Raw genomic sequence first — 57671 nt, forward strand, 5'->3', positions numbered from 1 at the left:
CATAATATAGCATGGTGCCGTCATCGTTAAATGATATTTGTAACTGATTATCAACGCTTTGCACAAAACCAGCCAATGCATGAATGGTTTTATCAAGTGAGTCTTTTACGGCGAGATTAAAACTTCCCACATTGTTTTCTAGTTTACCGTCTAGACTAGCATTTCGCAATCTAAAACTCGGATTAGAAACTCTATCGCTCTTTAAATCATACGTAAACACTTGTCGATTGCCATTATAACTCAAGGTGGTATTGTAGACTTTTATAGAATCGTATTGTAGAAAAGGTACATTTATATTTCCAGAAATCGGGATGTCTCCTGCACTTTGCAAACTGGCATCTATATTGATATTTTCAAAGGATTTTATTGCTGGCAAAAAAGCTGTAAATACTGAGTCATAGGAAATATTTCCATTTAATTTAAACGAATAACTTTCCTTTTGAATCACTGGTTTATAATCCAATAGCTTGAAGTAATTATTAATCTCTGCAAGTAAAATATTCTGTAGTTGGTCATAATCAAACTTGCCTTCAATAGATGCATTTAGAAAGTCAGAATTTACTTGAACTTTCTTTATTTCTGCCTGTGTGCTCGTTTTTACTTTTAATTCTCCGATTGGGTAATTATTACCATCTATAGTAAATTCAACGTTTTTCCCCTCAAAATCTATGACTGGCGATTTTGGGTCAAGGACAAAATTATTAAGAGCAATGTCGCCTTTAATGGTAATGTCCTCTGTTGATAGTCCTAAACTTTTCAGATTTACAAAATTAATTTTCGAGTCGCCATCTATTTGCAAATTCTCTTTTGATAAATCAATTTTTCCTTCCCAACTTAATTTAGCGGAAGGGTCGTCAATTGCAAGTTTTGTGTCAAATATTTGATTTTTTAGGTTTCCATCAAAACTAATATTTTCATACTTTTTACCTTCATAATACGCCTCCGAAACTGTTCCATTAAGGCTCATCTTCATGGATTTCAAATCTGTGCTTGAGCCATTAAAACTAAGGGCCGAACTCACTTTTCCGATACTTAGGTTTTTAATCAAAACACCCAAATCGTACCCTAGAACGTTAAGCTTTCCAGAATAAGCAAAGTTGCTGTTTAAGTTTTTAATATTACTTACCAAAGAAGCTTTGCCTTGCTCCGAACTGAGATTCAACTGTGTATCAAAATCCGCCAAAGAGCCTTTGATTGTTCCACTGGCTATAAAATTCTCAGGAATGTTTATGGCTTCAGGAAATTGCTCAGCAGGTACTATACTCAAAATTTCTTTTTTGCTCGAACTTAATTTCTGAATATTTAAATCAAAAATTGGCTCAGAAAAACGCTTAACAGAACCCGAAACTTGCAAGTTTGAATTTTGCAATGCCACCAAATTCATGTTTTCAATAATCACTTTATCAGCGTCTCCTTGGAATCTTCCACTAAGCTTCAGAGGCTTATTTGCCAAGTTTTTAAAATATTCATTTTGTTTTAAACTAGCGTCAAAAAACAAGGCGTCTGAAGGTGAAAAATTGCCAGAAGTAAGATTGAAATCGTAAGTGCTTTTTCCCAAATCTTTCGAATTTACCTCAACGGCAAGCTTTGACATTATCTCAGAATTATTCGTTTTGATGTTGAGTTCCGAAAGCTCCAGTCTATTGTCTTTGAAAGTTGCGAGGGTATAAATTTTCTTTATTTCAAAGCCTGACTGTTCTTTGGCTTGCAAATTTTGCAGGATCATTGAAAATCCGCCATCTGCGTATTTTATATCTTTGGCATTAAGCACCAAGTCATTAATACCAATATTTTCAAAATTGATTTGATGCTCTGGTGTTTTAGCGGAATTGGCTTTTTGGTAAGTAAAATTTTTGGCCTTTGTTTGGATATTTTGCAAATAAAACTCCCCTTTGGGCAAGTTCAAATCCTCCATAGTAAGTTTCAAATCAATATTTTCCCCAGAAGTTTGATTTCCGTCAAAATTCAAATCCCAATTCAAATTACTGATATCCAGATCATTGAATTTTACACTTGGCAAAACACTGTTAGTCTCTGATGTATCTGTCGAGCCTTTGCCGATTTTTCCAAAAATTGAAATATCTGCTAAATCCAGTTTCTTAAAATCGTAGAGGTCTTCTGAAGGATTGAACGTTTTAAAGCCCGAATTAAATTTGCCAATTTTCGCCTGAATAGCGTGCCCTACTCGTTTATCTGCATATTTTAAGTTTATGGATTTCAGATCCATATTATCCAACTGAAAAGATAAAGGCGTAGAAGTCGTATCCTTTGGTGCTGATGGACTCGAAAATGCATCAATTGCAAACTGGTAATTGAAGGCTTTTTCTTGATAATAAACATTTATGTCAGCGTTCTCGACTTTCAAGTTATTGACTGTAAGCTTATTATTTAACAAAGCCCACATGTCCATATCTAGCTTCAAGCTTTTAGCAGCAAGCAGCGTGTCTTTTTTTTGATCTTTTAAAAGTAGATTTTCTATCAAAACCCAGTCAGGAAATCCATAGGAAATACTGCCAGCCACCTCAGTTTTTAATTGATCCGAAAGGGTAGTTAAAACAAAATCACTTAATTTTTTCTGGCCAGGCTTTGAATTTAAATACAAAACTAAACCCACAGAAATGACTAACAATAAGAGGAGAATTATTGCGAAAATTTTAAAAATACGTTTTAAAACCGTCCGGGTCATATATGGATTTCAAATTCCTAAACAAAAATAAGCCTTAGTCCTTGTTATCTAACGTATTTTCGTTCCAAATAGCCTATTTTTTTATAAACTGGAAAAAATGATTTGTTATTGTAGAAAGGTAGTAACCAAAGTTTTGGAGAAATTACTTATAAATAGATAATACCAAAAGAAAAAATATCCGTTTCAACTAGCCTACAATGCTTCAGCTGACATGCCAAAGTTTTTATAAAGGCTTTTAATCATTCTAAGTGTTAAGGGTCTTTTAATACCTGCGACACCATCTCTTTACTCCCAAAATATTGGATGAGATCTTTTTGTTTTAATCCTTTCTCTTCCATCTCATATTTTATGGCTTCGATTGGGTCAAGTGGTTCGATAGCATAATGTTTATTTTCATAATCATCTACCAAAATTGATAAAACCTCTAAAAGGTCAAATTCCGGTGTTTTAGGCTCAGCATCAATTAGTGAATCAATCCTTTTTAATGCCGCTCTATATTGTTCTTCTGTTTTGATTGTTGTTATAATTTCCATAATTTATACATTTTTATTATCACCCCAAACTAATTCAAAACAATATAAACCTTTCATCTCTCATAAAAAAAAGCGGCCAGTAAAAATTTACTTAGGCCGCCTTCTAAGCTGAATAAACAATTAAAAAATCTTAGATATATTGATTGATTATCATTTCCATTAACTCTTGCTTTCCGCTGATTTGTGCTGGCTCACCAACTTCTTTGGCTATTTTAGCCAAGTCTTCAAGCGTAAGCTCGCCTTTCTCATATCTGGCACCGTTGCCTGAGTTAAACGAAGCATATCTTTGGTCTCTGATAGCATTGTATTTTGATTTTGTAAGGATATCATTTGCTACTAACAAAGCACGAGCAAAAACGTCCATTCCCCCTATGTGAGCAATGAAAATATCCTCTAAATCTGTAGAGTTTCTACGAGTTTTAGCATCAAAATTGATACCACCGGTTTTGAATCCGCCGTTTTCCAATATAATTAACATCGCTTCAGTTAATTCAAAAACGTCTATAGGAAATTGGTCAGTATCCCAACCATTTTGGTAATCGCCACGGTTGGCATCTATAGAAGACAACATACCAGCATCTGCAGCCATTTGAAGCTCATGAGCAAACGTATGGCCTGCCAAAGTAGCGTGATTTACTTCAAGGTTCAAGCCGAAGTCTTTCTCCAAACCTTGAGCATGCAAAAACCCGATAACTGTCTGAGCATCAAAATCATATTGGTGTTTAGACGGCTCTGCTGGCTTTGGCTCGATATAGAATGTACCTGTAAATCCGTTTTTGCGAGCATAGTCACGAGCGGTTCTCAAAAACTGACCCATGTGATCTAATTCTTTCTTGGTTTTGGTATTCAAAAGCGACATATAACCTTCTCTTCCTCCCCAAAATGTATAACCCATACCACCCAAAGCAATAGTGGCGTCAATACAGTTTTTAACCTGCAATCCAGCGTGAGCAACAACCTCAAAGTTTGGGTTAGTTGAGGCACCGTTCATATAACGTGGATTTGAGAACAAGTTCGCCGTTCCCCAAAGCAATTGAGCTCCAGATGCTGTTTGTTTTGCTTTTGCGTAGTCTACTATTTTAGATAGATTGCTTTCATATTCAGCCAAAGAAGACCCTTCTGGCGACATATCCACATCGTGAAAACACCAGAATTCTGTTCCTAATTTCGTGAAAAATTCAAAAGCGGCGTCCATTTTGTCATGAGCAGCCTGAAGAGCATTGGCGTTGGCATCCCATGGGAATACTTTCGTTCCTGGGCCAAAAGGATCACCGCCAGTACCGCAGAATGTATGCCAATATGAAATAGCAAAACGAAGGTGCTCTTTCATAGTTTTGCCAGCCACCACACGGTCAGCATCATAAAATTTGAACGCCAAAGGATTGTCAGACTCACGTCCTTCAAACTTAATGGCTTCTTTTATGAATGGAAAATATTCCTTCTCTCCTAGCGTAATATTCAACTTACTCATTGATTGTTATTTTTTGAAGTTTTTTTTGAACTATTTCTTATTAAGTGTCAAACTTACAATTAAAAATAATTTATTCAAAATATTTTTAGAGAAAATTTAAAAACTCCATGAATTATTGTTTCTATTGTAAGGTTCAAAGCTGAATTTGAACATATTTCTAAGGCCAAAATCGTTAGATTGACCTACGACATAATATCCGCCCACGCGAAAATAGAATCTGGCAATATTAAACACTCTATTAAATCCAAAATACAGTTCCGAATACTGGTATTTACGTTCGGGAACATACAAGAAACCCGCACCAGCTACTTCTCTTATTTTTGTTTTGTTTAATAAAGGTATTTTAGATGTAAAAAATCCATTAAACTGATGCTGGTAATGCGACTCAAAGAACCAGTCGAAAGTGGCAAAAGTTTGTGGAATAAGCTGAAAAGTACTCATGGCAGGCGAGAAAAAATAAGAATCTCCACCTCTTTGGTATTTGTAATCCATAATAGCCAAGCGGGTAGTATCTAGAAATTTACCCGCATTTATTCTATATTCTGATACGCCAAATATACCTAAACCAACACTTTGGTAAATTTGGGCAGACAAATAAGTAAAGCTACTCGCGTTTTTGTTTGGCCAGGCTTTTTCTATGTTCATGCCGAAAGTGGGAAACTTCGATCCCAATATTTTTTTTTCGTTCGGCTCTCTTAAAAACAGCTGTTTTGGCGTATAAGTAAAACCAATCCCCGTTTTATATATTCTACTTTCTGGAAAAACCTCAGGCTTATTGCCATTAAAAAGTTTGTCGCCCAGAGGCCCAAATTTAAAATCTGAAAGGTCATTTCTATCTTCAATTTGTCCGAAAGAATTCAAATAAAACCCATTGAAAAGCTCGGTTCTATGGCTAAATGCTATAATTTTGGATTCGTAGAAATTAGACCGCCTGGCAATATCTCGAATGGTTGCTGTATTGTTAATTGCATTAAAACTCGAAGCCAAACGCAGACTTACGCTCGAAACTCTTTTAGGATTGTAATAAAAATTAGCAAAAACATTGCCCCGAAGATCCTTATTCAGCAATCCGAAATTAAGATTTGGCGAAAGTTGGATTGATTTTCGATTTTCGTATACTTTTTTATAAAACAAACCATAGTTTATTCTCCAACCACCAAATGAGAATGGGTTAGCTACACTAATAATTGGATTAAAAAACCAATCCTTTTTTGCATATCTATTTATGTGTCCCCACCCAAGAAACACGAGCTTAGGAAAAGTTAGCTTATTATAAATTTTATCTATAGAGTCAAGATAAACTTTTGACGTCTTTAGCAGCAGCATTTTTTCATTATTCACAACAGCCGCCTGCTCAAGAGTATCCAATGGTTTGGGTCTTATGGCTTCCCAAAATGTACTATCTTTTTTATAAGCCTCCTCCTCAGTCAGCCCCACTTCCAGACCAAAAAAACGTTTTGGCAAAATTTGATCAAACAAAAAATTGGATTGAATTACCTCAGCTTTACCTTCTTTTTTACTTTTTCCTTCTTTTAAGGTCCAGAAATATTTAGTTTCGGTGGGCATCCATCTATCAGCTATTTTTTCATGTTTTTGTTCAAATCTAAAAGAATCATAAAGCAGAAGTGCTTTTTTGGTTAAGCTTAAATTGCAACTTCGCACAACCCAAATACCGTCAATTATTTCTACTTCACCTTCATAAAGTGCGTTTCCGAGCTTCTTCGGACTGACTTTAATTTTATAAATTTTATCTGCTCCATCATAAAAAAAAGATAGCAACTCAAACTTATAACTTAAAATGGCCAAGTCGCTGAATGGTGAAAGGATAGCATTATCGCCTATTTTCTTAATCTTTTCTGTGTTTTTGTAAAGATTATATTCTCCGTCTGTAATAGACTTATAAAACAAAGACGATTGGTCGCCAACTATTTTCACAGCAGATTTCACTTCTTTTTGATGTCCCCTTTGGTCTTCGTTTCTTTTTAATTTTGCCTCAAAAAGGTTAATTTTAAGGGTATCTTTATAGGAAACTTTCGCATCAGGCTCATCTTCTTTTTTGGATAATTTTACCTTAGAATTTGTTCGCTCTGTGCTCAAAATATAAACATCACTTTCGTAGTTTTCATATTGTGTCAACATAGCCTGTTTATTGGCAATGACATTTTTGATAACATCATAAGAAAAATCTCTTTTCTTGACTTTGACCACCAATTCGTCAAGCAATTTTTGATCAACTTTCATCAAGATATTCTGAGTTTTATCTGCATCCAAAACAACTTCAAATATCTCTGTTTGATAGGCCGTATAACTTACAGATATCCTATTCAATCCCTCAGCAATTCGCATTTCGTACTTACCTTCAGCGTCTGTACTTGTACCCAGATTTAAATTAACCACACGAATAGTAGCACCGACTAAAGGCTCATTTTGCTCAGTATAAACAAAACCTTTTAAACTGAAATAGTTTTGAGAATGTGCAGAAAAACCACCATAAAGTAGTAGAAATGTTAGACAATTCTTGAGGAAAAATTTAATCAATAGGGTGTAATAGTTTGAGTTGTAAAACGATAAAATGCAAACTATATTTTAGGCAAAAGCTTAGATTCTAAATTAAACAAGCCTTTTCAATTCGAAATTTCGACCTCTAGAATGCTAAATATATTATTAATTTCTTCATTTAAATTAAAGTCAATTCTTTTTGTTTTAATTTCGAATTTCACCTAAAGTCGAATAGTTTTTCAAACAAAAAGACTTAGAAACCAAAACTATGAACCGTTTAGATCGATTAACTGCAATATTGATACAGCTGCAATCAAAGAGGATTGTAAAAGCACAGGAAATAGCTGAGCGGTTTGAGATAAGTTTGCGAACGGTTTATAGAGACATTAGAACTTTGGAATTGGCAGGAGTTCCTATCTTAAGCGAAGCAGGAATTGGGTATTCACTAATGAAAGAGTATCGCCTTCCGCCAATTCAATTTACTGCTGACGAAGCCTTGGCTTTTTTTACGGCAGAAAAAATACTTTCAAAACTATCTGATCCAAAAACACTGAACAACTACGCTTCTGGGCTTTTTAAAATAAAAGCGGTATTAAATCATCAAGAAAAAGAGCTTTTGGATGAGGCCAAAGATTATATTTCATTCAAAGAAAGTCAATATTTACCCGATAATTCTACACTAAACGTACCTGAAATCCTACAAAGTATTTTACACAAAAAGGTCATTAGAATAAAATATTTCAATTCAAGTTCATTTGAGGAAAATGAAAGGGCGATAGAACCTGTGGGCATTTATAGCCAAAATGCCTATTGGTATTTGATAGCTTGGTGCAGACTGCGGAATGACTACAGAGTTTTTAGGTTTGACAAAATCAATGAGATAGAAATATGCAAAGATAAATTCACAACTAAACATCCGAGTTTGGAGTCTTTTCTGAAAACTACGGCTGAAGAAAAAGCCTTAACCAAAGTAGTAATAAGAATTGAAAAATCCGGCTACAAATACCTTGGCAATCAACACTTTTACATGGGTTTTATAGACCAAAAAGATCTTGGCGAACAAGTCGAAATGTCATTTCTTTCCGCTTCGCTTTCTGGTTTTGCCCATTGGTTTATGCTTTTGGGACACGATGCTGATATTATAGAACCCGAATACTTAAAACATCTGGTTTTGGAAAAACTAGAAGAAGTTAAATGCCGAATCAATGGAAAAACCAATATTTAACAAAAAAGTAAAAGTCCAGAAATACCCTGGAAAAGGCGGCTGGACTTATGTGGTAATAGCCTGCGACGCAAAGCCAAATTCGCCTTGGGTAAAAGTAAAAGGCAAAGTAAACGGTGCTGAAATAGAACAATACAAGATAGCATCGATGAAAAACGGCCTCTTTATGCTTCCTTTAAAAGCCGAACTCCGCAAAAAACAAAATATTAAAGAAGGCGATACCGTAGACATTTGTTTATATCTGGATGAAAGCCACTTAATAGTACCTGAAGAAATCCTCGAATGCTTGGAAGATTTTCCTGAAGCCTTAGCTTTTTTTGAAAAAATGACAGAAAGTAACAAAAAATACTATATCGATTGGGTAGCAGAAGCCAAAAACATAGACACAAAGGTCAATAGAATTAACAAAATGATTGATAGGCTACTTGAGGGGAAACGGATGTATGATATTTGAGTTGTGAGTTTTGAGTCTTGAGTTTTGAGTTTTGAATTTTTTGGTGTTTTTGAGAGTTTTTAGACTGCCAATTAACAGGTTTATTACACACAAAAAGCACTTTCCATAAGCACAATATATTTCATTTTATTGAAGACAGAAATCCGCTTTTGATTTATTGAATTTGTTTTTAAACTTGAACTTGATTTTGGACTTGATTTTGAACTTGAACTTGAATTTGAATTTGAATCCCACTTATTTCAACCAAAATTAAAAATTCTCAACACTGCTGACATAGGGTTGTCATTACCTAAAACTTAATTTGTACTATTGAAAATCAAACCAATTGTAAATGGTCAAAATCGTCAATCTAAAATCATAAATCAAATCAATCGTTAATCGTTAAAATCAAATCATGATCACATTTATTGAAGCTTTCAAAAAGGAGTTTGAAGCAGAGGCTATTCAAACGCGTAGAATGTTAGAAATAGTTCCAAACGACAAATTCGACTGGAGACCGCATCCAAAAAGTATGGATATCAAAACCTTGGCTACACATTTAGCGGAATTGCCGTTGATGATAGTTATGGGGCTAAAACATGACAAATGGGATTTTGCCAATTCTCCATACCCAAGCAAAGAATGCAACAACACCCAGGACTTGTTAGCCAGACTTGAAGAAAGCATTGTTGAAGTTCGCATCGCTTTGGACGAATCAACAGATGACATTTTACAAGACAAATGGGAAATGTGTTCTGGAGACCAAGTTTGGTTGACTTTAGAAAAATGGGAGACCTTCCGCCATGCTATGGGACAAAATGCTCATCACCGTGCTCAATTACAAGTTTACCTTAGATTATTGGACATACCCGTACCTGGTCCTTATGGCCCAAGTGCAGATGAAATGTAGTAAAATCCCCTTTTCGTTTTGTGAAATTCCAAAATTGGCCTAAAGTTTAGAACTTAATCTAAATTTTAGGCCTGTTTTTTTGATTATAATCCGAAAATTAGGCGTGTTTTTTTGATTTCAAATTTTGTTTCGGAGGTTTTAAACAAAAAAATAAAAGTATATCTAAAAAAAATAAGTAAAAATATTTTGATATTTAGTAAAGTTTATTTTACATTTGGTAAATTATTCTTTACAATTAATAAAATTTACAGAAATGAAATCAAGATTTTTATTTCCTCATCGGTACTTTTTTATTGGCTTAGTCATAGCTATTCCGTCTATCATACTCGGGCTTTTTGTGATTTTCAAGGATTTAAGTTTTGATTTTTTAACCATAGAATTGCCTTTCAAATATTATTTCTCAGATACTTTTATAAAAGAAGCCCTTAAAGGAAACTTGATTCGTGAAACGACTCAATTAAATCTAACAGATGAAATAGCAACAATTGGAAGTATAATAGGCTTAATTTTTATAGCTTTTTCAAAATTAAAGGTAGAAGACGAATTTGTCTCAAAAGTTAGACTCGAATCGCTACAATGGGCAATATATTTTAACTTCGGTCTTTTGATTTTAGCAACGATATTTGTTCATGATATGGCCTATTTCAATGTCCTAATTTTTAATATGTTTACGCCATTGGTTTTCTTTATTTTTAGATTCTTCTTTATTTTGTTTCTAAAACCAAGGTTTGAAAACACCAATTTTTAAAACCAATAAAATCTAAGATATGAAGAATAGAATAAGAATAGAAAGGGCAATTTTAGATATTACACAGGCAGATTTGGCAGAGAAAATAGGGGTAAGTAGGCAGACCATCAACGCCATGGAAAGCAACAAGTATGTTCCGTCTACGGTTTTGGCTTTGAAAATTGGGCGTCTTTTTCAGAAACCAGTAGAAGAAATATTTGAATTGGAGGATGAAGATTAAGTTACTTTTCTCTAAACTCCAACCACCATTTTATAGATTCAGGATTTCTCATCGCATCTAAAGTTACGGCTTTTTCAAGCTCATAACCCATCATCAAGCGTTTTACAGGAATCTCCATTTTTTTCCCCGAAAGTGTATAAGGAATCTCAGGAACAGCATAAATTCTATCAGGAACATGCCTTGGACTAAACTGCGTGCGAAGTTCGGTTTTGATTTTCTTGACAAACTCCTCCGTCAACGAAAAACCTTCTGTAAACTGCACAAACAATGGCATTTCGGCAGTACCATCCTCTTTATCTAAACATATCACCAAACTATCTTTTATTTCCTCAATTCCATCCAAAACCTGATAAATCTCTGCAGTTCCAATACGAACTCCACCCCTATTTAGCGTAGCGTCAGATCTACCGAAGATTGTTACACCATCATTCTTGCCTATTTTTATCCAATCTCCATGACTCCAAAGATTTTTGAAATTGTTAAAATAGCTTTCAAAATATTTCTGATCTGTTTGATTATCGTTCCAAAAAAATACGGGCATTGAAGGCATTGGTTTTTTAATAACCAACTCACCAACCTCATCTGTTACTACTTCACCAAGGTCATTATAGGCAAAAACCGCCGAACCTAGGGTTCGACATTGGATTTCTCCAGCATTTACTGGCAAGTATGGACAACCAGCCACAAACGCACTACAAACATCAGTTCCTCCCGACAAGGATACTATTTGGGCATTGGGAAATTGTCCATTTAACCAATAAAAAGCCTCAATAGGCAAAGGCGAACCAGTGGAACCTATGGTTTTGAAATTTAAGGATTTAGCTCTTAAATTAAGCCCAGATTTCATAGAATGAATATAATAGGCTGCTCCTCCGCCGAAATGATCTACTCCAACTTTCTCCGAAAAATCCCAAAGGGCGGTTTCATTAGGAAAAGCTGGGGAACCTTCATAAAGACAAAGCGTAGCTCCACACAAAAGCGATGAAATAGCATAATTCCACATCATCCAGCCAGTGGTAGAGTACCAAAAAAAGCGATCTCCTACTATTACGTTTTGGTGCAAAGCCAAAGCCTTAAAATGCTCCAAAAGTATTCCACCTGTACTGTGTGTAATAGCTTTGGGCTTGCCTGTTGTACCAGACGAATACAAAACCCAAATAGGATCGTTAAAGGCAACAGAAATAAACTGCAACTCTTCAATATCTAAAGGAATTGCCAACAAGGATTTCCATCGCAAAGAATCGACAATGACGACATCTTCCAATGAATTTATACCTGCACTTATTTCGTCTATAGCTTTTGATTTATCAAAAGTCTTTCCATTGTATTGATAGACATCATTCGCAAAAAGAACTTTTGGCGAAACCTGTGAAAACCGATCAATAATACTCTCAGTACCAAAGTCTGGCGAACAGCAAGACCAAATGGCACCCAATGAATTCACTGCCAAGAAAATGGCGATAGTTTCAGGAGAATTTGTTAAATAGCCAACCACTCTATCACCTTTAGTTATACCATTTTCTATTAAAAATTTCTGAATAGCCAGCACTTGGATCTTTAATTCTAGCCAAGAAACTTCTCTTAACAACTGGCTCTCAGCCTGAAACACGATTGCGGGCCTATCTGCATTTTCATTTCGAAAAATATGCTCAGTATAACTTATTTCTGCACCGACAAACCATTTGGCTTTAAAAAACCCTTCTTGAGGCAAGGCTAAAACCTGAGAATACGAACTGTGATTAATGACTTGAAAAAACTGAAAAATTGCTTCCCAAAAATCAGAAAGATTATCAATAGACCAGAGCCAAAAATCATGATAAGAATTGAAACTTTGGGCATATTTTTCTGAAACGAAATTTTCAAAACGTTTCATTTCCGACTTATTAATAAATTCTTGACTTGGGATCCAAAGAGGTTTTTGCATACATCATATAATAAAGTACATATATAAACAATATCTTCAAAACTAAAAAACACCAGCTAAAAAACTGGTGTTTAAATTCTATATTTTTACAAAAAGAAGAATTCGATCAAATTTCTGCAAGTTTAATTTTTTTGTATTGAATACTCATTACATTGCCTGGGTGCAGTTGAATACCAACAGGCCCTGTAGCAGGAATTTTTTCAGAAGTATAAGTCATTACTTCCTTTCCATTTAACCAAGCCGTATAAGTTTTCCCAACCACTTTTACTTTTAAAGTATTCCATTCACCTGGTTTTAAAATTCCATCCACTTTGGCCTCCACAGGGTATCTCAATCCAGGAATATATGGCGAAGCAGTCAAATCTCTTTTTAATGAACCCGAAATACCGATTTGCACTTGGTCATTTTCTCCCCTCAAAAATATTCCTGAGTCAACAACTCCACTTACATCTTTATACTCAACCTCCACCACAAAATCTTTATAAGACTTTTCTGTCCATAGAATACTACCTTTTTTTTCGGCACTGCTTGTAACCAGCAGCATTTTGTCTTTTACCACCCAGTTGTCATTATTTGGCTGCGGAACTACCCATCCCTCAAGGTTTTTGTTATTAAAAATCTTTTTTAATTTCTGAGCATTACTTTGCTGTAAAACAAAAATTAAAAGGAAAAGAAAACCTACTTTTTTCATGTTTATTATGGTTGAATATTTAAAAAATCAGAATAAGAAAGTACCAGCAATTGCTCCTAAAACAGGCCCAACAACAGGTATCCAAGCGTAAGACCAATCACTCGAACCTTTTCCCGCAATGGGCAATATAGCATGAGCAATACGAGGTGCTAAGTCTCTGGCAGGATTAATTGCGTAGCCAGTTGTACCGCCAAGTGCATTGCCAATAACCCAAACCAGCATACCGACCAAATATGGCGATAAACCTGAACCATCCGAAGCATAGATAGAGGAAACGCCTACAAACAAAACAAAAGCACCTGCAAACTCAGCAAAAAGATTTGATGGAGTATGGCGAATGGCTGGGCCAGTTGAAAATACTGCTAATTTGGCACCTTTATCTTCTGTGACCGACCAATGTGGATAATAAAACAACCAAGTGCATAGTGCACCTAGGAATGCTCCGATCATTTGAGCCGTTATAAAAGGTAGAACATTAGACCAATTTCCTGATTTTAATGCAAAAGCAATGGTAAGTGCAGGATTGAGATGGGCATCTTGACTACCGAATTTTTGAGACACAAAAACTCCCATCATAACCGCTAAACCCCAGGCAGTTGTGATAACAATCAATCCAGAATCATTACCCTTTGTGCCTTTCAGAAGCACGTTGGCTACGACACTTTCGCCCAAAAATATCAAAATAAAAGTACCGAGCAATTCGCCAAGAAAAGGAGAAGGTTCCATAAATGAATAATAGTTTTAAGGTTGATTTTCAAAGCAATTTAGTAATTTTGCACCTTAATAAACAAATTATGTCTTTAAATTCTTTAAATGCTATTTCCCCCATCGACGGAAGGTACCGTCGTCAAGTTGAAGACTTCGCCAATTACTTTTCCGAATTTGGATTAATCAAGTACAGAGTTAGGGTCGAAATAGAGTATTTCATTGCTTTGTGCGAAATGCCACTTCCCCAGCTGGAAGGCTTTAGCGAATCATTATTTCCAAGCTTAAGGGCTATCTATCAAAACTTTACTGAAGCTGACGCTCTATCAATCAAAGAGATTGAAAAAACAACCAACCACGATGTAAAGGCTGTAGAATATTTTATCAAAGACAAATTTGACAATCTAGGAATCGGTGCTCAGTCTGAATTCATCCATTTTGGATTGACTTCTCAGGATATTAATAATACTTCAATTCCATTGTCACTTAAAGAAGCCCACGAGGCGGTTTTATATCCAGCACTTCTTGATGTAGTTAAAAATATCAAAACTTTGGCTGACGATTGGGCAGATATTCCGATGTTGGCAAAAACTCACGGACAGCCTGCCTCTCCTACTCGATTAGGAAAAGAATTGCAGGTTTTTGTAGAAAGATTGATAAATCAAATCGGGCTTTTAGCGAGCATACCTTATTCTGCCAAATTCGGAGGAGCTACTGGGAATTTTAATGCTCACCATGCAGCCTATCCGCAAATAAATTGGGTTGGTTTTGGAAATTTATTCGTGAACGATATACTCGGCCTTACACGTAGCCAAACAACCACCCAAATAGAACACTATGATAATTTGGGAGCATATTGTGATAATCTGAAAAGAATCAACACGATTTTGATGGACTTTTCGAAAGACGTTTGGCAATATGTATCCATGAATTATTTCAAACAAAAAATAAAAGCTGGCGAAATAGGTTCATCTGCCATGCCACATAAAGTAAATCCGATAGATTTTGAAAATGCAGAAGGGAACTTAGGAATAGCCAATGCACTTTTTGAACATTTTTCTGCAAAATTACCCATCTCTAGGTTGCAAAGAGATTTAACAGATTCAACTGTTTTACGTAATTTGGGTATTCCATTATCGCATACTTTGATAGCCTTAAAATCACTTCTGAAAGGAATAGGAAAATTGGAATTAAACGAAAATGCGATAAAGGCTGATCTTGACGAAAACTGGGCTGTGGTGGCCGAAGCTATACAGACGATTTTACGAAGAGAAGGTTTTCCAAAACCTTATGAGGCTTTGAAGGATTTAACACGTAAAAATGAAAAAATCACAGAAAAAGCCATCAAGGAATTCATAGAAACATTGGATGTTTCTGAAAAAACCAAATACGAATTAAAGCAAATTTCACCATTTACTTATGTTGGGGTAAATTGAAGGTTTTGACTATTAACTATTAAATTAAAAAACTAAGCCAATAAATTATTAAATTGGCCTAGTTTAATGTTTATACTATAGAATTAAATATGAAAGTCCAAAATTCACTCCCGATAAATAAAATTTTTGATCTAATTGATTAAATCCGCTTGAGGTTTTTGTTATTGGAATATTATTCATAACACTAATTTCAAAATCTCCCAACTCATATTTTAAACCATAATTAAAATTTATTGCAATTTTTTGAGCTTTAGTATTTATTTCTTGAATTTTATCAGGAAACCCTTCTAAGTAAATACTGTTAAATCTAATTTTTGAATGAAAATCTCCTTTCAAATTGTAAACCTTAAAATAAGAAGTGCTATTTATCATAAAATTAATTGAAGATCCAGCAATAAAATTCAAATTTTTAATTATTTGAAAATTTCTAATTCCTCGGAGATTAATATAATTCGCCTTTGAATAAAAATCATTATTCATTTCAATAGAGCCTGTATTCAAATTCTGATTGATATAATTTACAGAAATTGAATTCTTTTTAAAATTTTTAGAAATTCCAATAAAAAAACCCTTATTGCTATTTTTTTGATTAATAGTGTTTCTAAAATTATAAAAATTTTCTGTTACCCTAGATGTACCAAAAACATACCCAGAATTTAATGAAATGGTTTTATTTTGTCCTTTGACAGAAAAAAAGCCCAAAAACATAAATATCAGTATTTTATTTCTCATTTTTCATATAAATTTAAATCAATACCAAACTAAGTGACCATCTAATTGAGGAGTATAATAATAACCATTCCCAGTTTGAAATTCAACGTAAGTATTAGGAATTTCATTCTCAGTAAAAAATACATTCCATGGAGGATAAAGAGTTTTAGAATCATATAATTCATAACCATATTCTGAAACGGAAGTATATGGATTAATAGTTTCACCTATATAACTTCCATTGAAATATAAACTCGCAGTATAATTCACAATTATGGTATTATTACTTTGCATTCCAACCCAAAGACCGAAAATTTTCCTATCAACACCTGCTGCAGTTATACAATCGTATTGAACTCCAAATAAATTTTGCCCATTTCCATTTTGAGAATTTGTAGCATAAACTAATCTATTGCCATAAACAGATACAGTTCCTCTTCTGTTTCCTGAATTATTATAACCAGTATTACCTAAAGTATAGGAACTTATTCTACCCTTTTTTAGATTTTTATTTCCATTAGTGTTGTAATTATAAACTACTAATTCTAAATTTTTTAATCCATCCCTAATTTTCTTTATTTTCTCTAAATTACCATCTAAAATAATATATTGATTATTGGGCTCGATTAAATAAATCATTTTTCCGATATAAAAATAATTTTTTGAATCGTCTGTAAATAAATAATCAAATGGATTATTCAAAGAATTGAAAATAATTTCGTTGTTTTCAATTCTTAAGAGTTTAGGGTTTTTATCAACAATTGATAATACTTCATCCAAATTTTTACAATTGTCTAAACTTTTTATAAGAATTTCTCTAGAATTATTTTTTTGGGTGAAATGTAAACCAAAATTCTTTTTAATGATTTTTTTGTTTAAACTATCATTTGAAAATTTCAAAAAAACATCATGAGATTTAAAGTGGAAAATTCCATCTTCTATTTCAATATCTTCTTTTTGATTTTTATCAATCAAGTTTTCCTTAATTATTTCATTTTTTTTAGATGAATTGATTCTAGAACTTGACAATATACTATTATTATCATTTTGCTTTTCAATCACTTCAGGTTTGGAACAACTAATAAAAAAGGAAAAAATTAAAAAAATTAAAAATGATTTAAAATTCAAAACAAATTGGGGGGGGGGGGGGATTGTTTTCTCATTATTATTATATTTTAGATTTAGAAATATCAAACATACAAAATCTAGGAGAATTAGTGAAATTAATTAATAAAAAATTATTAAACGGGTATAATTACATTTTCATTGGTTCTATAAAAACAAATTTAATGTAAGAACTTAAATCCCAGCAGTTTCTACTTCAGGAGAAATCTTTTTAACTAAACCCTGCAATACTTTTCCTGGTCCACATTCTACAAATTTTGTGGCTCCATCAGCTACCATGTGCTGCACACTTTGTGTCCAACGAACTGGAGCTGTCAACTGATGAATCAAATTCATTTTGATATGTTCAACATCAGTAAATGGCTTGGCACTTACGTTTTGGTATATAGGGCAAATAGGAGTTTTAAACTCTGTATTTTTTATTGCTTCCGCTAATTCTTCACGTGCTGGCTCCATCAAAGGTGAATGAAACGCTCCACCAACCTGAAGCACCAAAGCACGTTTAGCACCAGCTTCTTTCATCTTTTCACATGCAATATTTATTCCTTCTATACTTCCCGAAATCACCAATTGACCAGGACAGTTATAATTTGCAGCAACGACTACTTCTTTTGTTTCTGCATGCACTGCAGCACAAACTTCTTCCACTTTTTCATCAGAAAGATTCAAAACAGCAGCCATTGTTGAAGGGTTTAATTCACAAGCTTTTTGCATAGCATCGGCTCTTTTGGCAACTAACCTTAATCCATCCTCAAAACTCAAAGCTCCAGCAGCAACCAATGCCGAAAACTCACCCAAAGAATGACCCGCTACCATACCAGGTTTGAAATCTTCGATAGTTGTGGCTAAAATAACCGAGTGCAAAAACACTGCTGGCTGTGTTACATTGGTTTGCTTGAGTTCTTCATCGGTACCTTCAAACATTATTTTGGTAATATCAAATCCTAAAACCTCATTGGCTTTATCAAAAAGGGCCTTAGCCTTTTCGTTGGTTTCATAAAGCTCTTTTCCCATGCCACTAAACTGTGCACCTTGTCCCGGAAATACGTATGCTGTCATCTTATCAGAGGTTTTGTTTATGGTGCAAAATTAATTAAAAAGTTTGTATGTTGGTAAGTTGGCAAGTTGGTAAGTTAGAATTTGGTATGAGGGAGAGATAAAATTGCGGCAATATCAAAAAAAATCTTGTAACAAGCTTTTACACGCTTTCGTTTGTTTCCTCACAAATGAAAAGTTATTTTTCGACCCTTCGGTTAATACCATTATAAACGAACCTTATTTAACTCCCCCTTCGTTTGTGTTCCAACAATCAAATAGGCGAATATAAAACCAAAAATCCTCGAATCGCTTCGAGGATTTTTGAATATTTGAAATGTTTGTGGGGACACAAACATTGGAGAGTTCTTAGTTATTTTCTGGTCTAAGGCTTCTAACAGTCTTACCAGCTCTCCACATTTCTGAGTCACGAAGTTCTGCCAATTCAACTTCCAATTTCTCACGGTAATCTGGTTGAGAATTACGCTCGATAGAAATAGAAGCTTCGTTTTGAGTAACTACAGAGTTATACAATTTCTCAAAAACAGGCTTAGTTGCATCACGGAAAGGCTTCCACCAGTCCAAAGCACCTCTTTGAGCAGTAGTAGAACAGTTGGCATACATCCAGTCCATTCCATTTTCAGCTACCAATGGCATTAACGATTGTGTCAATTCTTCAACTGTTTCGTTGAAAGCCTCTGATGGTGAGTGACCATTTGCACGCAATACTTCGTATTGAGCAGCAAAAATTCCTTGGATAGCTCCCATCAAGGTTCCTCTCTCACCTGTAAGGTCAGAAGATACTTCTTTGTAGAAATCTGTTTCGAACAAATATCCTGATCCTACACCGATAGCCATTGCGATACATTTCTCACGAGCTTTTCCAGTGGCATCTTGGTAAACTGCAAAAGATGAGTTTAAACCTTTACCTTCTACGAACAAACGACGAAGTGAAGTACCTGAACCTTTTGGAGCAGCCAAAAATACATCAACATCAGCAGGAGGCACAATGCCCGTTTTTTCTTTGTAAGTAATACCAAATCCATGAGAAAAATACAATGATTTTCCAGGTGTAAGGTATTTTTTTACAGTTGGCCAAAGCTCGATTTGAGCGGCATCTGAAAGCAAATAACAAATGATTGTTCCTTTTTCAAGAGCTTCTTCGATTTCGAAAAGTGTTTCGCCTGGTACAAAACCGTCAGCAACTGCTTTGTCGTAAGTTTTGCCTTTACGTTGTCCTACTATAACTGGAAGACCATTGTCACGCATGTTCAAAGCTTGACCAGGACCTTGTACACCATATCCAATCACTGCGATAACCTCGTTACTTAATACTTCTCTTGCTTTTTCAAGGGGAAATTCTTCTCTTGTTACTACTTCCTCCTCAACACCACCAAAATTTAACTTTGCCATTTATATACTATTTTGTTTTAGAAAATCGAACAATATGTTCTACGTTATATATATTAAAAACCTCAAAAACGCTGCAAATTTCCGAATAATTTCGGCGAAATTCAAATTATCAAAGATAATATTCCCACTCTTGCTCTTCAGGTAGATATTCTACTAAGCCTTGTGTAGTTTTACCTACGGCTACTCTTCCTGATCTTACAAATTCTATAATTCCATGTGGTTTAAGGTATTTGAAAAACTCAAAAATTTCTTCTTCAATACCTGTCTTTTCGATTATAACATAATCCAATCCCCAATATACTACCCATGCTTTATGGATTCTATTGATAGTTTCTATATCTAATGGTTTTCCACCTAATGGTGTAGAAACTTTAAATAGAGCGATTTCGTTGTAAACTATTTCGTCGTTTAAATATCCAAACACTGCCAATACTTCAACTATTTTCCTTATTTGTCGAACGAGTTTCTCTACCTCCTCACGTTTTTCGTGTTTGATAACAATCGTAAACCTAGACACGCCTTTTCTAACTGTTTCAGAAACAGTCAGACTGTCTATATTTATCCTTCTTCTGGTAAAAATAACCGTGATTTTATTTAGTAAGCCTATTGAGTTTTCTGTAAAAACACAAATTGTATATTGCTTCATAAACCGAGTCTTTTTGATATTTTTAAGCAAACAATATGTTCAATTGAGAGCTATTATTTTATTATATTTTTCGAAAATAAAAATTTTGTATTACTCCAATCTGATCTCGCTCACACTTCTGCCAGCGGGAACCATCGGAAATACATTCTCTTCTTTTTCAACCACAACTTCTAAAACATACCCGCCGTCATGATTCAACATTTTATCGATAGCATCACTTAAACCCTCTCTTTCTTCGATTTTTGCACCGTCCAAACCAAAACCTTTGGCTATCATAATAAAATCTGGATTTTGTAGTTCTACGAAAGAATATCTTTTTTCAAAAAACAATTGCTGCCATTGACGAACCATCCCCAAATAATTATTATTCAAAATAATAAGTTTTACAGGCAATTTGCTTTGAGCAATGGTACCCAATTCTTGAATAGTCATTTGGAAACAGCCATCACCAATGAATGCGATAACATCACGGTCTGGTGCTCCCATTTTTGCTCCCAAAGCGGCTGGAATAGCAAAACCCATGGTACCTAATCCTCCAGAGGCTATGTAAGAATTATGTCTTTTAAACTCAAAATACCTAGCCGTAACCATCTGATGTTGACCAACATCCACTACTACACAGGCTTCTCCTTTGGTTTTATCCGAGACCATTTTCACCACTTCAGCCATTTTGATTTTACCTTCTTCTCTAAAATCTCTATCAGAAACTTTTGCTTTTTCTTCAGGCTCTAGTTTCCTGAATTCATTCTTCCATGCCGTAAAATCTTTCTTTTTTACTAAAGGCATTAATAGCTTCAACGTTTCTTTTACGTCTCCCACTACCGGCCCTTCTGCTTTTTTGATTTTATCAATTTCAGCAGGGTCAATTTCAATATGTACAATTGTAGCTTGTTTGGCAAAAAGCTTTGCGTCACCGGTCACTCTATCATCAAAACGCATACCGATAGCTATCAATACATCACATTGGTCAGTCATTACATTAGGAGCATACATACCGTGCATACCCAACCAACCCATGTAGTTTGGATGATCTATCGAAATTCCTGAAATACCCAAAAGCGTACTCGCACACGGAATATCCGTTTTTTCAACAAAAGCTTGAAATTCCTCCATTGCTTCTGAAATAATAACGCCATGACCAAAAAGTATATAAGGTCTTTTGGCCTTATTGATCATTTCTGCTGCTTTTTCTACCTGATCTATTTTCGGAACTCTCCTTGGATGATATCCAGGAAGACCTTCTATTTTCTTATATTCAAAAGGTTTGGTCAGACTTTTTACTTGGGCATCTTTTGTAATATCTATAAGTACTGGCCCTGGCTTTCCTGCTTTTGCAATATAAAATGCCTTGGCCAAAATCATTGGAATTTCGTCAGGATCTGTAATTTGATAATTCCATTTGCATATAGGCGTGGTTATACCAATTACGTCTGTCTCTTGGAAAGCATCCGTTCCCAAAAGGTTTGAAGCAACTTGACCTGTGATAGCCACCATCGGTGTACAATCTATTATCGCATCGGCTATACCAGTAACCAAATTGGTGGCTCCAGGTCCTGATGTAGCCATACAAACACCAACTCTTCCACTTGAGCGAGCATAGCCTTCTGCTGCATGTGAGGCACCCTGTTCGTGACGAACCAAAATATGATTTATTCTATCAGTATAATCATAGAGGGCATCATAAATAGGCATAATGGCACCACCAGGATAACCAAAGATGGTATCTACGTTTTCAGCAACAAAGCACTCCATCAAGGCCTGTCCACCTGACAAAAACTTCACCTCTTCGATTTTGATTTCCTCTTCCATGAAAGCGATTTCTTTACTCATGGTATATTTAGTTTTGTTTGTATTTCTTATTTTTCCAAATCTTATAAGTCTGTAACACAACCTTGGCTGGCAGAACTTACATTTTTGATATATTTCCTCAAAATTCCTTTTGTAAACTTAGAAGGAATCTGTTTCCATTCCGCCCTTCTGCTCGCCAATTCTTCATCTGAAACATGCAGGGTAAGTTTATTATCAACAGCATCAATTGTGATTTTATCGCCGTCTTTTACAAGAGCAATATTACCACCATCAAAAGCCTCTGGCGTAACATGACCCACCACAAAGCCGTGTGTACCACCCGAAAAGCGGCCATCAGTAATCATTGCCACAGTGTTTCCAAGACCTGCTCCCATTACAGCCGAAGTTGGTTTAAGCATCTCTGGCATACCAGGGCCGCCTTTTGGACCTTCGTTTCTGATTACGATTACATTTCCAGGCTTAATTTCACCTTTTTGCAAATATTCTATCACTTCTTCTTCGCATTCACATACTTTGGCGATACCTTCAAACTTCTCACCTTCTTTTCCAGTGATTTTTGCCACTGCTCCATCTGTTGCCAAATTGCCATATAAAATCTGTAAATGCCCACTAGGTTTGATAGGATCAGAAAGCGGATGAATGATTTTCTGATTTTCAAATTCTAACTCAGGCACATCTGCAAGATTTTCTGCAATAGTTTTGCCAGAAATTGTCATACAGTCACCGTGTAATAAGTTATTGTTCAACAAATACTTCATCAATGCTGGCAAACCTCCTATAGCCAACATATCTTCCATGTAATATTTGCCCGAAGGTTTTAAGTCAGCCAAGAAAGGTACGCGGTCGGATATTTCTTGAATGTCTTTTAATGTAAAATCTACATCTGCCGCATGAGCAATTGCCAAATAATGTAAAACAGCATTGGTAGAGCCTCCAAGTGCCATAACTATCGTCATTGCATTTTCAAATGCTTTACGTGTCATGATATCTTTTGGAAGGATATTTAAGGCTAACATGTTTTTCATAGCTACCCCAATTGCTATACACTCAGCAGTTTTGCCTTCGTGTGTTGCTGGAAAACTAGAAGAATTTGGTAAAGTCAAGCCCATTGCTTCCATAGAAGAGGCCATAGTATTGGCAGTATACATACCTCCACAAGCACCTGCACCCGGGATTGCATTTTTTATAACACCTTCATAATCTTCATCTGAGATATTTCCTGCAAACTTTTGTCCCAAAGCCTCAAAAGCTGAAACGATATCTAATTTTTGACCTTTGTATAATCCAGAACGAATTGTGCCTCCATAAACCAACATTGCTGGGCGGTTTAGTCTAGCAATCGCCATCATAGCTCCTGGCATGTTTTTGTCACAACCAACTACTGCAATAACACCATCATACCATTGAGCTGCCACCACATCTTCGATAGAATCTGCGATTATGTCACGACTTGGCAATGAATAACTCATACCGTCGTTGCCATTTGTCATTCCGTCAGACACACCGATAGTGTTAAAAATCAAGCCCACCATGTCGTTCGCTTGAATTCCTTTTTTAACATGCACAGAAAGTCCGTTCAGGTGCATATTACAGGTATTCCCCTCATAACCAGTACTTGCGATACCAATTTGAGGTTTTTGCATATCATCAGAAGTCAAACCGATACCATAAAGCATGGCTTTGGCAGCTGGATTTGTAATTTCTTGCGTAAGGGTTCTGCTAAACTTATTGAGGTCTTGTGACATTTGTATAATAAAATATTTTGTTTTTAGCGAAAATTCGCTATATCTACTATTTCAACTCTACAAATCAAAAAATTTAAAAAGTAAAATCCAAGAAAAATCTTGAATTAGATAGATTGGATTAGTAATCTGGTGGTTAAATGAAATTTTCGCCTTAGAAAAATACAATTATTTTGGCAAGTCAGAGCCGATATTAAACATATCAAACACCTCATTTTTCTTTTTTTGACCAAAATAGTAGCGAATATTTATGCCAAAGCGGCAAAAATCAGTTTTAAGAAGGCTTAAAATTTTAAAATTCCTTTTCTTTATGGAAAATATTATTGGAAAGCATTTACCTTAGAATTATTTACTAAAAGAAACTTATCAGGAAATTTTGCAAAAAATCATTTCCCTTAAGAATTAGTCAACAAGGTTCTCCAAAACTCTTTTTTTGTCTCTATTGAATGGAGGTAGTTTTTCCCAATTTATATTATAATCAATTTATAATTTCTAAAATGAATAGTCAAAAAAAACAGTTGACAAAATCACTATACCCACAAAAAAAGCCGATTCCTTAAAGAAACCGGCCATATTAATATCTTAAAAACCAAAAACCTCACTTCTTCTCCGCCAATTCCTGTATTTTTTGATGGATCATTACTTGGTTGGAGGCTATTTTTGAGAAACCTCTTACGTCGTCGCCTGACCATGCGTTGTTCATTTCTCCATAAGAACCAAATACAGGAGACATTAAATCATAATCTGACTTTATACCTAACACATTGAAATTATAAGGAGCCAATTGCACTCTTACAATTCCACTTACGTTGCTTTGAGAATGATCAAAATATGCTTCAATATCACGTAAAACTGGCTCATTAAATTGGCCTTCATGCAGTAACATTCCGTACCATTCCGCTAAGTTTTGTTTCCAATATTGCTGCCATTTGGTGAGCACGTGTTTCTCTAAAAGATGGTGAGATTTGATGATAATCAAAGGAGCAGCTGCTTCAAAACCAACTCTACCTTTTATACCAATAATGGTATCACCAACGTGCGTATCTCTTCCAATAGCATAAGGAGCGGCTAATTCGTGCACTTTTCTGATAGCATCTACTGGATTTTTGAAACGACGATTGTTTACTGCTTTTAACTCACCTTTTACAAACCCAAGGGTTATTTCCGATGGTTTTTTCTTTGTCAATTGTGTCGGCCAAGCACTTTCGGGTAAGTTATCCCATGAATTAAGCGTTTCTTTGCCTCCAACAGATGTTCCCCATAGTCCTTGATTGATAGAATAGGCAGATTTGTGCCATTCTCTAACAACGCCTTTGGCTATCAAAAACTCAATTTCTTCTTCTCTCGAAAGTTTCAAATCTCTGATAGGCGTAATGATTTCCGCATCTGGCACAATAGTCCTAAAAGCCATATCAAACCTCACTTGATCGTTTCCTGCACCAGTAGAACCATGAGCTATAGCACTAGCACCGATAGACTTTGCATATTCTGCTACTGCTACTGCCTGAAAAATACGCTCAGCACTTACAGAAAGAGGATAAGTATTATTTTTTAGTATATTTCCAAAAACTAAGTACTTTATACATTCCTTATAATATTTATCTGCGACGCGAGCTGTAAAATGAGATTTCACACCCAACTCATAAGCTTTCTTTTCAATATCTTGAATCTCTGCATCTGTAAAACCACCCGTATCAACCAATACAGAATGCACTTCCATGCCTTTTTCTTCACCCAAAAACTTTACACAAAACGAAGTATCCAAACCACCGCTATATGCTAAAACTACTTTTTTCATTTTTATATAAAATAGAATTTCAATAATTGCCGCAAAATTAGGTTTAAATGAACTGAAAATGAAGTTTTATTAAATATAGTTTAATAAAAACAAAAAAGCTACGAGATTATGAAATCCCGTAGCTCTAAATTAGAAATTCGGAATTTTATTGATTCTTATATTTTGCTATATGTGCCTTGATTTTACCTATTCTGTTTTCAGGACTTGGATGCGAGCTCATAAACTCGTCCCTACTTTTTCCTCCTGACGCTTGAGCTAATATTTCCATTACTTCTATCATAGCTTCTGGATCATAACCTGCTTTAATCATATATTGAATGCCAAATTCGTCAGACTCCAGTTCATCATCTCTTCCAAACTTCATCAGTTTCACTTGTGCCACATAATTGGCAATTTGCGAAGCTCCCATATCACCAGCAGCAGCCGTTGCGGCACCTGCCAATCCCTGATAAAACTCAGATTTAGCCATTTGCTCTGATGAATGCCTGTAAACAACATGCCCAACTTCATGACCTAATACTCCCGCAACTTGATCTTCAGATTTGAGTTTACTCAACAAGCCTACAGTAATGAAAACCTGTCCTCCTGGTAGAGCAAAAGCATTTACTGTTTGGGGATCTCTCAATACATGAAAATCAAACCTGTAAGGATTTCCATGGCCTTGAGACTGTACATATTGGCTAAATGTTTTCACAATATGATTGCCAATTCTTTTCACTTGCTCCTGTACTTTGTCGTCAGGATACAAGCCACCGTATTCAGCAGCCATACCTGGTGCAGACTGTAAACCCATAGCAACTTCTTCTGCAGGAGATAAGCTAACTTGCTGTTTTTCACCCGTTAATGGATTTTCTTGTGTTTTACCGTAATAACTAAGAAGAGCCATTCCAGCCATTACAAGGCCGATAACTAATCTCAATTTTAAGCCACTACTGTTATTCATAAGGTAGAAATAAAAATGTTCGGATTGGTTTAATTCATAAAAATAGAATTTTTTAGAAACAAAAAAAACTCTTTGTGGTTTTAAATTTGAATGTTCCAAAAAAAGAAAAAAAATATTTTTGTTACAGACTTTTTAATGTAATTTTGAAATAACGATTTGAGCATAGATATACAAATATACTACTTATAAAATATGACTGACGCAGACCTTAGACTCTCTGAACCTTTACTAATTGAAGACCCCAACAGATTTGTAATTTTTCCTATAAAGCATATAGATATATGGGATTTCTATAAAAACGCCGAAGCCTCTTTTTGGACGGCTGAAGAGTTAGATTTATCGCAAGACACCAAAGATTGGGATAACATGAATGACGGAGAACGCCATTTTATATCTCATGTTTTGGCATTTTTTGCTGCTTCAGATGGTATAGTTAACGAAAACCTTGCAGTTGGTTTTTTATCAAATGTACAATTTCCAGAAGCCAAATGTTTCTACGGTTTTCAGATTATGATAGAAAACATTCATGCTGAAGTTTATTCCCTTTTGATTGATACCTACATCAAAGACCAAAAAGAAAGAGACAGACTTTTGCATGCGATAGACCATATACCCTGTGTTGCCAAAAAGGCTGAATGGGCTATGCGTTGGATAGAAAACGGCAATTTTATTGAGCGTTTAATTGCTTTTGCAGCTGTTGAAGGCATATTTTTCTCTGGCTCGTTTTGTTCAATTTTCTGGTTAAAAAAGAGAGGTTTAATGCCAGGCTTAACTTTCTCAAATGAGTTGATTTCTAGAGACGAAGGCCTCCACAGAGATTTTGCATGTATGCTATATACGGAGTATATCAAAAACAAAATGCCTGAAGCAGATGTTATAAAAATCATCACTGACGCTGTGGAAATAGAAAAAGAATTTGTTTCTGATTCACTTCCGGTATCTTTAATAGGCATGAACTCAGCTCAAATGTGTCAATATATAGAGTTTGTGGCCGACCACCTTTTGGAGCAATTGCAATTGAAAAAGGTTTATAATGCTACCAATCCATTTGATTTCATGGATTTGATTTCATTGCAAGGCAAGACAAATTTCTTCGAGAAACGTGTTGGAGAATATCAAAAAGCGGGTGTGACATCTGACAGAGAAAAGATGTCATTCTCTTTAGACGAAGACTTTTAAGAAAAAACTATTCTTAAAAATAATAAAAACCTCGCCCAGAAAGCGAGGTTTTTTATGTTTTACTATTAACCTAAACAAACCCTATGAATATCAAATTAAATCTGCAACTACCAAAGGACAAACTCCGCAAGCCTTTGGGCCTTCTTGTGCGTACCATCTACAATCATTCATAATAGGACATTTAAGCCCTCGATGATCTATAGCTTCCAGTTTCATCCCATAAACCTTATCTATTACTCCACATTTTTCACCAGTCCATTGTTTGCAGCCTTTTTCAGCACAAGTTTGAGTATATCTAAACTTAGCCTCAGGATTAGAATGAGAATTTCCGAGAGAAATCAATTCTTGGTCAAGTGCGACAGTATGTGGTAGAAATTTCACAAGGCCGTCATTGCCAACAATACCGAAAAGCGATGCCCCTTCGCTGTTGGTAGCGGAAGGGCATGCATACTTTTGTTTTTTCATTTTAGAATTGCTTATAAGTTTTTGCTTTATTAAGCAATCCTTCATTTTTGAATTTTTTAAGCCAAATGCCTAACCACTCCGGGTTTATCCTCAGTTTTGTACCGATAGATTTACTGATTTGGGCATCTACCAAATGTTTGGCTACTAAAGAGTTCACCTCTTTCTCTAAACCTTTCAGCTGGGTGCTGGATAGATCAAATCCTTCTAAAACAATTTCTAATTTTTGATTTTTCATGGCAATAAATTTTGTTAATCAAAATTATATCTAACCATTGAATGATTTTAGCGTAGTTTTTCTTGAATATAAAAAGCGTAATATTACCTATTGAAATGGATTTTTACCTTGAAGAAAGTTATTTGGATAATAAATTTCGCATAAATGAAGTCAGAATTTTCAAGCCATTTTCAAAATGTTTATTGTTGTTGATAATTATATCTGCGTCCTGTTTAGTTGGTTTTATGAATCTCTCATAAGTGGGAGCTACATGATTTTCCCATCTATATAGCACCGAATCAAGATCATAACCCCGTTCGTTATTGTCTCTGATTATCCTTCTTCGGATTTTGATATGCTCAAGGGCATCAATAAAAACCTTTAAGTCGAGGAGTTTGGAAATATATGGATCATGAAAAACAAAAATACCTTCTACTACTATAATTGGTGCAGGTTTAAACTCCAGAGTTTTTGCAATTGCATCGGCTTTTTCGAAAGTATATTCTTTTTTAAGGACGACTTTTCCGTTCTTTAAGTCTTCAATATGTTGTGCAAATTCTTCAAAATCAATTGATTCTGGCAAATCAAAATTCTCAACTTTGTTTTCGTCTTTTGGTACTAAATCTATTTTTTTATAATAGTTATCTTGCGAAATCAAACAAACTTCATCAGCAGTAAAATGACTTAAAAGACTATGCAAAAAATAAGTTTTACCTGAAGCACTGCCTCCTGTTATTCCGATTATGTAAGGCTTAGCATTCAAATTCACTAGATTTTAATAAAATTTTAACAAGAATATTTTTTCGGATGCAAAAATAATAAAAACTCGTATCCAAACTTCATTTTACTTAAAATCAATCTATTCTATTTTTAAACCAAAACGTAAAAACACTCGTTGAAGGATTATGAATGAAATCTCAATATTGGGCTGTGGTTGGCTTGGAAAACCTTTAGCCTTGGCTTTGCAAAATTATAATTATGCTGTAAAAGGAAGTGCAACTTCTATCGAAAAGGCCCAACATTTAGCTTCGCTTGGAATCAAATCAAGCCAAATTATTCTAAATCCTGAGTTAAAAGGAGAAATTGATTTTTTTGAAAGTGAAATATTAATAATTGCCATTCCACCAAAAGTAAAAACTAATGGAGAGGACTTTTTTTTATCTCAAATAAAAACTATAACTGAAAATTCTCAAAAAGTAAAAAAAATAATATTTATAAGCTCTACTTCAGTTTACCCAAATTTGGGTAAAAAAATGATAGAGGAAGACGCTGATATTTCTCATTTTCTTGTAAAAGCCGAAAATCAAATTATTGATTCTGCAAAAAACAGAGATCAAAAATACCTAATATTAAGGTTTGGCGGCTTGATGGGGTATGACAGAAATCCATGCAAATACCTTAAAAAAGAAGCAGAAAACGACACTTCAAGGGTAAACTACATTCATCAAGATGATGCTGTTGGAGTTATTTTATATTTATTAGAAAATAATATTTGGAACGAAACATTTAATATTGTCAGCCCAGAACATCCTCAAAGAGCCGAAATTTGGAAAACTTGTAATGCCGAAAATACCAAAATGGTAAATCTTTCGAAAGTAACCACCAACAAAATCGTTAGTGTTGAAAAGTTTTTAGAATTGAGCAATTACTCTTTTCAATATCCTGACCCTTTGTCCTTCAAGTATTTATAATAGTCTAAACCAAAAAACATTCTTTCAAAAATGGTTTTCCAAAAAATACTTTGAAATATTTTTGGAAAACTACTTGGAAGAATTCAATTGCTCAGTTACTTTTGCACCCACATTACAGGATTGGCTTATGGTGTAATGGTAACACAGCGGTTTTTGGTGCCGTTATTCCAGGTTCGAGCCCTGGTAAGCCAACAGAAAAAGTCGCTTTCGAGCGACTTTTTTGTTTTTCTACCCTTTTTATCTTCAAACACTTGCTAATCCTAAAACTTTTTGCCTAATTGAATTCCAAATTTTACCCCTTTTAAAATATGCAATTTTCTGAAAAAGACCTTAAACAGATAGCCGAGAGAGGCAGCGACGTAAAAACTATAGAACAACAAATAGAAAACTTTAAGTCTGGGTTTCCATTTATGACTGCCAGAAGAGCGGCAACCATAGGGGATGGCATGATTAAATTGGATGATACAAAACTCAAAGAATACCTTGAAGTATTTGAAAACCAATCTACTAAGAAAAAACTATTGAAGTTTGTGCCAGCATCTGGTGCTGCGAGCAGAATGTTCAAATCGCTTTACGCTGCCAAAGACGAGGGAAAATCGGACAAATCGGTGGAGCAATTTCACGAAAACCTAAAGAGCTTTGCATTTTATAATAGTCTCTCGAAATATTTAGGAAATGGCGAAAAACAAGCCAGTTTAGAAGCTTTGCTAGGTGCCAATGGATTAGACTATGGCAATTTACCAAAGGGCCTTTTAGAGTTTCATAGCTATGGCAATACCACTAGAACTGCAATAGAGGAGCACTTGGTAGAAGGTGCCTTATATGCCAACAACAAGGGCAAAGTAAGATTACACTTTACAGTTTCGCCAGAGCACAAAAAGAAATTTAGGGCTTTGATAAACACTGTAAAAAGTCAATATGAGCAAACTTACAATGTAAAATACGACATAACTTTTTCTGAGCAAAAAGCTTCTACAGATACAGTAGCAGTTGATTTAAACAATGAACCATTTTTAGACAATCAAGGCAAAATGCTTTTTCGTCCAGCTGGACACGGAGCACTTTTAGAAAATCTCAATGATATAGACGCCGACGTAATTTTTATAAAAAATGTAGACAATGTGGTTCCTGACCATTTAAAAAACGAAACAATAACCTACAAAAAAGCTTTGGCTGGTCTTTTGTTAGATTATCAAAAACAAATATTTTATTTCTTAAAAAGACTTCAAAAGCCTAAACCTACCACCTATATGGTTAATAAGGCGGTTAAGTTTATTAGAGAAACACTGAATGTAGAAACCCCGAAAGGATTCAGACTTTGGATACCTGAGCAAAAACTCCAGTTTGCACTTTCTAAACTAGATAGACCATTGCGAGTTTGTGGAATGGTTAAAAATGTAGGAGAACCTGGCGGTGGACCTTTTTGGGCGAAAAACAGCGATGAATCTATTTCGCTTCAGATAGTAGAGTCCGCTCAGTTTGACATGAAAAACAAAAAGCAAAAGGAGATTTTTGAGAATGCTACGCATTTTAATCCAGTAGATTTGATATGTGCCACTAAGAATATCAAGAAAGAGAAATACGATCTTTTGAAATTTAGAGATCCAAAAACTGGATTTATAACTGAAAAATCGCAAAGTGGCAAAACGCTTAAAGCCCAAGAGCTACCTGGTCTTTGGAATGGAGCAATGTCAGATTGGAATACTTTGTTTGTAGAGGTACCATTGATAACCTTTAACCCTGTAAAAACAGTAAATGATTTATTAAGAAAAGAGCACCAACCTGCTTAAAATCAGGCAAATATTAATATTTATTTATAAAAGAGAGATTAAGCAAGTCTCTCTTTTTTTAATATACCTTCTCCCCTTTTTTCACCCAAACACCCCATTTTTTATTGTAGGCATGTACTTTTGGGGTAACTTTGTTGTCCATATCCACGACCTGATTTCCTTCATTTACCCATTCAAAAATACTTCCGTAGCAGTTTTTAACATTCGTATAGCCCGCAGCTAAAAGCTTCTCGCCTATTTGCTCGCTTCTGACACCAATTGAGCAATAAACTACAATTGGCGTATTCTTCGGAATATCTTTTACGCTTTCTATTTTGAAATCATTAAACCCAACATACCTAGCATTTTTTATATGACTAACTTTAAATTCTTCATATTCTCTGGTATCCAAAAGCACATAATCCTTGGTTCTATTTTTCAATTCATCGACTTTAATGATTGGGACAGTTTGCTTTATCATTTTTTTCAACAATAAATCAAATGATTTGGACTGGGCAGTTGAAATAAGCGAGGAGATTAGAGCCAAAACGATTAAGATTATTTTTTTCATTTTATAATTTAAGTCCTTATTAAAACAAAATAAAATCAATAAAATTTCATAAATTTCGAAAAATAACCAAATTGACAAACAATGAAAATAATTAAACACTTTTGGAGTTATCTGGTAATGGTGGGCTTGATTTTTTTGCTTCACAATCCCATAGGTCCACTTCCTCCATTAGGCAGGCTATTTAGCCCTTTCGAAGGTTTTTTGCAAAATACAACCAATAAATCGACACTTACAGACTCTGAACTTAACCTTGAAGGTGTAAAAGACGAAGTAAAAGTAATCTTTGACGAAAATCAGGTCCCCCATATTTTTGCAAAAAATGAAGATGATTTATATTTCACACAGGGATATGTAATGGCCAAAGACAGAATTTGGCAAATGGAGTTTTATACTTTGGTGGCTTCGGGAAGACTAACTGAAGTGGTTGGAGAAAAAGCCTTAGAATTTGACAGATACAACAGACGATTGGGAATGGCAAGAGCAGCGGCCAAAATTGCTGAAAATTTGAAAACTGATTCTATTTCTTCGAGAATTCTTACAGCTTATGCTAAAGGTGTAAATACTTATATTTCACAAATTGACTACAAAAACTTACCAGTAGAATACAAGCTTTTAGGCTATAAACCAGCTGAATGGACACCCTACAAAACAATTTTGATGCTCATGAACATGCGTAGCACCCTAAACGGTGGCAGCGACGATTTCAGAATCACCAATGTGGTGGATCAATTTGGTTTTGAAACTGTTAAAGACTTATTCCCTGATTATCCTGTAGAAGAATCTCCGATTATTCCAGTTGGTACCAAATGGGATTTTAGCCCATTACCAGTAAAAACTCCTACCAAAATAATGTCAGGAGCTGATGATGACAAATTGATAGTAAAAATACCAAGTCCCGCACCAGAAATCGGCTCAAATAACTGGGCCATTGGCGGTTCGAAGTCTTCAACGGGCTTACCTATACTTTCAAATGACCCACACCTTGGTCTAACATTACCTTCGATATGGTATCAGATGCAGCTAAGCTGCCCAACAGTTAATGTATATGGAGTGGCTCTACCTGGTTGCCCTGGTATAGTTATCGGTTTTAATAAAGATATAGCTTGGGGCGTTACCAATGTAGGAAGCGACGTAATGGATTTTTATAAAATAAGATTCAACAACGCCGAAAAAACGCATTATATGCACAACGATAAATGGATTCCAACCACAAAATATATTGAGCAATATAGATTAAAGTCTGGTTTGGTCATCAAAGACACTTTGATATATACGCACCATGGACCAGTTGTTTACAATGAATCAAAAACCACAAATTTTAACAAAAACACTCCAGCTGGACATGCCATGCGATGGATTGCCCTTGAAACTACGGGGTCAGATTTAATGATTTTTCATTTGTTGAATAGAGCTAAAAACTACGATGACTACAGAGAGGCATTGACACACTATACAGCTCCTGCCCAAAATTTCATATTTGCATCGAATCAAAATGACATAGCTATTACGCCTAATGGCAAGTTTCCTTTAAAATGGAAAGAACAGGGTAAATATATACTTGATGGATCTATGCCAGAACACGATTGGCAAGGTTGGATTCCGATGGAACAAAATCCTACCGTAAAAAATCCTCCAAGGGGATTTGTGAGCTCAGCCAATCAATTCTCTACTGACCCAACTTACCCATATTATTTAGGGTGGAAATTTGCTCCATCTAGTCGTGGAATCAGGATAAATGAAAGATTAACAGCTATGACCAACGCTAATGCAGATAGTTTGAGGTCCTTACAAAATGACAATTTCAATGTGTCCGCAAGGAGAATTTTACCAACGCTTTTAACTTATCTTGAAAGCTCAAAAGAGGCAAGCTTAGCCCCTGCAATAGATATCATGAAAAAATGGGATTTGGTAAACGGACCCGATGCTGTTGGAGCAACAATTTATGAAGCTTGGACAACTGAACTTGGAAATTGGATATGGGACGACGAATTTCCTTCTAAACAATTTTTGTTGCATCCATCAGAAGATAGAACTTTTGAAATGATAAAAAAAGAAAGCACTGCAAAATGGTTTGACAATACAAATACAAAAGATAAAGTAGAAACAATTTCTGAAATAATAAATGGAAGTTTCAAAGCAACAATCGACAGCTTAACCCTTCATAATGGACCAATGAATCCTGAAACATGGGCTTGGGCAAAAATAAAAAATACGAGTATAGGACATTTAGGAAAAATAGGCAGTTTCTCTAGAACTGGAATCATGAACGGTGGAGGAAAAGGCATCGTAAATGCAACAACGGCAAGTACAGGGCCATCGTGGAGAATGGTGGTGGAGCTAGACAAAGAATGGCCAAGAGGCTATGGCCTATACCCAGGCGGGCAGTCAGGCAATGTAGGAAGCAAATACTATGATAACATGGTTGACAAGTGGGCAGCTGGAAAACTAGACACTTTGGTCTTCATGAAAACCGTAGATGAAAAGTCTGCAAAATTGACAAGAACGATGACAATTAAACCTAAAAACAAATAAAGACATGCTATATTTAATGATATTAATAATTGGAGGCATTGCCTCATATTTCGGACCTTGGTGGATTATTGCACCTGTGGCATTGGCACTGTGTTGGTGGAAAGCTAAGACTCCAAAAGAGGCTTATCTAACCGCATCTGCGGCAACTGTTACCCTTTGGATTGGTTACGCAACATTTCTAAATGCTACAGCAGACGTAAATTTGATTGATAAAATTGCCGAATTATTTACGGGCGGGGTTGGCTTTTTGGCTAAAGTTCCAAAAATAGCTTTTGTATTTACAATAATGACATTGATTGCAACAGCTATTGGCGGCTTTGCTGGGATGTCTGGTGTACAAATGCGTAGATATTTTAAATAAATTACGATTTGAAATTCCTAAACGGATGTCCCACGCCTTGGGCATCCGTTTTTTTATTTTCCTATTAAAACAATATCTTCATTCACTTTCATTTGTTCTTTCCTAAATTTCCTTTTGTAAAACAAATAACCATAGTTCCAAAAAACAATACCAATAGATGAACAGAAATAATCAAAAATTTGAGATTTAGTGTTTTCTATTTGATGGAGAAATTTAGGAAAACCAAAATAAAAAAATAATACCGACCCAATATTTGCTACCGTATAAATAACAATTCCACGAAAAGCCAATGCTATGCCCGAACGATTATTTGATATAGCTAATTTGTAATATCTCTTTGCAATCCAAAACAAAACTAATAAGTTCAAAGCCGTATAATTTAAATTTTAATGAAATACAACCTGCTAAAAATTAACCTTCCAAATCTTTCCCAATCTCACTAATCTCATCGATTTCTACAAATTCTTCTTCATTTTCCCACTTACTTTCAAGATATTGAAAGATTAGATACCAAACCAAAAGGCCAATTCCAATTCCTAAAACATTTAGCATAATATCGTTATTGTTGCCAATAAACATTTCAGGCATCAGAATTGCTAAGCCAATACCCATAGCAAACTGAGAACTATAATAAATAATAATACCCAAAATAGCGAATCCCCAAGGAGAACGATTATTGTTTTCAGCTAAAACATAGTATTTTTTGCCAATCCAATAGATAAGAAATATACCAAGCATGACAAAAGTAGTTTGAATTATTAATTTTAAACGTTTTTTCAACAGCAAAAAACGCTCCAAGAGCTTCTTATGCCAGATAAAAACAGCAAAAAAGCACCATTCAAACCAAAAGGACATCATCATATATTTAGATTAATCATTAAAATAATTATATTTGCAGCCTTATTCAGAAATTAACAATATAAATGAAAAAAATAAGCTTACTATTCTTAGGTCTTTCGATGGCCATTCTTAGCTGTAGCAAATCAGCTGGAGACACTAAAACTGGAGGCCAACCTTCGGGTAGAATTGTGTACGTAAATACTGATACACTTCTTAACAATTACGAATATTACAAAGATGTTGTAAAAGAGTTTGACAATAAAAGATTTGCTTTAGAGAATGATTTAGCAAAAAGATCTCAATCGTTCCAAAACGAGGTGGCATTATTTCAAAGACGTGCTCAGGCAGGTGGAATGACAGAAGAGCAAGCTAAAACAACACAGTTGGCATTGCAACAAAAAGAGCAAGACATCATGCTTTTCAGAGACAATGCAGCTGGAAACCTACAAGAAGAGCAAGCTAAAAAGACAGACGCTTTGTTAAGCAATATTCATGATTATTTGAAAAAATACAATAGCAGCGACAAATACGACATGGTTATTGGATACTCAAAAGGTGGTGGTGTTTTGTATGCAAAAGAGGACTTAGACATTACGCAAGATGTGTTGAAAGGCTTAAATGAAGAGTATAAAAGTTCTAGTAAAAAACCAGCCGCAGTTGATTCTACCGCTAAGAAATAATATCTATAAAGTATATGTAGAAGAAAGACGAGATCAAATTCTCGTCTTTTTTTATGTTTAAAACTTACGTTTCAACTCGAAGTTCATACCGAGATATACTTTTCTTACTAACTCATCAGCCGCTAATTCTTCCGCAGTGCCTTGGCGAAGAATCTTACCTTCAAAAAGTAAATATGCACGGTCGGTAATTGACAAAGTCTCGTTTACGTTGTGGTCTGTTATCAAAATTCCAATATTCCGGTGTTTTAGTTTGGCCACAATACTTTGTATCTCTTCAACAGCAATTGGGTCAACACCGGCAAAGGGCTCATCTAACAATATAAATTTAGGATCTACGGCAAGAGCCCTGGCTATTTCTGTTCTGCGTCTTTCCCCTCCTGACAACACAATACCTTTGTTTTTTCTAACGTGAGTTAAACTAAACTCTTCAAGCAGCGACTCAGTTTTTTCTTTTCTTTCTTGTTTGGTCATCTTCGGCAAAGCCAATTCCATCACGCCTATAATGTTTTCTTCAACAGTTAAATCGCGAAAAACAGAAGCTTCTTGAGCCAAATAACCTATTCCTAGTTTTGCTCTTTTATACATAGGTAGACTAGTAATATCTAAATCATCTAGCCAAATTTTACCCTCATTGGGCTTTACCAAACCCACTGCCATATAAAATGAAGTAGTTTTTCCAGCACCATTAGGCCCCAAAAGTCCAACAATCTCACCCTGAGCTACTTGATAACTCACTTGATTGTTCACGAATCTTTGTCCGTATTTCTTAACGAGGTTTTCGGTGCGTAAAATCATCTTTCAATATTTTGGCTGTAAAATTACCAATTTATTCTTTAATTGAGGTAGTTAAAAAATGTTAGGTTTAAAACTTAATATCCCTAATAAACAGCTGTAAAGTTGTTTTATCTCGAAAAGTATTCTCCTCAATAGAATACGCCATTTTGAATTTGTTCCCGTCTTTTAGCTTTTGATAAAAGTCATCTACCATCCCGAAACCTATTGCAGAAAATATCGAACCCGTATCTTCATCTAAAATCTCCAGTTTCAAGTGTTTTTCTTTTAAAATTCTTGGGTCTGATGCCAAAGAAAGATTTTCTGAAACAAAAATAGGCTGCATGTTTTTTGGCCCAAAAGGTGCCATCTGTTTCATGATTCTATAGAACTTCGGACTTATTTCTGACAAATCTATTTTTATGTCAATGTTGATTTTTGGAATCAACTGCTCCTCCAGAATCATTTCGTTGACAATCATATCAAAATATGCCCGAAATTCATCTATTTTATCTATTTCTATGGTCATACCGGCAGCATGCATGTGTCCGCCAAACTGAATCAGCAAATGGGCACATCTATCAATAGCTTGGTACAAATCAAATCCAGGCACTGAACGAGCAGAACCAGCTGCCACATTATCACCTGATTTTGTAAAGATTATCGTTGGTCTATGGAAATTCTCAATGCATCTCGAAGCTACTATTCCTATCACACCTTTATGCCAATTTTGACTAAAAAGCACCGTACTTTTGGCGGTATTGTACAACCAATCGTCCTTTTTTATCATTTCAAGAGCTTCTTCAGTTATTCTTGAATCGTGCCCTTTTCTTTCGGTATTGTTATTTTGAATTTCATATGCAAATGCCAAGGCATCCTCAAAGTCATCAGCTAAAAGCAATTGCACCGCCGCTTTTGCATGCTTTATTCTACCAGCGGCATTTATTCTAGGCCCCAAAACAAATACTACGTTTTCAATACTCATTTCACCAGAAAACCCAGCTACTTGTTTCAGAGCTTTCAGGCCAGTTCTCGGATTCTCGTTTATTTTCTTCAGGCCATAATAAGCCAAAATCCTGTTTTCACCAACTATAGGTACAATATCAGAGGCGATACTTACCATTGCTAAATCAAGATATTCAAAAAGCTCTTGAATAGGAATATTTTGACGAATGCAAAATGCGGAAAGTAATTTAAATCCAACACCATTCCCTGTGAGTTCTTTAAAAGGATATGGGCAATCTGTTCGTTTTGGATCTAAAACTGCCACCGCAGCAGGCAATTCATCCCCAGGTTCGTGGTGGTCACAAATAATAAAATCGATGCCATATTTTGATTGGGCGTATTCAACCTTGTCTAAAGATTTAATACCACAATCCAAACTTATCATCAACTTTGCCCCTATTTCAGCGGCAAAATCAATCCCTATGGTAGAAATCCCATAGCCTTCTTTGTATCTATCAGGATTATAATATTCAATATTTGAATAATAATTTTTCAGAAATCCATAAAACAATGCCACCGCAGTGGTACCATCAACATCATAATCCCCAAAAATTAGTATTTTTTCATTTTTTTCAATCGCTAGCAACAACCTTCCTAAAGCTTTGTCCATATCCGCCATCAAAAAAGGATCGTGGAGATCCTCAAGTAAAGGCCTAAAGAAATGTTTGGCTTGGTCAAACTGAAAAACACCACGCTGCCAAAGCATCGTAGCCATAGCGATGGATATGTTGAGTTCTTGAGCCAAATTGCTAACCAATTCGAGCTCTTCTTGTAGCAAAGGTGCGGGTTTATAATTCCAGTTTTTTTCCATAATTAGCAAATTTATAAATTATGGCACAGAAATTGAAACTATGCTTAATAGAAAACAAAAAATGTTGACAATAGTCTCGTTTGAAGGTTTTACCCAGAGAATGTAATTTCACTAAATTTGTCAAATACAACGTTAAGAGAGTGCCGCGGAGGTACTCTTTTTTTTTCTAAAAAATCAAATAATAGCATAATCTCTTGATATATCCTGACCGATATAGTTATTTTAAGATTCAAATACTTTCTTAATGAAAAAACTCCTCGGAAACCTTATTTCTTCGCAAAATTTATCTAGTCCAGAAGCTTACGAAGCCATCATAAAAATTGGTTCTGGCGAAATAAACCCTTCTCAAATCGCTGCTTTCTTAATGGGTATCCAACAAAAAGGAATTACGGTGGACGAACTTAAAGGATTTCGTGAAGGGATGCTAGAATTGGCAATTGGAGTTGACTTGAGTGAGTTTGATGCAATGGATGTTTGTGGTACTGGCGGTGACGGCAAAGACACCTTTAATATTTCTACTACTTCGGCATTTGTAGTAGCCGGTGCTGGTCAAAAAGTAGCCAAACATGGTAATCATGGTGTGAGTTCTGCAGTAGGTAGCAGCACAGTTTTGGAGTATCTAGGCATAAAATTTACAAACGATGAAGATTATTTAAAAAAGAAAATTGATACTGCAGGTATTTGTTATTTGCATGCACCGCTATTTCATCCTGCCATGCGGTTTGTTGGACCAGTACGGAAAGAATTAGGCATCAAGACTTTTTTTAATATCCTAGGACCTTTGATGAACCCAGCCAAAGTAAACAAACAGCTTACTGGTGTTTTTGATTTGAAAACCTTTGAGTTATTCAAAGATTTATTTTTGGCATCTCAAACACAATTTGGCGTAATACACGCCTTGGATGGATATGATGAAGTCTCGCTAACTGGAGATTTTAGGTTGGCAAATAATTCTTCCGATAAAATTATTAAACCAGATGACCTAAAAATGGAGAAAGTTAGAGCTAAGGATCTCTCTGGCGGCGAAACTTTAGAAGAGTCAGGTAAAATAATGGTCGATATTTTAAAAAATGAGGGCACAAAAGCTCAAACATCAGCCGTTTTGACTAATGCGGGTATTGCATTGAGCATCGCTCGAAAAATAAGTATTGAAGAAGGAATAGCTCAGGCGAATGAATCTTTAGTAAGTGGAAAAGCTTTGAGAAGTTTGGAAAAATTGATAAATTAAGAAATAATAAGATTCTCAAACCCATATATTTCTGAAGATTTCTTTTTAAAATCTATATTTGATATTAAATGAATTAAGTTAAATTTGAATAAAATATTCATTTTATGGTCGCACTTGAAGGTACATATTTAAATGGAAAAGTAAAATTGGATAAAGAATATCCATCTAAAAAACCATTGAAGGTAATAGTTACTTTTTTAGAGGATACTAATGTTGAAAAAACTAGTGGAATACAACTAAATGATTTTTCTTTTTCTAAAAGCAAGGAAAATCTTAGAGGATTAAAGACTTCACTAAGTGAAGCATTAATAGAAGAAAGAGATGGAATATGAAAATATTTCTAGACACATCTTCACTCATCAAATTATATCATCAGGAATCTGGCACTGACGAGTTAGAAAATCTTTTTTCTAACTTTAAATTAACGGCGATATACCTCTCAGAAATATCCAAAATTGAATTTACCTCAACAATCTGGAAGAAAGTAAGAACTAAAGAGTTAACTGAAAATATTGCAAAAATCTCTATTGATTTTTTTGAAAACGACTTTAATAAATTTTCGTTTATCTCAATTGAAAATAAAATCTTAGAAAAAGCAAAATTATTATTTTCAATTTATGGAAAATCAGGATTGAGAACACTAGACGCTATACAATTATCTACAGCTGTTTCACTAAAAAAACATTCCGAATTATTCATAACATCTGATATTTTATTGAATTCATTTTTTGAAAAAGAATGTTTAAAAACTAATATACAAAATGCTTAAACTAGGTTTCGTATCAGCAATCTTGGCTGATTTTGGATTTAAAGATGTTATCGATTTTGCGGCTCAGAATGAGTTCAAATGTGTGGAAATGATGTGTTGGCCTGGCAATAGCGGCGATGCTCGTAGATATGCAGGTGTTACGCATATTGATGTAGAAAATATGGATGTGGCATATATTCAAAAATATATGGGAGACCGGAATGTTAGCATTTCAGGCCTTGGTTATTATCCAAATCCTCTTGATGCTGACCCTAAGAAATCTGAGTTTTATATTGAGCATATCAAGAAAATAATAAGAGCATGTAATAAATTGGGAGTACCAGTAATGAATACCTTTATTGGTAGAAATCAGGTATTAAACATGCAAGACAATCTTGATTTGTTCAAAAAACTTTGGAAGCCAATCATAGAAACAGCCGAACAAGAAGGAATAAAAATAGGCATAGAAAACTGCCCAATGTTTTTCACCAACGACGAATGGCCAGGTGGTAAAAACTTAGCAATATCGCCTGCCGTTTGGGATAGAATGTTTGAAATCTTCCCAACACCATTATTTGGCTTAAACTATGACCCATCGCACATGATATTTCAGATGATGGACGAGATAAAACCCATCTACCAATACAAAGACCGCCTCCATCATGTACATATTAAAGACGTAAAAGTATATAAAGAAAAACTTGATAAAGTAGGCATTTTAGCAAATCCATTAGAATATCACTCACCCAAACTTCCTGGCCTTGGCGATGTAAACTGGCGGGCATTTTTTGCTGCTCTTACAGATGTAAGATATCGCGGCCCAGTTGTGATAGAAGTAGAAGACAAAGCCTACGAAGGAAGTCCAGAAGATGTAATGGCAGCTATCAGAACATCAAGAAATTATGTGAAGCAATTTTTGGATTGATATATACAATTTCACATTCAAATAAATGTCCCTTTTTCAAATATTTTCTAAACAAAAAAAATACACAATTACCTAATTATAAATTATTTAATATATTTATTTGCAGCCAAAATATATAAAATATTGCATATAATGGCTGGCATTAATTTTTTATTCGCAGCCATTTTTAGATATTTTTTATGCATTTTGGCTAGCAATAGTTTTTTTATTCACAGCCAAAATGTATCTATTTGTATAGATTTTGGCTGGCAATAAATGGAGGAACAAATAATAATTGGTCGTAAAACAGAGAAAATTCTTCTCAGAGAAATACTCCTATCATCTGAAGCAGAACTTGTTGCTGTTTATGGTCGTAGAAGAGTAGGCAAAACCTACCTTATCTGAGAATATTTCAAAAACGAACTCGTTTTCAGTTTTTCAGGGCAAATAAATGGCTTAATTGAAGATCAGCTATCAAACTTTAATGCGAAACTATCTGAACGACAAAAATACAAAGCCGAAATCATTCCACCAGCGACTTGGCAGGAGGCTTTTGTTCGCTTACAAGCCTATTTATTACAGATTTTAAAAAAGAAGAAAGCTGTAATTTTCTTTGATGAATTTCCCTGGATTGACTCTCACAAATCAGGATTTCTGAGTGCTTTCGATTATTTCTGAAATGAAATTTTACGATGGCAAATTCACGATTGACAAAAAATACTTTGAAGAATTGGCTAAAAAAGTGCAGATTTTCAGAGAAAAAACCAAAACGAGAAAATCAATATTTGTTACTTTAATAACTGTTTTTGGACTCGTCGAAAATGAATACAAACTAAGTCGAGTTCAAAATGAAATCATTATAGACAACTTATATTCTTAAATTTATATCAAAAACCTTTAGTCAATATGAATTTCATAAAACTATTAATATTCTTTTCCTTTGGATTTACCGCATGTAATAATGTTGAAGTCATGTCCGATAAGACAGAAACTATCAGTTACAAACCTACACAATGCTCCGAACCATGGGACGAAACGGAGTATTTTGCAAATCCTAACCTTTCTAGAGAGGAACGATTTAAATTATATCTGAAAAACAATGGCATAGTAAACTTATTAGAATTCAAAAACACAAAAGACGACAATGTGAATTGTACGGCATGTAATTGCCCATCTAGCGACACCTTTTCTTTCAAATTAAGCCAAACAGATTATGTTAAGATTTTAACAATTGAACCTTTCAAAACCTTTTTTAAAAAATAAGTTGGTAATTTTAAAAGTTTTTATTGCAATTTAAATATTGAGCAAAAAAAACCAAAAAGCTGATTAAGGAAATTAGCAAGTTTCGGGTTTTGTCCTAAAAAACTTATACCAATCTTTGCCTTATTAAACATTTGAAAAGAAATGACTGATCAACAAACACTCAATTATACAAGAATTGCAAATGCCATAGAATATATAAAAACCAACTTTAAAGACCAACCAAACCTCGATCAAGTAGCAGAAAAAATAAATCTAAGTCCTTTTCATTTCCAAAGGTTATTTAGTGAGTTTGCAGGCACTAGCCCAAAGAAGTTTTTACAATACACCTCGCTAGAATATGCCAAAACCATTTTAAAAGAAAACCAAGCAACGCTATTTGAAACTGCCCTTGAAACAGGCCTTTCTGGCACAGGTCGTTTACACGACTTATTTGTAAATATAGAAGGAATGACACCTGCTGAATATAAAAATGGCGGTATAGACTTACAAATAAAATACAATTTTGCAGAAAGTCCTTTTGGGAAAATTATAGTTGCCTCCACTGAAAAAGGCATTTGCCATTTGGCATTTGCAGATAATGAAATCATAGCTTTACAAACAATAACAAATCAATTTCCAAATGCTCAGATTAGCAAATGTTCAGATATAATTCAAGAAAATGCAGTAGGCATTTTTACGAAAGACTGGACAAAGCTCAAACAAATAAAGCTGCATTTAAAAGGCACTGATTTTCAATTAAAAGTATGGGAAGCTTTATTAAAAATTCCGGTAGGTCAATTAACAACATACGGCACTATAGCTCATAAAATAGAGAATCCAAATGCCTCGAGGGCAGTGGGAACAGCTATTGGAAGCAATCCTGTAGCATTTTTGATTCCTTGTCATCGCGTTATTCAATCTTCAGGAGTTTTTGGGGAATATATGTGGGGAAGTACTAGAAAAACTATAATAATAGGTTGGGAAGGAACAAAAACCCACGCCGAGATAGCATAGCAAGATTCGGGTTTTGCCATTTTTTAATGCATTGCATCTTTGCAGTAATATTTAAATGCATAAAAAATGAAAACATTTATTTTGATTCACGGCTCGTGGCATAGTTCGTGGAACTGGCACAAAGTTGTTCCTATTTTAGAAAAACTTGGGCATAAAGTTTTAGCCATTGATTTACCTGGAATGGGTAAAGACAAAACACCTATTAAAGAAGTTACTTTAAAATCAACAGTAGAGTACATCTGTAAAATCATAGATGACATCGAAGACAAAGTAATTTTGGTTGGTCATAGTAAAAACGGCATAATGATTTCGCAAGCAGCTGAATATAGGTCCGAAAAAATTGAAAAATTAATATATATCGCTGCCTATTTAATCCCAAATGGGAAAACCCAAGCTGAATATTCAGTAAAAGATATAAATGGGGCCTTGAAGCCTTTTGTAATAAAATTCCCAGCATCCAATTCCCATACCCTAGATCCTGCGATTTATAAAGAAGGACTATATCATGACTGCGAAGACGAAATATTTGAAATGGCAAAACTAATTCTAAGCCACGAAAGTGTAGCTACAGGCATTACACCTTTAGAATTGACAGAAGAAAACTATGGAAGTGTACCTAGATTTTACATCGAATGTACAATTGACAAGGCTGTTACCCCATATATACAACAGAAAATGTATACCGAAACACCATGCTAAAAAGTATATAAAATGCGAACGAGTCATTCTCCATTTTTTAGTCAACCCAACGAACTTTCAGAAATTCTAAACGAAATAGCATCAAAATAATAGTATGCAGACTAATGAAGTAAAACAAAAACTAGAGGCAATAAATTGGTCAAAAATTGCAGAGGATATGCATGAAAAAGGTTATGCAATTATTCCGGAAATCTTGGCTAGCGAGCATTGCAAAGATTTAATTGAGGGTTATATCCACACAAATCTATACCGAAAAACTGTGACTATGGAACGCTACAGGTTTGGATTGGGAGAATATAAATATTTCAAATATCCCCTACCAAGTCTCATACAAATTATTAGAGAAAATGTCTATCCAAGACTAGTCCCAATTGCTAATACTTGGATGAAGTGTTTAAAAATTGATACTGTTTATCCAGAAAATCATGAAGAGTTTTTAAATAGATGTTTAGAAAAAAATCAAAATAAAGCTACAGTTTTAATACTAAAATACGGGAAAGGTGGCCATAATACGCTTCATCAAGATCTTTATGGAGATATTTTTTTTCCTATTCAATGTGTACTATTTCTAAACGAACCAGGGAAAGATTATATTGGAGGTGAATTTGTACTTACCCAACAAACCCCAAGAGCACAATCCAAAGCAATAGTTTTAAATCCCAAAAAAGGAGATATGTTAATATTTACCACAAATTTTAGACCCATCAAAGGCAGCAAAGGCTATTATCGCGTAAACATGAAACATGGTGTAAGCGAAATAGAAAGTGGAGAAAGACATACTTTAGGGATTATCTTCCATGATGCCTTAAGCTGAAAATGATACATCACGTTGAAATATTAGATATTGATTTAAGAAGCAAAATCAAACAGAAACAAATATTCTTTGGAGGAAATAAAAAACTAAAAATTTATGGAAAACTAAATTGTAAATCAGGTAAACGAATGAAAAAAGAGAATCGGGTTTTCTTTTTGTCAGAAACTGAGGCTTTAGAAAATGGTTATCGACCTTGTGGGCATTGTATGCATTTGGATTACAAAAAATGGAAAAATGAAACCTAATATTGTATCAAATACAATTAGCCATTTATTCTGCAGAAATTTTCAAAGGCTAGAATCTAATAACTAAAAAAAACCTTAGGCTTTGCAAATAAAAGCACTAAGGTTAATTCTAATATCTAAATAAATTTCGAAGCTTTAGACTATCGGAGTGAATTAATATAAGCCGCAATAGTCAGAGCATCTTTTTTAGGCACCTGAGGCATGGGAGCCATCGGCGTTGCAAAATCTGGCCAGGTCTCAGGTTTTGGATTATAAATCAATGAAACTATTTTCTCATTGCTATATTTTCTTTTTGCGATATCTTTAAAAGCAGGCCCAACCACTTTTTTATCTTGTGAATGACATGCCAGACAAGTATGTTTTAGAAGTAGTGGTTTCACAGTTTCAAAACTTATTTCAGCAACTTTAGCAGTAGCAGTAGTCGCTGGCTTGCCTTTACCATCGGGTGATACAACTTCCTTTGCAGTTTTGGAAGGAGCAGCAGCTTTCGCTTTTCCAGAATTAAAAGTTTTTAATTCCGAAGTTCCAAGTTTATCTCCACTAGGAATCGCGTTTAAGGTATAATACACTGTCGGATGAATCAATGAGTACGAATTTGAAGCCGAACGAATACCTGCCAAGTTTAGCTCATGAATATAATACGGCCTTAATCCATCCAAAACAATCCTAAGAGATTTACCATCTGCACTTAGTTTCACACCTTTTATTTTCAAATCTTCTTTGTTTACAGGTGGCGAACCATACACAGGGTGGTGTTTATACAAGAAACTACTGGCAGTTAAACTAGCCAAATCCTCTGCCGATTTTCTATCTACAGGCATCGTAAAGTTTATCTCAAACCCGTCAGGCATTGCCTTGCAGTTCAACATTTCGAAAGGTACTTTACCATTCCAAACCAATCGCTGAAGTCCTTGATTGGCATCTCCGGCCGATCCCCAACCTCTGTTTGTTTCGCCCACAAACATAGATCCATCTGGTGAAAACACCATACGCATAACACCAGACTGAAAACCAGACCTAAAATCCCAAGTTGCACCCTGAAACTCTCCGTTCACTTTTTCCATAAACACACGCATAATCTTAGACTGTCCTTGGTCACCAATGAAAACCTGGCCTGCAAAAGGTCCAAAGTCACCTTTGGTATCATCTCTAATTAACTCCGAGTTAGATATACCCAAAATACCATGAGGCAACCAAACCACAGGAGTTTGTACCATTGGATATTTTTCTTTTAACTCATATAGCATCTTGAATTTTTCATCAACAACATTCTCTGGCTTTATATATTGGCCATTTGTACCTCTAACTTTTCTATTGTCTCTTTCAGCATAAAACTGGTCTTCAGTCAGTTTCACAGGAGAATTATTCTCTTTGACCCATTTCAAACTAGCTGGATGACCAGTAAATACACCTTGTTTTAAATGCCACATACCACCAGAACCCATCCAATCTCCCTGATTGTCAGTATAAAACAGCTCTCCATCTAGCATGCCCAAACCAGCTGGTGAACGCATTCCTGCTGCCCAGGGCTCATAACGACCGTCTTCATATATTTTGAAAACAGAGCCTCTAGTTTTTGCTCTAGCCTCGCCTCTCCACCATTCCTCATCACCAAAGGCCACATTGCCACTTACAAAAAAACCACCGTCAGGAGCGAGTTTTGGTCCAAAAGAATATTCATGATAATGACCAGAAACCTCCCAAGCATGCACAGTCTCATAACTGTCCGCTTTGCCGTCGCCGTTTTTGTCTGTTAGCTTGGTCAATTCGCCACGCTGAGCACAATAAAAAGAACCGTCTTTGTAAAGTAAACCAAGAACTTCATGTAGTCCAGACGCGAATTTTCTAAAATAAGGACTTCTTGAACTTGGGTTCTCAATGATCCAAATATCTCCTCTACGTGTCGCCAATGCCAGCGATCCATTAGGTATCATGGTAACTCCACCAACCTCAAGCAAAACACCTTCTGGAACAGGCAAAGTAACAATTTTATAAAAATCCTCTTCTTTGGGTGACTCTTGTGCGTTTATATTTCCAAATGCTAGAAATAATAAAGCAATTATATTTATTTTAAATTTCATCATTTTAATATTTTAGAAAATAATTGAATAGATAATTTTGGAATCTTTTGGACTTACTACCAACTCTTTCCCTCCTCTAATATTTACTTCTGAGGCATTTTCTATTTTTATAAAATAGCTTTTATTGTCTACTGCATACAAACCATCTGCAACTTTCTCTATGTTTTCTCCTTCCGCTACTCTTGCAATCAAATTTTCAGGATTTGAAATCGAAATTTCTCTTGAAAGCATTTTATTATCAGCTATTCTGATCTTATCTTCTACTTTAGTTCCCTTTAAAAGGTATTTGAAAGTAGGTAAATCATTTTCGTCTAAATCATAACCTAAAGGTCTAAATCCTGACCCAACCGTATCGGACGGCCAAGTTGGAGTACCATTTTTTGACAATAGCAAGCTATGATTGAATTTAGTAAGACTACCTAAAGGCTTTGAAGATCCATCGCCGCGGTCTTCCCACATAGGCGTAGCATCCAAAAACTTCCCTTTCCAAGCTTGCACAATTGCCCCTTTGTCGAGGTCATAGGTATAATGCATATTTTCGGGTGAACCTACAGAAATAGCATGCACAATTCTAAAGTTTTTATCTTCTGGGTTCTTTTTAAAATCTATAAAACTTCTCAAGTTGGTGTTGTTGTCTGCTAAAATTATTATAGGATCGCTGGGTTTTGAAGCTATCATAGAACCTACCACATGGTGAGGAGTAGACCTAAATCCAGGCCCTTCAGACCAAAAACCTAATGTTGGTTTTATCCAACCATCGCGTTTATTATTAAAAATCTCAAATGTATGTTCTCCTGCAGTCAAGTCAATACTGGCATTACGTTGTTGAGAGGCCACTGTCCAGTTATTGCCTAAAATCTCTTTACCGTCAATTTTCAAAGTACTGTTACCTCCCAATTGTGTATAAAAAGTATATTTTCCTGAAAACGGAGCTGTGTATTTACCGTTGATGACAAAAACATAGTCGTTTTGATTTTTAGTAACTTCCCAAGTTAAATCATCCGTTTTTCCACTTTCATCTATTTTGAGTTTAGATAGGTCAGCATCATGCATAAAACTTCCATAGTAAACTTTGTAGCTCAAATTAGAAACTTTGCCAGCAACCTTATCAAATTTGTTAATAATAATGTTTTTAAAGGCAACCGAACCATGATCTCCTTGAATTCTGATGGGTCCAGACTTGGCTTCTTCTTGAGAAATACTTCCCCTTGTCACTCCAGACATCTCCACATTCTCGTGTATGATCAAGCCGTTTAATTTTATATAAATTATTTTAGCATTGGATATTTTAGCACCTGAGGCATCAAACTTAGGAGCTTGAAAGGATATTTTCATATTATTCCAAAGTCCTGGAGCTTTGTAGGTATTGGCTCTGGGAGCATAACCTTCGTAACCTTTTTGTCCTTCAGGTTTGCTATCATTCCAACGCTCGTAAATCCCTCCACAATCATTATATTTCGGTGTTTTCACTCCCCAAGAATCAAACAATTGAATTTCATATCTGCCTTGTAGATAAACACCAGAATTGGACCCTTTGGCCAACATAAAATCAAATTCAAGGTCCACATCGCCATGTTCTAACTTTGTAAAAAGCTCATAGTCCATCCCATATTTTCCTTGCTCATGCTCGCACAATAAAATGCTTTTACCTGGCGAAAAGCTCATGGTGTTTTTTTTGTCAATATCTGCATATACATCACCAACAATTTTCCAATTGCTTGATTTTATTACAAATTCAGAGAGGTCATTTAAAGGAATAGGTGATTGACCAAAAATTATATTTTGGGATAAAACCAAAACGAGAATTATTTTTTTCATAGAAATCAATGAGTTTAAATATTGCAACAAAAATAAGGCATGGACTTCGGAGTAACAGATGTTTTTTAAAATATTTTATTAAATATTTACTGGCATCCGACTAAAATATATTTTATAAACAAATCGGTCTTGAATGGCCATTCAAGATACTTTTTTATCTTGGGTGAAAATGACCCCCTATTTACTTTGTGTCGGCTGCCGCCTGGGCCTTCATTTTTTTTCAAAAAAAAACGAAGCAAAAAAAACAGCACCCAGCAAACTCACGCACTCAAAATTCTCTTAATCAGTAGTTTATGTTAGTAATTTTTTCGAAAGAGAATTTTGATTGCGTTCAAACAGTGCTGGCTGATATAATGAACCACATTTATTTATTTTTAATCGGATACCAGTAATTAAATATTAAAAAATGAACAAAAAAAAGACCGAAGCTATGAAACTTCGGTCTTTAAATATATTTAATCTGTTTTAAATAACAGCTTCAGCTAATACTAAAACCTTGTTATTCAATACTTGTAAAACTCCACCGTCAACTTTGATAGTTTCTTTTTTGTTTCCAATTTCATAAACCAAGTCTCCAGTTTTCAAAGTTGAAACCATGGGAGCGTGATCTTTTAAAACTTGAAATTGCCCATTTTTACCAGGTAAAATGACTGCATCAACTTCGCCATTAAAAACGTTTTTCTCAGGAGTTATTATTTCTAAATTCATTTCGTTAATTAGTTAATTTCTAATGTGTTGATTAGTTAATTTAACTAAAACACTTAAACTATTTTGATTTACTTGTGGCAATTATTTTTGTTAAAATCTTACCTATTTCATTTATTAATTCTAACAATTTGTCTGATTCCGGATAACTAGGAGCGAATTTACAAATTCTTAACCAATAATTTGTTTCGTTTGCTTCTTTTGCTGCTATCTTCATTTTATGAATAAAATCAGCCTTACTTTCTGCATTTTGAGCTTCAACCACATTGGCACCAATACTAGTTCCAGATTTTAATAGTTGATTTGCTACTACAAATTTTTTGCTTCCTTCTAAAATTTCACAAAAAGTAATAACGTCAAGAGAAAATTGAAATGTTTTGTCTACAATTGGATTGTTCATAATTTTTAAATTTTTATTTCAAAACTAAAAATTAACAAATTAATCAATTAGCTAATTAACATATTACTTAGAAGCTTCTTCTATCAACTTCTCTCCTTTTGCTTTAGCATCTTCAATAGTACCTACAAGGTTAAACGCCGCCTCAGGTAAGTGATCAAATTCACCTGCCATAATCTGGTTAAAGCCTTTAATAGTATCATTGATATCAACTAAAACTCCTTTAAGACCTGTAAATTGCTCAGCCACAAAGAATGGTTGAGAAAGGAATCTTTGCACACGACGAGCACGAGAAACTACCAATTTATCTTCTTCAGAAAGTTCTTCAAGACCAAGGATTGCGATGATATCTTGTAATTCTTTGTATCTCTGAAGTATATTTTTAACGTTTTGAGCACAGTCGTAATGAGCATCTCCCAACACCTCAGCAGAAAGAATTCTAGATGATGAATCTAGTGGATCCACAGCAGGATAGATACCTAACTCAGCAATTTTACGACTTAATACCGTAGTGGCATCTAAGTGAGCAAATGTTGTAGCTGGAGCAGGGTCAGTCAAGTCATCGGCAGGTACGTAAACAGCCTGTACCGAAGTGATAGATCCTCTTTTTGTAGAAGCAATACGCTCTTGCATCACACCCATTTCAGTAGCCAAAGTAGGTTGGTAACCCACAGCTGAAGGCATACGACCCAATAGGGCAGAAACCTCAGAACCTGCTTGTGTAAAACGGAAGATGTTATCGATAAAAAATAATATATCACGTCCTTTTCCTTCGCCATCACCATCACGGAAGTGTTCCGCAACTGTTAGACCTGAAAGGGCAACTCTAGCACGAGCACCTGGAGGCTCGTTCATTTGTCCAAAAATAAATGTTGCTTGTGATTCTTTCAAGGCTTCTCTATCTACTGAATCAAGATCCCATCCACCTTCTTCCATTGAATGTTTGAAAGCTTCACCGTATTTTACGATACCTGATTCGATCATCTCACGAAGCAAGTCATTTCCCTCACGTGTACGCTCACCCACACCGGCAAATACCGAAAGACCTGCATAAGCTTTAGCAATATTATTGATAAGTTCTTGGATCAATACGGTTTTACCCACACCAGCACCACCAAACAAACCAATTTTACCACCTTTTACATAAGGAGCTAATAAGTCAATAACTTTAATACCTGTAAATAATATCTCAGTGGCAGTTGCAAGATCTTCAAACTTCGGTGCACTTCTGTGTATAGAAAGACCAGGCGTATTTACTGGGCCTAAACCGTCAATAGCCTCACCAACTACGTTGAAAAGTCTACCTTTGATCTCCTCGCCAGTTGGCATCGTGATAGGTTGACCAAGGTGAGTTACTTCTTGTCCTCTTTGAAGACCGTCAGTACTATCCATTGCGATGGTACGAATTCTGTCTTCACCAAGGTGTTGTTGACATTCAAGAATTACTTTTTGACCGTTTGACTTTGTAACAGACAATGCGTCTAATATTGCAGGTAGAGAAGCGGCTTCCCCCTCAAAACTAACGTCCACAACAGGTCCGATGATTTGTGAGATTTTACCAATATTTGCCATTTATGAAATATTTAAAATTAATCTACTGATTTTTGGACTGCAAAATTATAAATTCTGCATGATAAAACAAATTTGAATCGAGTCTTTTTTGTATTTTTTTTAGAGAATCACAAATAAAAGGCTCTTTTTATTGGAAGAAACTATGAAATGCATTTTTTAAATTGTAATTCATTTGGAATAATTAATCAAGCAATTTATTATTTCAACAACATTCATTCAAAAAAAAAGCTTGCCTAGGCAAGCTTTAAGATGCTTTCATTTTAGCTTCTATGGTCTGCTGTGTATGAGGCACAGCTCTCAATCTTTCCTTAGGTATTAACTTACCAGAATCTTTACAAATTCCATAAGTTCCGTTTTTCAACCTTATTAAAGCTGCCTCAAGTTGAGACGCGAATTTCTGTAATCTTGCCGCAGATTGACTCAATTGTTCTTTTTCTCGAACATCCGCTCCGTCTTCCAAAGTTTTAGAACCAACTGCTGTGTTATCAGTACCATTATCGTTTTTCCTACTCAACGTTTCTTTAATAAAATTCACTTCGTTGTAAGTAGCAGCCAACTTTTTGTTGATGATTTCTTCAAACTCTGCCAATTCGGTTTCCGAATATCTTGTTCTTTCTTCTGTTGAATTAGCCATAATTAAAAATAATTTTTTGGGTTGTTAATAAGTAGACAGTTAAATTTCCCGCAAATATAAGTTATTTAAAAAAACTAGCAATATTTTTTTTAAACATTCCTGAAGTTGTTCATATTCAAACAGGTATATTTAATTTATCAAAAGGTATCATTTTATGAAATTGAGCCAAGAAAAAACAAATCCAAGAAATTTCAATCGCTTTAATTTGAAAAAAATTTTCAATTCTTTTTTGAACTTTATCCAATATTTTCATCTGAAAAATCGGCGAAACACCTTTTAAAATAAGTAAATTTCAGCATTTATCAATAGGAAAATATTTAGGAAAAATATGACATTTAACAGAATCAAAGTATTTTGTCTAAGTTTGCACCAAAATATAAATTTTATATAAAAATATGACCTATTTAGAGCCGGCTCCTATAAAGGACAAAGAGAATCCTTTAGAGTCCATGATGTCTAGGTTTGACGCCGCAGTAAAAATCCTTGGCATTAGTGACGAAATGTACAACATACTTAAAGTACCTGCCCGCCAAGTTATAGTGGGACTACCAGTTACGATGGATAATGGCAAAATCGAAGTTTTTGAAGGCTACAGAGTACTACACTCCAACATTCTCGGCCCAGGAAAAGGTGGAATCAGACTAGATCCAGATGTTACACTTGACGAAGTAAGAGCACTTGCCGCTTGGATGACTTGGAAATGTGCAGTAGTAGACATACCTTATGGTGGAGCCAAAGGAGGCATTGCTTGTAATCCTCGCACAATGTCAGCTGGCGAAATCGAAAGATTGATTCGTGCTTACACAATTTCAATGTTAGATATCTTTGGACCAGACAAAGACATACCAGCACCAGACATGGGCACAGGTCCACGAGAAATGGCTTGGCTAATGGACGAATACTCTAAAGCAAAAGGAATGACAACCCAGGCGGTTGTAACTGGAAAACCATTGGTATTAGGTGGTTCACTTGGCAGAACAGAAGCTACAGGTAGAGGCGTAATGGTTTCTGCATTGTCAGGCATGGAAAAACTCAAACTCAATCCATACAGAGCTACAGCAGCTGTTCAGGGTTTTGGAAATGTGGGTTCGCATGCTGCAATATTATTACATGAAAAAGGGGTTTCTATAAATGGTATCAGTGATATCAGTGGAGCATATTATAATGATAAAGGCATAGACATTGCTAAGGCTGTAGAATATAGAAATGCAAACAATGGAACCTTAGAAGGATTTGATGGAGCAGAAAAAATAGATGCAGAGGAATTGTTGTTTTTGCCAGTTGACTTATTGGTTCCTGCAGCCAAAGAGGATGTTATAACTAAAAATAACGCCGCCAAAATTCAGGCAAAAATGATAGTGGAAGGTGCAAATGGACCTACTTCTGCTAAAGCGGATGATATAATAAATGAAAAAGGCATAATGGTAGTGCCAGATATTTTGGCCAATGCAGGTGGTGTAACAGTTTCTTACTTTGAATGGGTTCAAAACCGAATAGGCTACAAATGGACCCTTGACAGAATTAATAGAAGAAGCGACAGAGCCATGAAAGATGCATTCAATAATGTGTTTGCTATTTCTCAGAAATACAATGTACCGATGAGATTAGCTGCATATATATTGGCAATCGACAAAGTTTCTAGTTCGTACAAATTCAGAGGTGGATACGGTTGATATTCAGTAAAATTTAAGACTTTGAAAGACGCTTTAGAATAACAAAAGCGTCTTTTTTTTTGTTGAATTGATTAAGATTGATTTCATAAAATTCTACCTTTGCACCAAATTTATCTAAATTAAAAATGAGTGAGCTAAAGAATAAAATAGTTTGGATAACAGGAGCCTCATCGGGTATAGGAGAAGCAACAGCCTACGTAATGGCAAAAGAGGGCTCAAAGCTAGTTCTTTCGGCCAGGAGAAAAGACGAACTCGAAAAAGTAAAACAAAATTGTGGTTTGCCAGATGGTGATGTTTTGGTGTTACCGCTAGATGTAGAAGATTTTGAAAAGATTAAAGAAGCGACGCAATCTGTAATAGCAAAATTCGGCAAAATAGATTTGTTATTTAACAATGCCGGAATATCACAAAGGGGCGATGTTTTAACCACAAGCATGGAGGTTTATCAAAGGATTATCAATATTAACTTCTTGGGAGTTATAGCTTTAACAAAAGCTGTTTTGCCTTATATGATTAATCAAAACAGCGGACATATAGTAGTAACAAGTAGTGTTTCAGGTAAACTTGGCACTCCTCTACGCTCAGGATACAGTGCCACCAAACATGCTTTGCATGGCTTTTTTGATTCTTTACGAGCTGAAGTTTATAGAAACAACATCCAAGTTACCTTGGTGTGCCCTGGTTATATCAACACCAACATTTCTTTAAATGCCTTGTCATCAGACGGTTCGAAACATGGAAAGATGGACACTAACCAACAAAACGGCGTGCCAGCAGACATTTGTGCTCAAAAAATAGTGGCAGGAATAAGAAATAATAAAAGCGAAATTTATATTGGTGGAAAAGAAGTATTAGGTGTATATTTGAAACGTTTTTTTCCTAAAATATTAGAAAAAATTGTATTAAAACAAGCACCAAAGTAAACACGATAAGAAATTAAATCAATGGAAAAAAATCTACTTTTAATCAGACACGCTACTGCCGAAGACGTAACCAACTCTTCAATGGTTAGAGACTTTGACAGAGAACTAACCTCGCGAGGTATAATGGAATCTGCGAGAATGGGGAAACATTTACGTGAAGCCGGAATTGTAGTAGATGCTATTTATTGTAGTCCAGCTGCAAGAACCAATGCGACTGCAAACCTGATAGCTGAACAACTAAAATTTGACACTGACAATGTCGAAAATTCTGACAAACTATACGGTAGTGGACCGAGAGGATATTTAGCTCTACTAAATGAACTTTCAGAAGATAACAATACTGTCATTATTGTAGGTCACAACCCAGACATTTCTTTTTTTGCGGATTACCTTTCGAGTGATGACTGCGGTGGCAGTATGAGCAAAGCTACAGCAATCTATTTGAAGTTTGAAGACTTAGCTTGGGCAGAAATCTCTCAGAAATCAGGAAGTTTAGTCAAAAGAACAGATGTAAAAGAGTTAAGTTAATTATGAAGAACAATAAACTTTTCAAAATCATTTTCGTTTTGTTTGTAGTTGCCGTGATAATCGTTTTAATAGACATGGCGAGACAAACTACTGCTCCATGGAACAAAAAGAAACAGCTCGAGAGAGCAATCCAGAAATAGCTAAAGCCTTCAATTTTTAGCAAAAAAAAGACTGTATTCCTGAAAATCAAGAATACAGTCTGATTTAAAACCCCAAAAAAATTATTTAAACAACTTCATGAAAGTGGATGTCAGCCAGCTTTCTTCGGCTTTTGTTACCAAATCTAATGTATTGTCAGCAAAGCCCGCCACAGCATAAATATCATTTACAACTTTTAGAAACTCTGCACTCTCTGGTGAAGTGTCCTTTACTTGTTTCTTAATATCTTCCATGGTTTCTAATATCGGCGAAAGCTCACGTCTTCTACGTTCGCGGCCAATTTGCCTTGCAGCTTTCCAAATATCTTTTTCTGCTTGAAAATACTCTTTCCTTTCACCCGGAAGAAGTTGCTTGTAAATCAATCCCCAACTCATCAAATCTCGGAGGTTCATGTTTACATTTCCTCTAGATATCTGAAGTTCGTCCATGATTTCATCGGCATTGAGCGATTTGGGAGAGAGCAATAACAATGCGTGAATTTGCGACATAGTTCTGTTTATCCCCCACTGTGTGGCGAGGGTTCCCCACGTATGGATAAACCGATCCTTCGCTTCTTTTAATTCCATAAAACAGTTTTATTATTTTCAATAGCACGTATAATAAGTTCCAAATTAAAATAGTCTTTTTGAATTTTCAAAATATTCTGAAAGTTTTCTCGAAAAAAAAAGACATTTGGAGTCTTTATGGTACGTTTCTTG

The 57671-nt window shown here is 35.1% G+C and carries 57 protein-coding genes and 1 tRNA gene (1 of these 58 only partly in view); 28 read left to right on the forward strand and 30 right to left on the reverse strand.

The genetic code is table 11. The features are described from left to right. From EGI22_RS16280 to EGI22_RS16295, 4 genes are all read right to left on the reverse strand, one after another. Nucleotides 1-2629: the 5' portion of a translocation/assembly module TamB domain-containing protein gene (locus EGI22_RS16280; RefSeq protein WP_255069478.1), read on the reverse strand. It extends 2099 nt beyond the left edge of the window; the window shows 2629 of its 4728 coding nt (coding positions 1-2629); its start codon is at nucleotides 2627-2629; the stop codon falls past the left edge of the window. Nucleotides 2630-2937: 308 nt separating this feature from the next. Next, the gene (locus EGI22_RS16285; protein WP_310588174.1) at nucleotides 2938-3219 is read right to left on the reverse strand and encodes a transcriptional regulator; all 282 of its coding nucleotides are present in this window, start codon (nucleotides 3217-3219) and stop codon (nucleotides 2938-2940) included. Nucleotides 3220-3349: 130 nt separating this feature from the next. Beyond that, entirely contained in the window at nucleotides 3350-4690 is a 1341-nt protein-coding gene (gene xylA, locus EGI22_RS16290; RefSeq protein ID WP_255069479.1) for a xylose isomerase, read from the reverse strand. Between the two features lie 96 nt (nucleotides 4691-4786). Continuing rightward, complete coding sequence (locus EGI22_RS16295; RefSeq protein ID WP_255069480.1) at nucleotides 4787-7228, reverse strand: DUF5686 and carboxypeptidase regulatory-like domain-containing protein; 2442 nt, start codon at nucleotides 7226-7228, stop codon at nucleotides 4787-4789. A 229-nt stretch (nucleotides 7229-7457) separates the two neighbouring features. On the opposite strand from EGI22_RS16295, the gene EGI22_RS16300 reads away from it, so the two are divergent. The 5 genes from EGI22_RS16300 (at nucleotide 7458) to EGI22_RS16320 (ending at nucleotide 10722) form a co-directional block, all read left to right on the forward strand. Then, nucleotides 7458-8414 (forward strand): YafY family protein, encoded by a 957-nt coding sequence (locus tag EGI22_RS16300; RefSeq protein WP_255069482.1) that lies wholly within the window; start codon nucleotides 7458-7460, stop codon nucleotides 8412-8414. After that, the gene (locus EGI22_RS16305; protein ID WP_255069483.1) at nucleotides 8395-8865 is read left to right on the forward strand and encodes a YdeI family protein; all 471 of its coding nucleotides are present in this window, start codon (nucleotides 8395-8397) and stop codon (nucleotides 8863-8865) included. The genes EGI22_RS16300 and EGI22_RS16305 overlap by 20 nt, the downstream gene beginning before the upstream one ends. 394 nt (nucleotides 8866-9259) lie before the next feature. Continuing rightward, nucleotides 9260-9754, forward strand: a complete 495-nt coding sequence (locus EGI22_RS16310) for a DinB family protein (RefSeq protein WP_255069484.1) — start codon at nucleotides 9260-9262, stop codon at nucleotides 9752-9754. A gap of 253 nt (nucleotides 9755-10007) precedes the next feature. Further along, nucleotides 10008-10502, forward strand: a complete 495-nt coding sequence (locus EGI22_RS16315; RefSeq protein WP_255069485.1) for a hypothetical protein — start codon at nucleotides 10008-10010, stop codon at nucleotides 10500-10502. 19 nt (nucleotides 10503-10521) lie between these two features. After that, nucleotides 10522-10722, forward strand: a complete 201-nt coding sequence (locus EGI22_RS16320; protein ID WP_255069486.1) for a helix-turn-helix transcriptional regulator — start codon at nucleotides 10522-10524, stop codon at nucleotides 10720-10722. 1 nt (nucleotide 10723) lies between these two features. Here EGI22_RS16320 and EGI22_RS16325 read toward each other — a convergent pair whose 3' ends face one another. From EGI22_RS16325 to EGI22_RS16335, 3 genes are all read right to left on the reverse strand, one after another. Next, complete coding sequence (locus EGI22_RS16325) at nucleotides 10724-12646, reverse strand: acetoacetate--CoA ligase (protein ID WP_255069487.1); 1923 nt, start codon at nucleotides 12644-12646, stop codon at nucleotides 10724-10726. A gap of 106 nt (nucleotides 12647-12752) precedes the next feature. Continuing rightward, nucleotides 12753-13337 carry a DUF1080 domain-containing protein gene (locus tag EGI22_RS16330; protein ID WP_255069488.1) on the reverse strand — a complete coding sequence of 195 codons (585 nt, stop codon included), beginning with the start codon at nucleotides 13335-13337 and terminating at the stop codon, nucleotides 12753-12755. A gap of 27 nt (nucleotides 13338-13364) precedes the next feature. Beyond that, nucleotides 13365-14063, reverse strand: a complete 699-nt coding sequence (locus tag EGI22_RS16335; protein WP_255069489.1) for an MIP/aquaporin family protein — start codon at nucleotides 14061-14063, stop codon at nucleotides 13365-13367. 68 nt (nucleotides 14064-14131) lie between these two features. On the opposite strand from EGI22_RS16335, the gene purB reads away from it, so the two are divergent. Further along, entirely contained in the window at nucleotides 14132-15478 is a 1347-nt protein-coding gene (gene purB / locus EGI22_RS16340) for an adenylosuccinate lyase (RefSeq protein WP_255069490.1), read from the forward strand. A gap of 75 nt (nucleotides 15479-15553) precedes the next feature. Here purB and EGI22_RS16345 read toward each other — a convergent pair whose 3' ends face one another. From EGI22_RS16345 to EGI22_RS16385, 9 genes are all read right to left on the reverse strand, one after another. Next, nucleotides 15554-15814 (reverse strand): hypothetical protein, encoded by a 261-nt coding sequence (locus EGI22_RS16345; RefSeq protein WP_255069491.1) that lies wholly within the window; start codon nucleotides 15812-15814, stop codon nucleotides 15554-15556. A 414-nt stretch (nucleotides 15815-16228) separates the two neighbouring features. Beyond that, complete coding sequence (locus tag EGI22_RS16350; RefSeq protein WP_255069492.1) at nucleotides 16229-17251, reverse strand: hypothetical protein; 1023 nt, start codon at nucleotides 17249-17251, stop codon at nucleotides 16229-16231. A gap of 237 nt (nucleotides 17252-17488) precedes the next feature. Beyond that, nucleotides 17489-18373: an ACP S-malonyltransferase gene (gene fabD / locus EGI22_RS16355; protein WP_255069493.1), complete on the reverse strand. Its 885-nt coding sequence runs from the start codon at nucleotides 18371-18373 to the stop codon at nucleotides 17489-17491. A 345-nt stretch (nucleotides 18374-18718) separates the two neighbouring features. Next, entirely contained in the window at nucleotides 18719-19762 is a 1044-nt protein-coding gene (ilvC, locus tag EGI22_RS16360) for a ketol-acid reductoisomerase (RefSeq protein ID WP_255069494.1), read from the reverse strand. A gap of 109 nt (nucleotides 19763-19871) precedes the next feature. Then, nucleotides 19872-20408, reverse strand: coding sequence for an acetolactate synthase small subunit (gene ilvN / locus EGI22_RS16365; RefSeq protein WP_255069495.1), 537 nt, complete (start codon nucleotides 20406-20408; stop codon nucleotides 19872-19874). 90 nt (nucleotides 20409-20498) lie between these two features. Then, nucleotides 20499-22238 (reverse strand): biosynthetic-type acetolactate synthase large subunit, encoded by a 1740-nt coding sequence (ilvB, locus tag EGI22_RS16370; protein ID WP_255069496.1) that lies wholly within the window; start codon nucleotides 22236-22238, stop codon nucleotides 20499-20501. A gap of 41 nt (nucleotides 22239-22279) precedes the next feature. Then, on the reverse strand, nucleotides 22280-23962 hold the full coding sequence (ilvD, locus tag EGI22_RS16375) for a dihydroxy-acid dehydratase (RefSeq protein WP_255069497.1): 1683 nt from the start codon (nucleotides 23960-23962) through the stop codon (nucleotides 22280-22282). Between the two features lie 595 nt (nucleotides 23963-24557). Next, a complete protein-coding gene (locus EGI22_RS16380) occupies nucleotides 24558-25757 on the reverse strand; it encodes an argininosuccinate synthase (protein WP_255069498.1) in 1200 nt (399 codons plus the stop codon). Nucleotides 25758-25902: 145 nt separating this feature from the next. Then, nucleotides 25903-26676, reverse strand: a complete 774-nt coding sequence (locus tag EGI22_RS16385; protein WP_255069500.1) for a M48 family metalloprotease — start codon at nucleotides 26674-26676, stop codon at nucleotides 25903-25905. Nucleotides 26677-26892: 216 nt separating this feature from the next. Between EGI22_RS16385 and EGI22_RS16390 the strand changes: the two genes are divergently transcribed. Continuing rightward, nucleotides 26893-27879 (forward strand): ribonucleotide-diphosphate reductase subunit beta, encoded by a 987-nt coding sequence (locus EGI22_RS16390; RefSeq protein WP_255069501.1) that lies wholly within the window; start codon nucleotides 26893-26895, stop codon nucleotides 27877-27879. Nucleotides 27880-27969: 90 nt separating this feature from the next. Here EGI22_RS16390 and EGI22_RS16395 read toward each other — a convergent pair whose 3' ends face one another. From EGI22_RS16395 to udk, 3 genes are all read right to left on the reverse strand, one after another. Next, complete coding sequence (locus tag EGI22_RS16395) at nucleotides 27970-28344, reverse strand: hypothetical protein (RefSeq protein WP_255069502.1); 375 nt, start codon at nucleotides 28342-28344, stop codon at nucleotides 27970-27972. Between the two features lies 1 nt (nucleotide 28345). Beyond that, nucleotides 28346-28579 carry a hypothetical protein gene (locus EGI22_RS16400; RefSeq protein ID WP_255069503.1) on the reverse strand — a complete coding sequence of 78 codons (234 nt, stop codon included), beginning with the start codon at nucleotides 28577-28579 and terminating at the stop codon, nucleotides 28346-28348. A gap of 118 nt (nucleotides 28580-28697) precedes the next feature. After that, a complete protein-coding gene (gene udk / locus EGI22_RS16405; protein ID WP_255069504.1) occupies nucleotides 28698-29321 on the reverse strand; it encodes a uridine kinase in 624 nt (207 codons plus the stop codon). A gap of 142 nt (nucleotides 29322-29463) precedes the next feature. On the opposite strand from udk, the gene EGI22_RS16410 reads away from it, so the two are divergent. The 3 genes from EGI22_RS16410 to EGI22_RS16420 all read left to right on the forward strand — a co-directional run bounded on the left by EGI22_RS16410 (nucleotide 29464) and on the right by EGI22_RS16420 (nucleotide 32039). Then, nucleotides 29464-30249 (forward strand): SDR family NAD(P)-dependent oxidoreductase, encoded by a 786-nt coding sequence (locus EGI22_RS16410; protein ID WP_255069505.1) that lies wholly within the window; start codon nucleotides 29464-29466, stop codon nucleotides 30247-30249. Nucleotides 30250-30370: 121 nt separating this feature from the next. Then, nucleotides 30371-30441, forward strand: a tRNA-Gln gene (locus EGI22_RS16415). A 116-nt stretch (nucleotides 30442-30557) separates the two neighbouring features. Then, nucleotides 30558-32039 (forward strand): DUF4301 family protein, encoded by a 1482-nt coding sequence (locus EGI22_RS16420; RefSeq protein WP_255069506.1) that lies wholly within the window; start codon nucleotides 30558-30560, stop codon nucleotides 32037-32039. A gap of 58 nt (nucleotides 32040-32097) precedes the next feature. Here EGI22_RS16420 and EGI22_RS16425 read toward each other — a convergent pair whose 3' ends face one another. After that, a complete protein-coding gene (locus EGI22_RS16425) occupies nucleotides 32098-32589 on the reverse strand; it encodes a rhodanese-like domain-containing protein (protein ID WP_255069507.1) in 492 nt (163 codons plus the stop codon). 81 nt (nucleotides 32590-32670) lie between these two features. Between EGI22_RS16425 and EGI22_RS16430 the strand changes: the two genes are divergently transcribed. Both EGI22_RS16430 and EGI22_RS16435 read left to right on the forward strand, forming a co-directional pair. After that, nucleotides 32671-35121, forward strand: coding sequence for a penicillin acylase family protein (locus EGI22_RS16430; RefSeq protein WP_255069508.1), 2451 nt, complete (start codon nucleotides 32671-32673; stop codon nucleotides 35119-35121). 16 nt (nucleotides 35122-35137) lie between these two features. Next, nucleotides 35138-35482, forward strand: coding sequence for a hypothetical protein (locus EGI22_RS16435; RefSeq protein WP_255069510.1), 345 nt, complete (start codon nucleotides 35138-35140; stop codon nucleotides 35480-35482). A 411-nt stretch (nucleotides 35483-35893) separates the two neighbouring features. Here EGI22_RS16435 and EGI22_RS16440 read toward each other — a convergent pair whose 3' ends face one another. Beyond that, nucleotides 35894-36220 (reverse strand): hypothetical protein, encoded by a 327-nt coding sequence (locus EGI22_RS16440; protein ID WP_255069511.1) that lies wholly within the window; start codon nucleotides 36218-36220, stop codon nucleotides 35894-35896. Nucleotides 36221-36405: 185 nt separating this feature from the next. Here EGI22_RS16440 and EGI22_RS16445 point away from each other — a divergent pair, with 185 nt between their 5' ends. Next, complete coding sequence (locus tag EGI22_RS16445) at nucleotides 36406-37002, forward strand: OmpH family outer membrane protein (RefSeq protein ID WP_255069512.1); 597 nt, start codon at nucleotides 36406-36408, stop codon at nucleotides 37000-37002. Nucleotides 37003-37059: 57 nt separating this feature from the next. On the opposite strand, the gene lptB is transcribed toward EGI22_RS16445, so the two are convergent. Continuing rightward, entirely contained in the window at nucleotides 37060-37797 is a 738-nt protein-coding gene (gene lptB / locus EGI22_RS16450) for an LPS export ABC transporter ATP-binding protein (protein WP_255069513.1), read from the reverse strand. Between the two features lie 67 nt (nucleotides 37798-37864). Further along, the gene (gene recJ, locus EGI22_RS16455; RefSeq protein ID WP_255069515.1) at nucleotides 37865-39589 is read right to left on the reverse strand and encodes a single-stranded-DNA-specific exonuclease RecJ; all 1725 of its coding nucleotides are present in this window, start codon (nucleotides 39587-39589) and stop codon (nucleotides 37865-37867) included. Nucleotides 39590-39833: 244 nt separating this feature from the next. Between recJ and trpD the strand changes: the two genes are divergently transcribed. From trpD to EGI22_RS16510, 11 genes are all read left to right on the forward strand, one after another. Then, entirely contained in the window at nucleotides 39834-40817 is a 984-nt protein-coding gene (gene trpD, locus EGI22_RS16460; RefSeq protein ID WP_255069516.1) for an anthranilate phosphoribosyltransferase, read from the forward strand. Between the two features lie 104 nt (nucleotides 40818-40921). After that, nucleotides 40922-41149 carry a hypothetical protein gene (locus EGI22_RS16465; protein ID WP_255069517.1) on the forward strand — a complete coding sequence of 76 codons (228 nt, stop codon included), beginning with the start codon at nucleotides 40922-40924 and terminating at the stop codon, nucleotides 41147-41149. Continuing rightward, nucleotides 41146-41586 (forward strand): type II toxin-antitoxin system VapC family toxin, encoded by a 441-nt coding sequence (locus EGI22_RS16470; RefSeq protein WP_255069518.1) that lies wholly within the window; start codon nucleotides 41146-41148, stop codon nucleotides 41584-41586. Before EGI22_RS16465 ends, EGI22_RS16470 begins: the two co-directional genes overlap by 4 nt. Next, on the forward strand, nucleotides 41579-42490 hold the full coding sequence (locus EGI22_RS16475; RefSeq protein ID WP_255069519.1) for a sugar phosphate isomerase/epimerase: 912 nt from the start codon (nucleotides 41579-41581) through the stop codon (nucleotides 42488-42490). The genes EGI22_RS16470 and EGI22_RS16475 overlap by 8 nt, the downstream gene beginning before the upstream one ends. Nucleotides 42491-42745: 255 nt before the next feature. After that, nucleotides 42746-42874: a hypothetical protein gene (locus EGI22_RS16480; RefSeq protein ID WP_255069520.1), complete on the forward strand. Its 129-nt coding sequence runs from the start codon at nucleotides 42746-42748 to the stop codon at nucleotides 42872-42874. 274 nt (nucleotides 42875-43148) lie between these two features. Beyond that, on the forward strand, nucleotides 43149-43349 hold the full coding sequence (locus tag EGI22_RS16485; protein WP_255069521.1) for a hypothetical protein: 201 nt from the start codon (nucleotides 43149-43151) through the stop codon (nucleotides 43347-43349). A gap of 26 nt (nucleotides 43350-43375) precedes the next feature. Continuing rightward, entirely contained in the window at nucleotides 43376-43732 is a 357-nt protein-coding gene (locus tag EGI22_RS16490) for a hypothetical protein (RefSeq protein WP_255069523.1), read from the forward strand. A gap of 141 nt (nucleotides 43733-43873) precedes the next feature. Further along, nucleotides 43874-44725 (forward strand): methylated-DNA--[protein]-cysteine S-methyltransferase, encoded by an 852-nt coding sequence (locus EGI22_RS16495; protein ID WP_255069524.1) that lies wholly within the window; start codon nucleotides 43874-43876, stop codon nucleotides 44723-44725. A 66-nt stretch (nucleotides 44726-44791) separates the two neighbouring features. Continuing rightward, nucleotides 44792-45424 (forward strand): alpha/beta fold hydrolase, encoded by a 633-nt coding sequence (locus tag EGI22_RS16500; protein ID WP_255069525.1) that lies wholly within the window; start codon nucleotides 44792-44794, stop codon nucleotides 45422-45424. 94 nt (nucleotides 45425-45518) lie between these two features. Continuing rightward, a complete protein-coding gene (locus EGI22_RS16505) occupies nucleotides 45519-46238 on the forward strand; it encodes a 2OG-Fe(II) oxygenase (protein WP_255069526.1) in 720 nt (239 codons plus the stop codon). A gap of 2 nt (nucleotides 46239-46240) precedes the next feature. Further along, nucleotides 46241-46483, forward strand: a complete 243-nt coding sequence (locus EGI22_RS16510) for an Ada metal-binding domain-containing protein (RefSeq protein WP_255069527.1) — start codon at nucleotides 46241-46243, stop codon at nucleotides 46481-46483. 140 nt (nucleotides 46484-46623) lie between these two features. On the opposite strand, the gene EGI22_RS16515 is transcribed toward EGI22_RS16510, so the two are convergent. From EGI22_RS16515 to EGI22_RS16540, 6 genes are all read right to left on the reverse strand, one after another. Beyond that, entirely contained in the window at nucleotides 46624-48564 is a 1941-nt protein-coding gene (locus EGI22_RS16515; RefSeq protein ID WP_255069614.1) for a hypothetical protein, read from the reverse strand. Between the two features lie 12 nt (nucleotides 48565-48576). Beyond that, nucleotides 48577-50382 (reverse strand): family 16 glycoside hydrolase, encoded by a 1806-nt coding sequence (locus EGI22_RS16520; RefSeq protein WP_255069528.1) that lies wholly within the window; start codon nucleotides 50380-50382, stop codon nucleotides 48577-48579. A 465-nt stretch (nucleotides 50383-50847) separates the two neighbouring features. Further along, nucleotides 50848-51090: an ATP synthase F1 subunit epsilon gene (atpC, locus tag EGI22_RS16525; protein WP_255069529.1), complete on the reverse strand. Its 243-nt coding sequence runs from the start codon at nucleotides 51088-51090 to the stop codon at nucleotides 50848-50850. 58 nt (nucleotides 51091-51148) lie between these two features. After that, nucleotides 51149-51487, reverse strand: coding sequence for a four helix bundle protein (locus EGI22_RS16530; protein ID WP_255069530.1), 339 nt, complete (start codon nucleotides 51485-51487; stop codon nucleotides 51149-51151). 63 nt (nucleotides 51488-51550) lie between these two features. Beyond that, nucleotides 51551-53056: a F0F1 ATP synthase subunit beta gene (gene atpD, locus EGI22_RS16535; RefSeq protein ID WP_255069531.1), complete on the reverse strand. Its 1506-nt coding sequence runs from the start codon at nucleotides 53054-53056 to the stop codon at nucleotides 51551-51553. A gap of 244 nt (nucleotides 53057-53300) precedes the next feature. Continuing rightward, nucleotides 53301-53690, reverse strand: a complete 390-nt coding sequence (locus tag EGI22_RS16540) for a TraR/DksA C4-type zinc finger protein (RefSeq protein WP_255069532.1) — start codon at nucleotides 53688-53690, stop codon at nucleotides 53301-53303. A 395-nt stretch (nucleotides 53691-54085) separates the two neighbouring features. Here EGI22_RS16540 and EGI22_RS16545 point away from each other — a divergent pair, with 395 nt between their 5' ends. The 4 genes from EGI22_RS16545 to EGI22_RS16560 all read left to right on the forward strand — a co-directional run bounded on the left by EGI22_RS16545 (nucleotide 54086) and on the right by EGI22_RS16560 (nucleotide 56954). Continuing rightward, a complete protein-coding gene (locus EGI22_RS16545) occupies nucleotides 54086-55363 on the forward strand; it encodes a Glu/Leu/Phe/Val dehydrogenase (RefSeq protein ID WP_255069533.1) in 1278 nt (425 codons plus the stop codon). A gap of 125 nt (nucleotides 55364-55488) precedes the next feature. Beyond that, on the forward strand, nucleotides 55489-56286 hold the full coding sequence (locus EGI22_RS16550; RefSeq protein ID WP_255069534.1) for an SDR family oxidoreductase: 798 nt from the start codon (nucleotides 55489-55491) through the stop codon (nucleotides 56284-56286). 21 nt (nucleotides 56287-56307) lie between these two features. Continuing rightward, nucleotides 56308-56814, forward strand: a complete 507-nt coding sequence (locus tag EGI22_RS16555) for a histidine phosphatase family protein (protein ID WP_255069535.1) — start codon at nucleotides 56308-56310, stop codon at nucleotides 56812-56814. Between the two features lie 2 nt (nucleotides 56815-56816). After that, entirely contained in the window at nucleotides 56817-56954 is a 138-nt protein-coding gene (locus EGI22_RS16560) for a hypothetical protein (protein WP_255069536.1), read from the forward strand. A gap of 81 nt (nucleotides 56955-57035) precedes the next feature. Here the strand turns inward: EGI22_RS16560 and EGI22_RS16565 are convergent, their stop codons facing one another. Continuing rightward, nucleotides 57036-57461 carry an ArsR family transcriptional regulator gene (locus tag EGI22_RS16565; protein WP_310588175.1) on the reverse strand — a complete coding sequence of 142 codons (426 nt, stop codon included), beginning with the start codon at nucleotides 57459-57461 and terminating at the stop codon, nucleotides 57036-57038. Nucleotides 57462-57671 lie beyond the last annotated feature (210 nt).

Origin of the sequence: Lacihabitans sp. LS3-19, assembly GCF_024343575.1 — a bacterium.
GTDB lineage: Bacteria > Bacteroidota > Bacteroidia > Cytophagales > Spirosomataceae > Leadbetterella.

Excerpts from the sequence above, each read along its gene's own strand:
- EGI22_RS16320 (WP_255069486.1), top strand. The coding sequence starts at position 10,522 with ATGAAGAATAGAATAAGAATAGAAAGGGCAATTTTAGATATTACACAG.
- EGI22_RS16560 (WP_255069536.1), top strand. The coding sequence starts at position 56,817 with ATGAAGAACAATAAACTTTTCAAAATCATTTTCGTTTTGTTTGTAGTT.
- EGI22_RS16565 (WP_310588175.1), bottom strand. The coding sequence starts at position 57,461 with ATGTCGCAAATTCACGCATTGTTATTGCTCTCTCCCAAATCGCTCAAT.
- EGI22_RS16475 (WP_255069519.1), top strand. The coding sequence starts at position 41,579 with ATGCTTAAACTAGGTTTCGTATCAGCAATCTTGGCTGATTTTGGATTT.
- fabD (WP_255069493.1), bottom strand. The coding sequence starts at position 18,373 with ATGACAGCATACGTATTTCCGGGACAAGGTGCACAGTTTAGTGGCATG.
- EGI22_RS16550 (WP_255069534.1), top strand. The coding sequence starts at position 55,489 with ATGAGTGAGCTAAAGAATAAAATAGTTTGGATAACAGGAGCCTCATCG.
- EGI22_RS16300 (WP_255069482.1), top strand. The coding sequence starts at position 7,458 with ATGAACCGTTTAGATCGATTAACTGCAATATTGATACAGCTGCAATCA.
- EGI22_RS16325 (WP_255069487.1), bottom strand. The coding sequence starts at position 12,646 with ATGCAAAAACCTCTTTGGATCCCAAGTCAAGAATTTATTAATAAGTCG.
- EGI22_RS16400 (WP_255069503.1), bottom strand. The coding sequence starts at position 28,579 with ATGAAAAATCAAAAATTAGAAATTGTTTTAGAAGGATTTGATCTATCC.
- EGI22_RS16310 (WP_255069484.1), top strand. The coding sequence starts at position 9,260 with ATGATCACATTTATTGAAGCTTTCAAAAAGGAGTTTGAAGCAGAGGCT.
- EGI22_RS16505 (WP_255069526.1), top strand. The coding sequence starts at position 45,519 with ATGCAGACTAATGAAGTAAAACAAAAACTAGAGGCAATAAATTGGTCA.
- EGI22_RS16540 (WP_255069532.1), bottom strand. The coding sequence starts at position 53,690 with ATGGCTAATTCAACAGAAGAAAGAACAAGATATTCGGAAACCGAATTG.
- EGI22_RS16315 (WP_255069485.1), top strand. The coding sequence starts at position 10,008 with ATGAAATCAAGATTTTTATTTCCTCATCGGTACTTTTTTATTGGCTTA.
- EGI22_RS16425 (WP_255069507.1), bottom strand. The coding sequence starts at position 32,589 with ATGAAAAAAATAATCTTAATCGTTTTGGCTCTAATCTCCTCGCTTATT.
- EGI22_RS16485 (WP_255069521.1), top strand. The coding sequence starts at position 43,149 with ATGAAATTTTACGATGGCAAATTCACGATTGACAAAAAATACTTTGAA.
- EGI22_RS16330 (WP_255069488.1), bottom strand. The coding sequence starts at position 13,337 with ATGAAAAAAGTAGGTTTTCTTTTCCTTTTAATTTTTGTTTTACAGCAA.
- EGI22_RS16390 (WP_255069501.1), top strand. The coding sequence starts at position 26,893 with ATGACTGACGCAGACCTTAGACTCTCTGAACCTTTACTAATTGAAGAC.
- recJ (WP_255069515.1), bottom strand. The coding sequence starts at position 39,589 with ATGGAAAAAAACTGGAATTATAAACCCGCACCTTTGCTACAAGAAGAG.
- EGI22_RS16410 (WP_255069505.1), top strand. The coding sequence starts at position 29,464 with ATGAATGAAATCTCAATATTGGGCTGTGGTTGGCTTGGAAAACCTTTA.
- EGI22_RS16430 (WP_255069508.1), top strand. The coding sequence starts at position 32,671 with ATGAAAATAATTAAACACTTTTGGAGTTATCTGGTAATGGTGGGCTTG.
- EGI22_RS16395 (WP_255069502.1), bottom strand. The coding sequence starts at position 28,344 with ATGAAAAAACAAAAGTATGCATGCCCTTCCGCTACCAACAGCGAAGGG.
- EGI22_RS16285 (WP_310588174.1), bottom strand. The coding sequence starts at position 3,219 with ATGGAAATTATAACAACAATCAAAACAGAAGAACAATATAGAGCGGCA.
- ilvB (WP_255069496.1), bottom strand. The coding sequence starts at position 22,238 with ATGAGTAAAGAAATCGCTTTCATGGAAGAGGAAATCAAAATCGAAGAG.
- purB (WP_255069490.1), top strand. The coding sequence starts at position 14,132 with ATGTCTTTAAATTCTTTAAATGCTATTTCCCCCATCGACGGAAGGTAC.
- trpD (WP_255069516.1), top strand. The coding sequence starts at position 39,834 with ATGAAAAAACTCCTCGGAAACCTTATTTCTTCGCAAAATTTATCTAGT.
- ilvC (WP_255069494.1), bottom strand. The coding sequence starts at position 19,762 with ATGGCAAAGTTAAATTTTGGTGGTGTTGAGGAGGAAGTAGTAACAAGA.
- EGI22_RS16380 (WP_255069498.1), bottom strand. The coding sequence starts at position 25,757 with ATGAAAAAAGTAGTTTTAGCATATAGCGGTGGTTTGGATACTTCGTTT.
- EGI22_RS16335 (WP_255069489.1), bottom strand. The coding sequence starts at position 14,063 with ATGGAACCTTCTCCTTTTCTTGGCGAATTGCTCGGTACTTTTATTTTG.
- ilvD (WP_255069497.1), bottom strand. The coding sequence starts at position 23,962 with ATGTCACAAGACCTCAATAAGTTTAGCAGAACCCTTACGCAAGAAATT.
- EGI22_RS16435 (WP_255069510.1), top strand. The coding sequence starts at position 35,138 with ATGATATTAATAATTGGAGGCATTGCCTCATATTTCGGACCTTGGTGG.
- EGI22_RS16445 (WP_255069512.1), top strand. The coding sequence starts at position 36,406 with ATGAAAAAAATAAGCTTACTATTCTTAGGTCTTTCGATGGCCATTCTT.
- EGI22_RS16530 (WP_255069530.1), bottom strand. The coding sequence starts at position 51,487 with ATGAACAATCCAATTGTAGACAAAACATTTCAATTTTCTCTTGACGTT.
- EGI22_RS16470 (WP_255069518.1), top strand. The coding sequence starts at position 41,146 with ATGAAAATATTTCTAGACACATCTTCACTCATCAAATTATATCATCAG.
- EGI22_RS16480 (WP_255069520.1), top strand. The coding sequence starts at position 42,746 with ATGGAGGAACAAATAATAATTGGTCGTAAAACAGAGAAAATTCTTCTC.
- EGI22_RS16510 (WP_255069527.1), top strand. The coding sequence starts at position 46,241 with ATGATACATCACGTTGAAATATTAGATATTGATTTAAGAAGCAAAATC.
- lptB (WP_255069513.1), bottom strand. The coding sequence starts at position 37,797 with ATGATTTTACGCACCGAAAACCTCGTTAAGAAATACGGACAAAGATTC.
- EGI22_RS16545 (WP_255069533.1), top strand. The coding sequence starts at position 54,086 with ATGACCTATTTAGAGCCGGCTCCTATAAAGGACAAAGAGAATCCTTTA.
- EGI22_RS16305 (WP_255069483.1), top strand. The coding sequence starts at position 8,395 with ATGGAAAAACCAATATTTAACAAAAAAGTAAAAGTCCAGAAATACCCT.
- atpD (WP_255069531.1), bottom strand. The coding sequence starts at position 53,056 with ATGGCAAATATTGGTAAAATCTCACAAATCATCGGACCTGTTGTGGAC.
- EGI22_RS16465 (WP_255069517.1), top strand. The coding sequence starts at position 40,922 with ATGGTCGCACTTGAAGGTACATATTTAAATGGAAAAGTAAAATTGGAT.
- EGI22_RS16490 (WP_255069523.1), top strand. The coding sequence starts at position 43,376 with ATGAATTTCATAAAACTATTAATATTCTTTTCCTTTGGATTTACCGCA.
- EGI22_RS16420 (WP_255069506.1), top strand. The coding sequence starts at position 30,558 with ATGCAATTTTCTGAAAAAGACCTTAAACAGATAGCCGAGAGAGGCAGC.
- xylA (WP_255069479.1), bottom strand. The coding sequence starts at position 4,690 with ATGAGTAAGTTGAATATTACGCTAGGAGAGAAGGAATATTTTCCATTC.
- EGI22_RS16440 (WP_255069511.1), bottom strand. The coding sequence starts at position 36,220 with ATGCTTGGTATATTTCTTATCTATTGGATTGGCAAAAAATACTATGTT.
- EGI22_RS16515 (WP_255069614.1), bottom strand. The coding sequence starts at position 48,564 with ATGAAATTTAAAATAAATATAATTGCTTTATTATTTCTAGCATTTGGA.
- atpC (WP_255069529.1), bottom strand. The coding sequence starts at position 51,090 with ATGAATTTAGAAATAATAACTCCTGAGAAAAACGTTTTTAATGGCGAA.
- EGI22_RS16500 (WP_255069525.1), top strand. The coding sequence starts at position 44,792 with ATGAAAACATTTATTTTGATTCACGGCTCGTGGCATAGTTCGTGGAAC.
- EGI22_RS16495 (WP_255069524.1), top strand. The coding sequence starts at position 43,874 with ATGACTGATCAACAAACACTCAATTATACAAGAATTGCAAATGCCATA.
- EGI22_RS16555 (WP_255069535.1), top strand. The coding sequence starts at position 56,308 with ATGGAAAAAAATCTACTTTTAATCAGACACGCTACTGCCGAAGACGTA.
- EGI22_RS16520 (WP_255069528.1), bottom strand. The coding sequence starts at position 50,382 with ATGAAAAAAATAATTCTCGTTTTGGTTTTATCCCAAAATATAATTTTT.
- ilvN (WP_255069495.1), bottom strand. The coding sequence starts at position 20,408 with ATGAAGCAATATACAATTTGTGTTTTTACAGAAAACTCAATAGGCTTA.